This is a genomic window from Deltaproteobacteria bacterium HGW-Deltaproteobacteria-18 (assembly GCA_002841885.1).
Lineage (GTDB): Bacteria > Desulfobacterota > Desulfovibrionia > Desulfovibrionales > Desulfomicrobiaceae > Desulfomicrobium.
This window is the reverse complement of the sequence record PHBE01000007.1, coordinates 286326-343996: the sequence shown is the minus strand read 5'-3', so window position 1 is coordinate 343996 and position 57671 is coordinate 286326. Positions and strand designations below refer to the sequence as shown.

Genomic DNA, 57671 nt, shown 5'->3' with positions numbered 1-57671 from the left:
CACCATTCACGACGTATTTCAATTCAAAGAGAGAGGCGGGTTACAGCGCGATGTTTGCGATCATTGGCTTAATTGTTGTTATGGGCTGTGTAGCGGGCGGCTACATCATGGCCCACGGAAACTTCAGCGTTCTGTGGCAGCCTGCTGAATTCGTCATCATTCTCGGCGCGGCGATCGGCACCTTCCTCATCGCCTCGCCGATGAAGGTCATCAAGCTGACGATGGGCGGCTTCGCCAGCGCCTTCAAGGCCAAGGCTCCGGGCAAGGACGAATATCTCCAATTGCTGCGCGCGCTCTATGACCTGCTGACCCTGGCCAAGCATGAAGGAATCATCGCGCTCGAAAGCCACGCCAACAAGCCCAAGGAAAGCAGCATCTTCACGCCCTACCCCTTTGTGATCAAAAACCACCACGTGCTCGATTTCATCTGCGACAACGTAAAGACTTACGCCATGGCCGGCATGGAACCCCATGAATTCGAATCCATCATGGACATCGACATGGAAGCGCATCACGAAGAAGAGATGATCGCCGCCGGTTCCATCAACAAACTCGCCGACTCCATGCCCGCCCTCGGCATCGTGGCCTGCGTGCTCGGCGTCGTCATCACCATGGGCGCGCTCAACGAGCCGCCGGAGGTTCTGGGCGCGCACATCGGTGCGGCGCTGGTCGGAACATTCTTCGGCATCCTGATGGCCTATGGTTTCGTCGCGCCCTTCGCCACCAACGTCGAACACCAGGTCCGGGACCAGCACACGCTCCTGAACGTATCCAAAACCGCCATCATGTCCTTCGCCCTCGGCTGGGCCCCGGCCCTGGCTCTCGAAGCCGCCCGACGTGCCGTGCCCAGCTCGTCCCGCCCCACCTTCGAAGAACTCGAAAGCGCAGTGCGCAAGAAGTAGCCGTGGCCGAAAAAAAAGCTGTCATAATCAAGAAGGTCAAGAAAGGCGGACACGGAGGACATCACGGAGGCGCCTGGAAGATCGCCTACGCCGACCTGGTCACGGCCATGATGGCCTTCTTTCTGCTGATGTGGCTCCTGAACAACGTGAGCGAAGAGAAAAAAGAGCAGCTGTCCATCTACTTCAAGGAATTTTCAGTCATAGACGGGCTGCCGCCCTCCATGAGCATGGGGGCTGGCGGTCAAAGCGCCTCCGACCCACAGCTCAAGCCACTCATCATGGAAGGGACGACCGGCATGTTCGCCGAAGGCAAATCCCAGGAGGAAATCCTCAAGGAAGCCATGGCCAAGATGATCGAGGAGCGCCTGAAGGAATACAAGGATGAGCTCATCATCGACACCTTTGACAACGGCGTGCGCATCCAGATGCTTTACGGGGAGGGTAACCCCTTTTTTGATTCGGCCAGTGCGCAACTGACCGGAGATGCCCGAAGCGTGCTGAAAGTCATCGCCGACACCGTGCGCGACCTGCCCAATCAGATTGCCGTGGAGGGCCACACCGACGCCATACCTCTTGGAGGTCCGCAGTCCCGGTACACCAACTGGGAGCTTTCCACGGACCGTGCATCATCCGCCCGTGTCATCCTCCAGGAATTCGGGGTGGACCCCAAGCGCATGGTCCGGGTGGCTGGATATGCCGCCACACAGCCACTGATCCGCGAAAACCCGGAAGACCCCCGCAACCGACGTGTCAGCATCCTGCTCTTCAACGATCCGACGCGCAGCCCCGTGGACATGAATTCGACATCCGGGGAAAATGGCCAGCTGTCCGTCAATCCTCTCATCAACGGAACCTCCGGACCTGCGGTGCCTCAAAGCGCGCCGCCCCTGCCCTCCAGAAATTAAGTGCGGTCCTTGCGACCTCATTGTCCAACAACGCAAAAAACCCCCTGCTCGCAGACACGTGCAGGGGGTTTACTTTTATTGACTGATAATTCGACCGCTCAGGCCAAAGATCCATGCTCAGGAAGCGGCAGCGGCCACACCGAACACGCGTCCCGAAGCGCTTGAACGACGGGGCGCGCCGGAACGTCCCGCAGGAGAGCGCGAATCAGAGGCATTTCGCGGTCCAGGCCGCCCTGATCTGCCCGAAGGTGCATTGCGACCGGGAGTTCTGCCGGGTGCGCGAGCAGGACGCGGTTCTTCAAATGAAGTCTCGCTGCCGCCGTTGGAATAGGTAAAACCGTCAAGGCGCACCCGCTCCAGACGGCCACCCAGGATGCGCTCGATGGCATTGATCTGGGCGGAGTCTTCCGGCGTGACCAGGGTTATGGCCTCGCCGCTCTTGTCAGCGCGGCCGGTGCGTCCAATGCGGTGCGTATAGCTTTCGGCAGTATCCGGCAGATCAAAATTGACGACATGGGAAATGCGCACGCAGTCGATGCCGCGAGCCGCGATGTCGGTGGCGACCATGATCCTGTATTTACCGCTGCGAAAGCCATCCAGTGCCTCCTGCCTGCGGTTCTGGGAAAGGTTGCCCTGCAATGATGTCGCGAGCATGCCCTTTTGCTCCAGCTTACGGGCAAGGCTTTTGGCCCGGTGCTTGGTGCGGGTGAAGATGAGTACGCAGTCATGCGGAGTTCTGCCCAGAAATGCTTCGAGCAGGGCCATCTTCTGACCGGCTGAAACCGGATACAGGGTGTGCTGGATTTTCTCGGGCGGAGCAGTGTTGGAGACCTGCACCACGGCAGGCTGAACCAGGACCTGATCCGCGATTTTGCGGATCTCGGGAGGCATGGTCGCGGAAAAAAGCAGATTCTGACGCTTGGCCGGCAGCTTGGCCATGATGCGACGCAGGTCGGGCAAAAAGCCCATGTCGAACATGCGGTCCGCCTCGTCGAGCACTAGGGCGCTCACATGGGACAAGTCCACCAAGCCACGGTTGACGAGGTCAAGCAGACGTCCGGGGCAGGCCACCAGGACGCTCGCCTGGCGGGCGGCCTTGACCTGCGGAGTTTCGCCTACGCCGCCGAAAATGGCTGCGGAGCGGATGCCGGTCTGCTTGCCAAGAGAAATGAAAGTTTCGTGAATCTGGAGCGCAAGTTCACGGGTAGGGGCCAGTACAAGCACCCTCACCGGGCCGCGCACGGAAATGCCGTCCGTGATCATGCGCTGCAACAGGGGCAGGGCAAAGGCAGCGGTCTTGCCGGTGCCGGTCTGGGCCAGTCCAAGGACATCCTTGCCGGCGAGCACCGACGGGATGGCCTGAATCTGAATGGGGGTGGGAGTAACATAGCCGCAGTCACGGATGCCAACGTTCAAACGCTGGTCAAAAGAAAAAGAGGAAAAATCCACAAATGGTCCTGTGGTTGGAGGAAAATCAACGACTGGCGTGATGAACAATCGAAGGCCGGACGTGCCGGAAGAATGGAAAATCTCCAAGACGAGATGATGACGGGCCGTTGTCGGACAGGGTCCGCAAGGCTTCAAGGCTCAAGTCTGCTCACGCGAGAGAGGTGAGCCATAAGCCCCTTTGGAATGGAATGCAAAGGAAATAATGTGACGGTGAGGCAATGAAAAAAGGCTGCACCGAAAAACGATACAGCCTGATTTTTTGTGGTGGGCCAACAAGGAATCGAACCTTGAACCTGCTGATTAAGAGTCAGATGCTCTACCAATTGAGCTATTGGCCCGCGCAAACGGAAGGTCTTAGTAGACAGGCGGGTTGCCATTGTCAAACAAAATTTGATCTTTTTCAAAACGGACCGCCAGGTCCGCTCCAGCATCTGCCCGACGGTTGTGCATCGCCACGACACAAAGTAAGCTTTTCGCTCCAGCACCAGTCAAGCCAAGGAAACCATGCACTCCGTATCCGAAATTTATTCCGTCCTCGACTCCGCAGCTATGCCATCGTGGCCATGGACCTGCAGGGGGTAGCAAGGTCGTTTTCCTGACGAACGCGCCAGAGCCTTTCTCGAAGCCCAGGGGAGACGTTTCTCGGACTGCATCGGGCGTGACGCGGCGGAATTCCTGCCCATCGCCAGTTCAGCGCCAGTTGATCCATAAAATTTCTCCCAGAATCACATCTCCTCTGGGACAGTGTTTTCCAGGCCGCCGCAATGCGCGAAGAGAGACTCCCCATTCAGTCGTAACCAAAAGGACAGGAATAAATATGTCGCCCAACTATATTCCCGCAAGACCCTGTCGCCTTGGTTGCCCACATACGAACACCATGCCCACATCTGAACATGCCACAAAAAAAGATATGTCTTTGTTGACACAATTCATCCATGACGAAGTTCGCATAAAAAAATTAAAACATATTTAATTCGTACTGTTAAAACACATATTTGAAAGAGCGATCAAAAAGGATCACTTCTTGCTTTCTAGCTAGCATCGTATTTATCGACGACCCCATTGACTTCAGCAGCAATAAAAAAATCGAAATTTTCATGCGGAGGTTTTCAGAAAATGCAATTACAGGACGCATCACTCTTATGTTCTAAGTGTTATGTTGGCGGAGAATGGATTTATGCCTACAGCAAAGATTCATTTCAAGTTTTAAACAAAACAACAGGAAAAGAAATCTGCACAGTTCCAAATTGCGGAAAATCTGAAACAGACCATGCCATAGCTTCAGCTGCTGAAGCATTTAAAACATGGGGCAAAATGACCGGAAAAGAACGCGGGGCTATCCTTCACAAATGGCATGCCCTAATTCAAAATAACATTGACGATCTCGCTTTGATATTGACCCTGGAGCAGGGAAAGCCCCTCGCTGAATCCAAGGGGGAGATACTTCTGGGATGCACATATATAGATTGGTTCGCAGAGGAGGGACGCCGGGCATACGGAGAAGTCATCCCTTCTCCGTGGAACGACAAGCAGCCCCTGGTCATACGCCAACCGATCGGGGTTGCGGCGGCCATAACGCCCTGGAATTTTCCAAGCTCCATGATTACGAGAAAAGCCGCGCCGGCCTTGGCGGCCGGATGCCCGGTCATCGTCAAACCCGCAAGCGCGACTCCCCTGTCCGCGCTGGCGCTCGGTGTACTGGCAGAGCGTGCGGGCTTTCCTGCGGGCGTATTCTCGGTAATCACCGGCAATGCGCGCGAAATCGGAGACGCCTTGTGCCAGAGCCCAACAGTGCGCGCCCTCAGCTTTACCGGCTCCACTCCTGTTGGAAAGAAACTCATGGCTCAGTGTGCGCAGACCATGAAAAAGCTCTCCCTTGAGTTGGGCGGCAACGCGCCGTTTCTTGTTTTTGAAAAAGGGGACGTTGAAGACGCAGTTCGCAGCGCCGTCGGATGCAAATTTCGAAATGCCGGACAAACCTGCATCTGCGCCAATCGTTTTCTGGTGGAAGACGCGGTGCACGACGAATTCGTGGAGCGCCTCAAGACGGAAGTCGGCAGGATCGTCTTGGGTGACGGCACGAAATCCGGCGTGACCCAGGGCCCCCTCATCGACGGCAAGGCATTCGCCTTCATGCACGAACTGTTGCAGGACGCGACAAGCAAAGGAGCCACCATCGTGTGCGGCGGCAAGCCGGCGACTCTGGGCGGCAATTTCTTTGAGCCCACCATTGTGACCGGCGTGACTCCGGCAATGCGCCTGTTTCAGGAAGAGATCTTCGGCCCCATCGCACCTGTCATTCGCTTCTCCAGTGAAGAAGAGGCCATTGAACTTGCAAACGACACACCCTACGGACTGGCCAGCTATGTCTTCACCCGCGATCTACCCCAGATGTGGAGGGTCGTCTCCAAGCTTGAATATGGATTGGTCGGCGCCAACGAAGTCGCCTTGGCCTCGGGCGAAGTCCCGTTTGGCGGCATGAAGGACAGTGGACTCGGACGAGAAGGCGGCAGACAGGGTTTGGATGAATACCTGGAAACCAAGTACATCCTGCTTGGCGGCCTGGACAAACGCTAACGCGCCCGGCGTGGAATCTGCCAAGAGCATTTCACCCAGAAAACTGGTACAAGGGGCCGACTTCCCGCCGGCCCCTTGCCATTGATCATTCCTTTTTCACGAAGCATCGCCTCAAGACAGTCGCCCGTGCGTCAAATCCGCGCAGCCACATTTCTTGACAAATACCTCAGCATTTGAGCCGGTTGCCCAACTGTCCGATTGCCAAGTCGGCTGGCAAGGATGACCGCGCGCTTCATCCTCCGTCCCCGGGCGTCTCGCCCAGTTCCTTGAGCTTGCGGAAGACCGTGCTGCGGTTGATGCCAAGCTTCTTCGCGGCATCGTTTACGGATCCGAACTGGCCGATCGCCTTCCGAAGGACGCTCCCTTCCAGGTCCTGCATGATTTCCTTGAAGGTGCGGCCCTCCAACTCCACATCGGCGAGGTTTTCGTGACAGACGCAGGGCTTGCTGCGCGTACTGAGGGCGAAAGGAAGATCCTCCACGCCGATGGAGCTTTTCCGGCTGGTGACCACCAGTCCTTGAATCAGATTTTCAAGCTCCCGCGCATTGCCCGGCCAAGAATGACGCAGCAGGGCGTCGTCGGCCTCGGCGCTGATCTCCATGTTGCGTTTGTATTTGGCGCAAAAGAAATCCATGAATCCATGAGCCATGGGCAGTATGTCCGCTCTGCGTTCACGCAGGGGCGGCAGTTTCAGGACAGCGACCTTCAGGCGGTAGTAGAGGTCGGTGCGGAAGTTGCCCAGGCGCACTTCCTTCTCGAGATCCTTGTTCGTAGCAGCCAGGATGCGCACATCGACCTTGCTTGCAGAGGTGGCGCCGACTCTCATCACCTCCCTGTCCTGGAGCAGTCGCAACAGGCTCGACTGCATGGTCAGGGGCAGATCTCCTATTTCATCCAAAAACAGGGTGCCGGACGCGGCCGCCTCTATGAGCCCGATCTTGCCGTGCCGACTGGCTCCCGAAAAGGTGCCGCTGGTGTAGCCGAAGAGCATCGTCTCAATGAGATTTTCGGGGATGCTCGAACAGTCGGCCTTGATGAAGGGTTTATCGGATCTGGGGCTGACCGAGTGGATATGCCGGGCAACGACATCCTTGCCTACGCCGGTTTCGCCGATCAGCAGCACCGTGGCATCCGTCTCGGCGATGTTGTCGATCTGACTGTAGATTTTGCGCATGGCCGGACTGTGGACAACGCGAGGATACTTGGCCGCATATTTCTGATCGGACAAGTTCATGGTCTGGTAAGCGTCGAGGAGTTCCTTCTGGATTGCGAGTTTGCGCTTCAAGTCCATAAGGGTGGTCACATCACGCATGAAGGTGATGACAAACGCCACTTCCCCCGATTCGTCGAGGATGGGCGTGCCTTCCAGGATGAGCTTGCGGCCGCCCACGTTCTGAATGCTGGAGTGGATCTGCTTGGTCTTGACGACCTCGGGATTGATAACAACGTCGAAGAGCCCGTGTTTCATCATCTCCACGGCTGACTTTCCGAGCAGGGATTCTCTGGGGATACCGGTCAATTCGCTGTGCCGGTTATTCAGAAAGACAACGATGCCGGCGTGATCTGTGATGCACACAGCGTCCTTGAAGCTATCGAGAAACTGTTCGAAGAATTTTGAAAACATGGATTGTCTTGGAAGAATGTTCGGAGTCAAAAAATTTTCTTCTTCCGATCCCGTGCTTTCTGTCAAGGCGGGATATGGGCGCAGCCCATTCGCGGTCATGTCCCGCGAACGTGTATGCGCAGGGCCTGACCCGTGAAGGACGGGGACGGGCGCACTGAAAAAAAGCCCCGCAGGCGGGGCATCAGGGGCTGTGCTAAGCGGCTATGGCCCTCAGCCTTGTCATGAGGGTCGGGGCGAGCTGCGCGTCTCCCATGGGAAAGGGCCGCTTCAGAAATTGATACTTGGGCTGTCCCATGCGGTGATAAGGCAGGAGTTCGTAAGTCAGCCGTTCGCGTTTGGGCAGGTACGCGACAATGGCCCGGATGTCTTCCTCGGTGTCGTTGAATCCGGGAATGACCGGAGTGCGCACCGTGACGGGCAGGTTCGGATAGGCGCTAATCACGTTCTCGAAGTTTTCGAGGATGAGTTCGTTCCCTACGCCCGTGCCTTGCTTGTGCCTTGCCGAGGACATGGACTTGATGTCGAAAATGAGGCCATCAAGGAGTCCGCAGGCTTCGAGCAGCGCCTCTGTGGAGCAGTGGCCGCAGGTTTCCATGACTGTGTTGATCCGTCTGCGTCTGGCATCGCGCAACAGGGCCAGTGCGAATGCGGGTTGAAACATGGCTTCGCCGCCGCTCAAGGTCATGCCACCGCCGGAGCGGGCATAAAAGACGCCGTCCTGCTCGACCGCGTTCATGACCGCGTCCACGGTCATGATTTTGCCGTAGACGTTCAGGGCTCCTGTCGGACAGGCGTCAACGCAATCCGGAGTGGCCTCGCAGAGGGTGCAGTCGATGGCCAGAGCCCCTTCGATGTCCATGATGCAGCTGTTGGAGCAGCTGTTGATGCACCGCCCGCAGACGGCCGGGGTCAGACACTTTGCCAGGTTGAAGGCAAGCTCGGGCCTGAGGTGCTGGGATTCGGGATTGCTGCACCAGTCGCAGCGCAGAGGGCAGCCTTTCAGGAAGACCATGGTCCGAATGCCTGCCCCGTCATGGACGGTGTATTTCTGAATGTTGAAGACGTATCCTTGCTGGTTCATGTCTCTCATGTCTTCCTCGGCTTTGTCGAAAGGGTTCGAGGGGGCCGCGGCCCCCTCGAACGTATTGATTTACATGTCGCCGTGTTCGGTACGTTCGATGATGTCGTTCTGGAGGTCACGGGACAGATCGCAAAAGTACGCGCTGTATCCGGCGATGCGCACAAGCAGCGAGCGGTAGCTGCTCGGGTCTCTCTGGGCGGCTAACAGCGTTTCGCGATTTACGATGTTGAATTGCAGGTGCCACAGCTTCAGGTCGCACCAGGTGCGGATCATGTCCACGACCTTTCTGGTGCCGGCATCGCCCGCCACGCACTTGGGCGAGAGTTTTATGTTCAGCAGTCGGGACGCGCGGTTGGTCATGCCGTAGTTTTTGGTGTGGTAGTTGGACAGCATGACCGCGGTGGGGCCGTTCTTATCGGCGCCGTGGGACGCGGACGAACCGTCGGACAGGGCGGTCCAGGCCAAGCGGCCGTTGGGAGTGGCGGACACGACCTTGCCGAAGGGCACATGCGAGGTGATGGGCACGTAGCGGACATCGACGTGGATGCTGCGCTCTTCGGAGCAGCGCCTGGCTTCGAGCTGGGTGAACCTGTCGATATCCTTGGCGATGCTGTCCGCGAAGGGGTCGTTGTTGCCGTAGCAGGGAGCGCCCTTGAGCATTTCCCGCACAGGCAGATACCCTTCGAAATTGGCCTTCAGGGCCGCTACGACTTCGGCCATGCTCAGCTTCTTGTCCTCGAACACCAATTTTTTGATGGCTGCCAGGGAATCGACGACGGTGCCGTAGCCCAGAAACTCAAAGTAGGAGTAATCGACGCCGCCTTCGATCTTGTATTCGTGCAGGTCCTGCATGTTTGCCATGCACAGGTCGTGCATGAGGGATGAAAACGGTGCGGCGAAGTGCATGGGCCGCAGACGGTCGACGACGTACTGCTGCTGGAAAGCCTTGCGCAGCAGGTTCAGATGCTGGGTCTTGTATGCTTCATAGAACTCCTCCCAGGTCTGCATGGTGCAGGGATCTGCGGTCTGAAGACCGATGACCTCATCACCGTAATGCAGCATGCGGCCTCCGTGCATCAGCATTTCCAACGCGGAAGCGAAATTGATGTAGACGCAGCCGGAGGTGTAGGTGTCGCGGTTGGGCATGCGCGCTTCGGTGCAGCCGGAGACCGCGTAGTCCAGGGCTTCGCTCATGGGCGCGCCCTTGATGGCGTACAGCGGAACGACCTCTTCGTCGTTGATCAGCTTGGGAAAGCCGGATCCGTCCTTCACGGTCAGGGCCACCTCATGCAGGAACCGTTCGGGGGAGCGGCTGTGGATGCGCGCCGCCAGGTCGGGATAGTTCAGAGGGAAATCCCGCTTGGATTCGAGAAAGAGGTAGGAGAGATCGTTGGTGGCGTCTTCGCCGTCCGGGGTCTGACCGCCAATGGTCACCGCCTCCCAATGCGCGTATCCCTCCTGGAATTCATTGCCTGTGGGATTGATGTACAGGTCGATGAACTGAGCCATGTCGACCCACATGCATTCCAGCAGTTCACGGGCCTCTTCGCGGGTGATGACCCCGCTTCTGATGTCGGCCTCGTAGTAGGGAAAGAGGTACTGGTCCATGCGGCCGTTGGAGATGATGGCGCTTGCCTTCTGCTCGATGCGAGAGAACATCTGCACGAACCACTGGCACTGCATGGCTTCGCGAAAGCTGCGGGCGGGGTGTGCGGGCACATGATCGCAGGTCTCGGCGATCTGGAGCAGTTCCGCCTTGCGTCTCGGGTCCGTTTCCCCGGCAGCCAGCTCTCTGGCCAGCTCGACGTGTCGCCTGGCCCAGATCATGACCGCGTCGCAGACCAGAATCATGGCTTCAAGAAACGGCTTCTTGTCCCACATGTCGCGGGAATTCGTCGTATCAAGCTCGGCCAGCTTGGCCTTGGCCTCGTCCTGCATGTCCAGAAGGCCGCGCTTCAGCACTTTCTCGTAGTCGGGAACCCACTGCAGGGCCGAGCGATAGGAAGATGTCTCGCTGACCACGAATTTGGACTTCAGGCCGCGTCCGTCATGGTAGGTCACGTTGCGGAGCTCGGCGGGCAGCACCTGGTTCAGGTGTTCGTGATAGGTCTTGCCTTCCCAATAGGGTGCGATTTCCTCCACGAGAGTCTTCATGTCGGAGTCCGAAATCAGGAACGGGCTCTTCGTGCGATTGGGCAGGTCCTTCATGACCTCAATGTAGAAGTCGCCGTCGATTTCCGGGTACAGGATGCCGTAGCGTCCAAGCTTGCCCACGCGACCGGCGAGGAGCTGGTCGGGAGTGATGTAAACGCTTATGTTCTCGGCGACATGCTTCAGGGCCTTGGCCCAGCGCAGGGTCAGCAGCTCGCCCTCGCTCTGCTGCATGGAACGGGTGAAATACAGCGCGCGTTCGATGTCAACATGAGGGACCGCAAACTGGTTGCGTTCAAGGATCTTGTATACCCGTTCACGACCGGCGCGGTCGATTCGAGTTGCTCCCGAGATGCGTTCTTCCTGGGGGGACTGGCAACAGATGGTCATATTCGTCTCCTCAGCCTTGCGGCGTGAATGTTTTTTTTAAGCACAGCATGTGCTTTTTTTCTCAAAAGCAGCTAACATGCCACACTCGCAAGTATCTGTTATCAATCGCAAAAATAGAAAGCCTCATATGTAGGCCTTGAAGCGGACGAACTGCGCAATGATGCAAAACAGAGACTTTTCTCATTTTTTAATAATTATTTCAGACAGTAAATAGTTTTGTCGCAGTTTTGAGACAGTCCCGACTGTCGCGAAATTGCAAGTGATCCAGCATTGCGACTCGGACCGCCCTTGGTCCAGGATGAACACGGCGAGGAGAGGGTCAGATTCATACGGATCTTAGTTCAAATACCGGAGACGAACTTTATGATAAAAAAAAGCATGTTACACTTTGTCGCATGCAAATTTGCTTGGAATTATCCAGAAAAAAAAACGCTCATATTGCCACACCGATGCTTCACAATGAGTCATCATGCTCGAAAACGGACACCCTCCCCTTCTCCCGTCACACAGGTGCTCACCAAAAAAATGTGCATTTTTAGATAATTACAAGATACACGGTCTAAATCATTCTTGGAACACTCTTTGCTTTATAAGAAACGAAACGCATTGTGGAAAAAAAATCGGGTGCACTTTACACCAGAGCGAATTCCTGAACCAATTCCGAATGTTCAACGAACATCCGCATTGCATAGATTGCCAGTATTTTGCTTTTAACACAGAATGTTTACCAATAAGAGATTATTTAAAAAAATAATGAAAGCGGTTTCATTTTATTAAACTGTAAAAAAATAAAATACAAATAAATTGAAATGAAAAATGCGACTATTTATGAAATTGCAAAAAAAGCAAATACTTCAATAGCTACTGTATCAAGAGCTATTAATTCTCCTCATATGTTGAAAAAAAATACATATGATAGAATAATACAAGTAATGCACGAAAGCAATTATACATACAATGAAACAGCCGCAAATTTCTCAAAAAACAAATCAAATGCCATTTGTGTTTTAGTTCCACATATAACATCTTCAGTTTTTTCAAGATCAATATCAGCAATTCAAAAAGTATTGTATGAAAAAGGATATTTTCTTGTAACAGCGAACACAGATTACGATGGATCTATCGAGAGAAAAAGACTTCAACAGATTAAATCACAACGTTTTGCTGGATTATTGATGTTTGGATTTTCAATTGAAAATACTAAAAAAGTTATAGAACTTCATGAAAGCGGAATGCACATAGTCATAATGTGGGAACATGCCATAGAACCATTAAACTATGTCGGCTTTGACAATTACAAGACGACACGCATGGCGCTGGAATACCTCATCTCCCTTGGTCACAGAAAAATTGGTTTCATTCTGGGCCCATATTCGAAAGTCGGCCGAGCATATCAACGCTTCCAGGCGTGCCGAGACATCATCAACGAACACCACCTCGAGATCCCAGACCATCACATTCAAGAAGCATTGCCAACAATTGAAGATGGAAAAAAAATAATGAAATCAATGCTGCAAAGCAGGGAAAAGCCAACGGCTATATATTGCAACAATGACCTTCAAGCCATTGGAGCCATACACGAAATACATAAATATGGATTAAAAGTTCCAGATGACATATCCGTTTTCGGATATGACGATATCGAAATTGCGCAATACTTCTCCCCTGCACTGACAACAGTTCATGTAAATGCTTACGATATTGGAAAAATAGCTGCTCAAGAATTGATAAATAAGATAGAAAAAAACAAAAAAACAAGAATTACACATGATATTCCAGCGTCAATTATTACACGTGATTCTTGTACTAATATAATATAAAATAGACCTAACATTTATAACATATAAAATTTGAATAATAAAAAATATTTCTTAGCGATAACAAATGAAATAAATTTTTATAGAAACATGAAAGCGCTTACATTTTTCAAAAATTATTGAAATTAAATCAAGAGATTAATCTGCAGATTTTTTATAATATGCCAGGCGTGAATTATACAACAAAACTTATATTAAACAAAAGGGGTATATGATGGAATTCTTGAAGAAAGCATCCACTTCAGCAGAGCAACACAGCAGCGAGGCCAGAAAAGTTGTCGAAGGAATACTGGCCGATATTCGCGCCAATGGAGAAGACGCCGTCCGCGCCATCGCCAAGAAGTTCGACAAGTGGGACCAGGAATTTGTGCTTTCTCCCGAGAAGAAGAGCCGTCTGATTGCGAGTGTTCCCGAAAAAACAAAAAAGGACATCCAGTTCGCTTACGAACAGATCACGGCTTTCGCCAAAGGACAGCGGGACAGCATCAAGGACTTCGAAATGGTCACGCCCGCAGGTATCCGCGTCGGACAGCGCGTCATTCCCATGGATGTGGCGGGCTGCTATGTGCCTGGCGGCCGCTTTGCCCACACCTGCTCTGCCCTCATGAGCATCGCCACCGCCAAGGTTGCCGGAGTCCCCTTCGTGATCGCCGCCACGCCCCCGCGCGGTGACAGCATTGACGCATCCGTCTGCTATGCCATGGATCTTGCCGGTGCCGACATCATTCTTGAAATGGGCGGAGTCCAGGCAGTCGCAACAATGGCTTACGGCCTCTTCACCGGAAAACGCGCAAACATCCTCGCTGGCCCGGGCAACGCTTTCGTGGCCGAAGCAAAGGCCATCCTTGCCGCCGAAGGCCTGTGCGGCATCGACCTTTTTGCCGGCCCGTCCGAAATTGCCGTCATTGCAGATAAAAACGCCGATCCCATGACCGTGGCCATCGACCTGCTGTCGCAGGGCGAACACGGCACCAATTCCCCTGTCTGGCTGTACTCGGACTCCCGCGAACTGTGTGAGCGGGTTCTCGAAATCATGCCCAAGCTCATCGCCGACATGCCCGATCCGGCCACACCAGCGAAATCCTGGGACGAGTACGGAGAGGTCATCCTCTGCGAAAACCGCGAGGAAGTCGTGGCCGTCAGCGACCAGTACGCCCCCGAACATCTCGAGGTGCTGGTCGATGATCCGGAGTGGTGGCTCAACAACTTGAGTTCATACGGTTCCCTCTTCATGAGCGAATTCAGCACGGTGACCCACGGCGACAAGTGCTCCGGCCCCAACCATATCCTGCCGACGAAAAAAGCCGCGCATTTCAGCGGCGGCCTGAACGTACACAAGTATCTGAAGATTCTCACCTATCAGGAGCCTGCCGACGAGCGCACGAGCTGCCTCGTCAGCGAATACGCCTCCCGCCTGTCCCGCGTTGAGGGCATGGAAGGCCACGCCCGGGCCTGCGACTGGCGTCTGACCAAATACAACCCCGGCAAGACCTGGGACTTCAAGGTTTATCAGCATCCCGAGTATTAGTGAGGCACAGTGCTATATCCGTTCCGAAACATCTAATCTTCTGTTCTCGAACAGAATCCCCTGCAGAACAGGGGAGGGAGCTTTGAATGAGACCACGAGTATTGTCCTTGTTTCTCATGGCTGCGACCGCATTCGCACTTCTGTCCGTCAACGCCATCGCAGCAGAGCCGTACACCGGCGAGACCATCAATCTGCGCCTGGCCAGCCCCAGCCCGACCGGCACCAACATGGTGCGCGGGTACGAAAAGTTCGTTGAGATCGTGGATGCGAAATCAGGCGGCAAGGTCAAAATCAAGCTTTTCGCCAACGCCGTCCTCGGGAGCGACCGCGCCACACTGGAAGCCGCCCAGACCGGCACCCTCGACATGGCCTCCTGTTCCTCACCCAACATGGCCAGTTTTGCCCGTGAATACATGGTGTTCGACCTGCCGTTCGTGACGTCCCCCAAGTTCCAGGAAAATCTCTACGCCGCCCTCGACTCGGGCGAATTGGGCAAGCGCCTTGAAGCCGTCGCCGCCGGCATCGGCCTCAAAACGATCATGAACAGTGAATACGGATACCGCAACTACGTCAGCGCCAAAAAACCTTTGAACAGCATCGGCGACCTCAAAGGCCTCAAGGTACGCACCACGGATTCCCCCATCGAAGTGGCCGTCGCCAAGGCTCTGGGAATGAGCCCGACTCCCATCGCCTGGGGCGAAGTCTACACAGCCCTCCAGCAGGGCACGGTGGATGCCGAGGGCAACAACTGGGAGCACCTGGTGAACGCCAAGCACATTGAAGTGCTGAAGTACGCCATGGACTCCAACCACAACTACAGCATGCACCTGCTGATGATGAACAAGCAGAAGTTTGATGAACTGCCCGCTGCAGTCCAGAGCCTGCTCATGGAAAGTGCCAAGGAAGCCCTTGATTGGCAGCGCGCCATCAGCATCGAACATGAGGCAAAAGCCGAAAAGGCCATGCTGGATGCCGGAATCACGATCCATAGACTTACTGACGAACAGCGTGCCGAACTCGTCAAGGCCACTCAGGTTGTCTGGGATGAATTCAAGAAAGAACTGAACCCAGAACTGCTTCAACTCGTGCTGGACACTCAGAAATAGAGCGCAACCAGAATACAACGCATGGGGCAAGCATCAGCTGCCCCATGCGTTTAAGTAAGAATGAACATGTGAGCTGAGGAGCATTGACATGTCGAGCACCGGTGAAGCATCCTTGAATCCGAACAAAAGCATCTTAGAACTGCTCAATGAGAATCTTGAGAAACCAATTATTATCATTACCCTACTTGGGTCCTTATTACTCATATCGTATCAGTGCCTTGGAAGGTATGTCCTGACGCATTTCATCCCTGACATGATAATGCCAGCATGGACTGAAGAGACAGCAAGATTTTTATTCATATGGTCAACATACTCTGCAATTCCACTAACTATCAGACTAAGAAATAACATAAGAGTCGATATTATTTACGACAGGCTCTCTCCTTCACTGCAAGGCATGACTTGGATAATGGTAGACATCGCCTTTCTGGCATTATCTGCAGTTATTCTTTATACAAGCTTCGGATATCTTGAGATGCAGCTGAAGTTCGCGCAGTACACGCCGGCACTTCGAATTCCGTATTACATCCCATATATCATCCTGCCCCTTGGCTTCGGACTGATGGTGCTCCGCCTGCTCCAGGATCTTGTCGCCCAGGTTCGGAGCTCAGGACTCAAACTCACGGTTCTGGCTTGCGTCCTCAGTGTAATCATTGCCTTCCCGATATTTTACGCCGAAAACGTGAACGTCCTCACGCTTCTTTTCGGTTACTTCATCGTATTCCTGTTCCTGGGAGTACCCATCGCCATCTGCCTCGGACTGGCGACACTGGCCACGATCATCTGTGCCGATACGTTGCCGGTCAACTATATCGCACAGATACCCTTCACCGCCATCGACAGCATGCCCATCATGGCCATTCCCTTCTTCATCGCCGGGGGTGTGTTCATGGGTGCGGGCGGCCTGTCCAAGCGCCTGCTGAATCTGGCGGACTACCTGCTCGGAAATCTGCCTGGCGGCATCGCCCTGGCCAGTATCGGGGCGAGCATGTTCTTCGCCGCCATCAGCGGCTCCGGCCCCGCCACGGTGGCCGCCATCGGCATGCTCACGATTCCAGCCATGATCGAACGCGGCTATGACAAGCTTTTCGCATGCTGCATCGTCGCCTCGGCGGGCTGCATCGGCGTCATGATCCCGCCAAGCAACCCCTTCGTCGTGTACGGCATCACCGCACAGGCCTCCATCGGCAAACTCTTTATGGGAGGCATCGTCCCGGGCGTCCTGACGGGCCTGCTGTTGATGGTTTTCACCTACCTGTATTCCAAGAAACGCGGCTGGAAGGGAGTTGACCAGGAAAGAAGCGCGGCCCTGCTCGTTCGCGCCTTATGGGACGCTAAATGGGCCCTGCTTGTTCCGGTCATCGTCCTCGGCGGCATTTACGGCGGCATCATGACCCCGACGGAAGCAGCCGCGGTCGCCGCTCTGTACGGCCTTGTCGCAGGGCTCTGGATTTATAGGGAACTCAACCTGAGAAGCGTTTTCAATAGCGTTGTCGAGGCCGGCACAGCTTCGGCAGCCATCATCTTCCTCATCGCCCTGGCAACACTGTTCGGCAACATCATGGCCATCGAAGGGGTACCGGAAAAGATGGCCCGCATCATTTTGAGCATCAGCAACGACAAAATCGTCGTGCTGCTGATGATCAATGTGTTCCTGCTCTTTGTCGGCACCTTCATGGAAGCTCTCGCGGCTATCGTCATCCTCACGCCGGTCCTGCTTCCCGTGGTTGAAAAACTGGGAGTGGACCCGGTTCACTTCGGCATCATCATGGTCGTCAACCTCGCCATCGGCTTCATTACGCCGCCCGTCGGGGTCAATCTGTTCGTGGCCAGCGGCATCGGCAAAACCAAGATCGCCGAACTCGGGGTCGCCATCCTGCCCATGCTGGGCCTGATGATCCTGGCGCTGCTCGTCATAACCTATATTCCAGCCGTACCCATGGTTTTTGTTCCGTAACGAGAAAAATACGGAAAAAGAGGCGTCATTGATACATCGAAGATAACTTCATAACATTCCCGGGCCCTCGCCAGACATCCTTGCGAGGGCCCCTCTCCAGCCCGGCTCACTTCAAGCCACAGCAAAAACCCGCGCAAACGAGCCCGTGAAGGAGTTATTTTGCCCGGATTTGCCCACCCCGTACCCGAAAACAACCAAAGTGCCCGAGTACGGGCAATCACCACTCCCGCCACAGAGTCTCTCCAACGACAAAAATGTCCCGTAGTCTGAGCACATAAAGACTTCCTCTCACCAGGGTACGCCTTGGAACGCTCTTTGCTCAGGGTCCCGCAAGATGGTAACTACAGGAATCATCTTTTTCGAACTCGTTAATTTTCCAGAATAATTACATGACAACTTCAACGGAGGCAGACATGCAGATCGGATTCATCGGAGTAGGACTGATGGGAGGCCCCCTGGCCCGCAACCTGATTCGCGCCGGAAAGGATGTGCTCGTGTTCGACCTGAGCGAAGAAGCCGTAAAACGCACCCTCGCCGTCGGCACCACCGGCAAGGCCGCCGCTACCGTGGCGGACGTGGCCTCCTGCGACATCGTCTTCACCAGCCTGCCTCTGCCGCAGCATATCAAGGGCGTCGTCCTGGGTGAAACAGGACTGTATGCCCAGATGCGCAAAGGCGCGCTGCATATTGAACTCTCTACCATCGATCCGGGTTCGTCCAACGAGATGCGGACCGCTGCTGATAAAGCGGGATTGGGCTACCTGCAGTGCACCCTGGGCAAGACCCCGGCCCATGCGGAAAAGGCCGAAGAGCCCATGTTCATCGGTGGCGACAAGGCCCAGTATGACGCCAACGAAGATTTGTTCAAAATCATCGGCATCCCATTCTATGTAGGCACAGTCGACGCGTCCTGCGCCGTCAAGCTCATCTCCAACATGATCGGGATGACCAACCTCGCTGTGCTCGCCGAAGGCATCAAGGTCGGCGACAAGGCCGGCTTGGACAGGACCCTGCTGCTCGAACTTTTGGCCGACACCGGTGCCCGTAGCTTCCAGATGGATGTACGCGGTCCGTGGATCGCGGCCGATGATTACAACCCGCGCTTCGGGCTGGACCTAGCGCTGAAGGACGTACGTCTGGGGCTGGAGATGGCCCGCGCCTGGGATCTTGATCTCAAGGCCATGGAAGCCGCCCTGGTCTACTACAAAAACGCCAGCAGCGAAGGCTACGGCAAGGAAGACTGCAACGCGGTCGCCAAAGTCGTCGGCAAATAACCGTTCTTTCTCAAGTTCGAAGGTTTTCGCGATAACGCGGTGAGAAACGCCTTGCTATGAGTCCCGGGGAAAACGGACAAATCCGCTACCCCTATCCTTCAGATTCGGTGAATGCCCTGCATGGATTTCCCGTGCAGGCGGAGATATAACCTAGCCAAAGATCAGAGGAGAGACCGCATGAGACGAGTTCTGTACGCCATCACGGCCCTTGTTTTTCTGTTCAGCGTAACGACGGCTTCCGCCGCCGATTACAAAAAAATGACCATCAGGGCTGCCACGGCCAACCCCGAAGGCAGCCTGCACACCACGGCGATCAACAAGTTCAAGGAGATTGTTGAAAAGGAATCTGGAGGACAGATCACGGTCCAGACCTTCTTCGGCGGCTCCATGGGCGATGAGCAGTCCAATGTCCGCCAGCTGCGCAGCCAGGAAATCCACTTGGCCGTTCTGGCCGTGGGCAACCTGACCCCCTTCGCCTCCCAGGCCAACATCTTCTACCTGCCCTACATGTTTCCCAAGATCGACTCGGCCTACACGCTGCTGGGACATGACGACTTCGCCGCCAAGGTCGCCGACAAGGTCGTTGAACAGAGCGGCACCCGGCCCCTGTCCTGGCTGATCGGCGGCTACCGTCACATAACCAACTCCGAAAAGCCTATCGCCAAAATCGACGACCTGCAGGGCCTCAAGATCCGCGTCCCCCCCGTTGCCGTGCAGCTTGAAGCCTTCAAGTCCTGGGGCGTCGAACCCCACCCCCTGGCCTGGTCCGAAACCTTCAACGCCCTGCAGCAGGGTGTCATCGATGGCCAGGAAAACCCGCACACCGTCAACCGCGACCAGAAGTTCTGGGAAGTCCAGAAACACATCACCGAACTGCACTACATGCTGTGGGTTGGCCCCATGCTGGTCAGCGAATCCTGGTACGCCAAGCTTGACGCCGACACCAAGGCTCTCGTGAACAAGGCCGCCAAGGAAGCCGCACAGTACGAATGGAAATGGGCCGCAGAACAGGATGCCGTGGCCAAGCAGCAGTGCATCGACAAGGGCATGGTGGTCACGGAGCTGACGGATGAGCCCTTATGGCAGGAAAAAGCCCGCACCGTATGGCCCCAGTTCGAGGAGCAGGTCGGTGGCAAGGCCATGATCGATGAAGCCCTCTCCCTCATGAAATAAACGAAACACTGCAGGAGGCTGGCAATCATGTCGATTCAGGCGACGTCTATCATTCGCAAGCTGTACGATAATTTCGAGGAAATCCTGAGCGTGGTGTGCGTCGGCGTCATGGTTGCCTGCCTCATGCTTCAGGTCGGAGCCCGCTGGTTAGGCGGGCACGGCCTACCATGGACGGAGGAGCTCAGCCGCTTTGCCTTTCTGTGGGCCGTATTTTCCGCGGCGGCCCTCGTGGCCAAGCACGGCTCACATGTCCGCATCACCGCCCAGTATCTGCTCATGCCGCCGAAATACCGGCTGGGCTTCCGGATGCTCACCGACACCATCTGGATAATCTTCAACTTCTACATCGCCTGGACAAGCTGGCAGGTCGTCAGCAGCGGGTTGGAATTCCCGGAGCTTTCGCCCACCCTGAAAATTGTCAGAGGCTATGTCGAAATGATCATCCCGTTCGGCTTCGTGCTCATGAGTTGGCGAATAGTGGAAAACTACGTCATCAGGTTCAGAAGCGGGACCCTGCTCGAACTTGTGCAGGAAGAATTTGAAAAGGGGGAAAAATAATGGAACTCTCCGTCTTACAAATGGTCCTGATCACCCTGGGCGTATTCTTCCTGCTCGGTATGCCGGTCTTCATGAGTCTGGCCATCTCGGCCGTCGTCGCCCTGACCTTTGGCGGATACCTCCCCATGTCCGTCATCCATAACTCGATTTTCGACGGACTGAACATCTTTCCGCTCCTGGCCATCCCCTGCTTCGTTATCGCCGGCACCCTCATGGAGTACGGCAACATCACGAACCAGATAGTGGAAGTGGTCAAGCAGCTTGTCGGCCGCATGCACGGCGGCCTGGGAATCACCACCATTCTGGCCTGCACCTTCTTTGCGGCCATCTCGGGCTCGGGCCCGGGCACCGTGGCCGCTGTAGGGACCATCCTGATCCCGGCCATGGTCCGCAGCGGTTACAGCAAGGATTACGCGGCGTCCGTGTCTTCTTCCGGCGGCACAATCGGGCTGCTCATCCCGCCGAGCAACCCCATGATCATCTATTCCATCCTGGGCAACGTATCCGTCACGGCCATGTTCACCGCCGGCTTCATCCCCGGTTTCATGGTTGGTCTGGTCATGTGCCTCACGGCCTGGACCGTGGCGAGAAGGAAAGGGTTTCGCGGCGACGAAAACACCCCGCCGTTCAACCTGATCAATTTTCTGAAGACTCTCTGGAAAAGCTTTTTCTCCCTGCTGACCCCCTTCGTCATCCTGGGGTCCATCTATTCAGGGCTGTGCACCCCCGTCGAAGCGGCCGTCCTGGCCATCGCCTACGCCCTCTTCGTCGGCATCGTCATCAATCGCGCCCTGCGGCCCGTACATATTTACAAGGCCTTGCTGGAAGGCGCACTGCTCTGCGGAGCCGTGCTGCTCATCGTCGGCACGTCGACCCTGTTCGGCAAGATCCTGACCTTCGAGGAAGCCCCCCAGCGTCTGGCCACGGCCGTCATGAGCATATCCCAGGACCCCAAGATCGTGCTGCTGCTCATCATCGGCGTACTGATCATCCTCGGCATGTTCATGGAGACCCTTTCCACCATCATCATCCTGGTGCCGGTCCTCATGCCCATGCTGCACGTAGTCGGCATCGATCCCATCCACTTCGGCATCATCCTGGTGGTGACCAACGAAATGGCCCTGCTCACGCCGCCTCTGGGGGTCAACCTGTTCGTGGCGTCGCGATTGGCGAACATCTCGGTGGAGCGCATCTCTGTCGGCGTGCTCCCCTTCCTCGCCGCGCTTCTGGTCTGTATCCTGATCCTGACATTCTTCCCTGAAATATCCACCTGGCTGCCGTACACACTGGGTATGGGACAATAAACAGATACTTCCGGCGACGGGCATTCCGTCGTCGGAAATTGACTACATAAAATTCCAAGGAGAGCGAAAATGCCGTATGGTTATAACGGAAAAATCTTGGTGGTTGACCTGACTGCGGGCACGTGGTCCGTGGATGAACACGACGAAAGCTGGTACCGCACCTACTGGGGCGGCGGTTCCCTGGCCAGCTGGTACATGCACAAGTTCATTCCGACGAAGACCGATCCCCTCGGTCCGGAAAACGTTCTGATTTTTGCGGCCTCGGTGCTCTGTGGCTGCGGCATGTCGGGCTTCAACCGCTACACGGTGGCGGCCATGAGTCCCCTGACGGGCGGCTTTGGCGAATCCGAAGCCGCCGGATATTTCGGCCCGGAGATGAAGCACGCAGGCTTCGACGCTGTTGTCTTCAAGGGTAAATCCCCCAAGCCCGTCTATCTTTGGATCAACAAGGGCCAGGTCGAACTGCGCCCCGCAGGTCCGCTTTGGGGCATGGAGAACGCACCTTTCCTGGACGCCGTCCGTGAAGAACTGGGCGACAAAAAGATCCGCATCGCCTCCATCGGCCCCGCCGGCGAGAAGATGAGCCGCCTGGCCTGCATCATCAACGAACTGGCCCACGCCAACGGCCGCAGCGGCATGGGCGCGGTCATGGGCTCCAAGAATTTGAAAGCCGTCATCGTGCGCGGCGAGGAAGGCAGCATCGAACTCGCCAACCCCGAGGCCTTCAAGGAACTCAATCTGTTCCACCGCAAGCGCATCGGCGAGCACATGCCAAACGTCGGCATGCGCAAGTTCGGCACGGTGCAGCACATGATGGCCCAGCAGAACTCCGGCATCCTGCCTACGCGCAACTGGAAGGACTGCCAGTTCGAAGACGCGGCCAAGCTCGGTTGGGAAGGCTACGAGAAGGTCTTTGACGGCAACCACACCTGCTACAAATGCACCGTGGCCTGCAAGCGCAAGGTCAACAATATCGCCGAAAAGCGCTACGGCGGACCCGAATACGAAACCCTGGCCGCCCTTGGTTCCATGTGCGGTGTTGGTGATCTGGACGCCGTGTGTCGCGGTCACGAGATCTGCAACGCCATGGGCATCGATACCGTCGGAGCAGGCGCGGCAGTGGCCTTTGCCATGGAGCTCGCCGAAAAGGGCATCCTCACCCCTCAGGACATGGGCGGACGACTGATCACGTTTGGAGACGGCGCGGGTATGCTTGAACTTTTGGACAAGATCGCTCGTCGTGAAGGAATTGGCGATGTCCTCGCCGATGGCGTCAAGCGCGCGGCCGAGAGCATCGGCAAGGACTCCGAGGAATACGCCTTCCACGTCAAGGGCCAGGAACCGGCCTTTCATGACCCGCGCGGCAAGACCGGCGTCGGCCTGGGCTTTGCGCTATCCCCCACTGGTGCGGACCATATCGAGGCCCCGCATGAAGTTCCTTTCCAGGGCGAGGGCGTGAAGCTCGTCAACCCGCTTGGCATCATCGTGGCCCCCAAGGCTCTGGACAACGGCCCAGACAAGGTGCGCTACTTCATCGCGGGTGAAAAGACCTGGGCCATGAACAACACGCTCGGCATCTGCAACTTCGTGGTCGCGCCCCTCTTCGCCCTGAGCTACGCCAAGCTGTGCGAAGTCATTGAAGCGGTGACGGGCTGGTCGACCAGCATGCACGAGCTCATGCTCGTCGCGGAACGCTCCATGGTCCTGGCCCGCATGTTCAACACACGGGAAGGCATGGACAGCAAGGACGACACATTGTTCCGCCGCATGTACGAACCTCTCCCGGATGGCCCTCTCAAGGGCACGACCATCGATCCGAAGGAATTCCAGAACATGCTCCACATGTACTATACCATGATGAACTGGAATGAAAAAGGCATCCCGCGTGAAGGGGCTCTCTACAATCTGAGCCTGGAATGGCTGAATTAGCCAAACAGATGGACGAACGCATGCGCATCAGTCTGACCCTGGAGGCCATCCTCGCCAAATACGCGCCGGAAAACCCGAAGGCATACGAAATTCCCGGTCCCCTGACGGTGGAGGAACTCATCCTCCACCTGGGGATTCCCGAGGATCTCGTCATGTTTGTCATCGTCAACGGACAGATGGCGCCCCTTGCGACACAGCTGCAGGACAATGCGTCCGTCTCCCTGTGTCCTTACATATGCGGAGGCTAGCATCATGAACATCAAGCTCAAATACGGGTCCGAATACAGGGTTCTTGAACTGCCCGACGACTCCGACGTCACGATTATGAAGCCCCGGGACATGCCGGTCCTTGAGGATCTTGGCCGCGCCCTCGACGAAGCCCTGGATCATCCCATCGACACTCCGCCGCTGGAAGGCAGAGCCAGGCCGGAAAGCATCGCCATCGCCGTGCCCGACGAGACCAGGCCGGCGCCCCTGAAGGTCCTCCTGCCCGTCCTGCTGGACCGTCTGTTCCGCATCTGGCCGGACCTTGATCCGGCCAGCGTGCGCATCGTTGTCGGCGGCGGCCTGCACCCGGCGCCCGACGAAGCCCAACTGGCGCGCATTCTGCCCGAGAATCTGCGCGGCTGCACAGTCGTGTCCCACGATGCCTTGGCCTCGCCCATGACCAATTTCGGCGTCACCAGCCGCGGCACCCCCGTGGAGATCAACGCCGCCTACGGCGAGGCAGAGCTCAAACTCGTCATCGGCATGATCGATCCCCACCAGTTCCAAGGGATGACAGGCGGGGCCAAGGGCGTGGCCATCGGCTGCGCCTCCGCAGCCTTGATCCAGAACAACCACAGCCTCATGTCGAGCCCCGAAGCCCGGGTAGGCAACATCCTGGACAATCCCACCCGCCTGGACATCAACGAAGCCGGCCAGATGATCGGTATCGACATGGCCATCAACGTCAGCCTCAACCCGGCCAAGCAGGCCGTGGCCCTGCTGGCTGGCGAACCCGTGGCGGTCCTGAAGGCCGGGGCGGCCTTTTCCGAAAAGGTCTACGGACTGCCCCTGGAAAAGCCCTTCGACATCGTCATCGCTTCCTGCGGCGGCGCCCCCAAGGACATCTGCCTCTATCAGGCCCAGAAGGGCCTCAACCTGGCCTCCCAGTGCGCGGTCGAAGGGGGGAAGATCCTGCTCCTGGCCGCGTGTCCCCAAGGCGTCGGCGACGATCACTACCAGAACTACGTTCGGCAGTTCGCCAGCCCCGAAGAGCAGATGCGGGAATTCGAGGAGCGGGGCTTCCGCATGGGCGCGCACAAGGCCTTCCTGTTCAGCAGGACCCTGACGCGCTTCACGGTGGTGGTGGACTCGAAGATGGACGCCGGGGAACTGGCCGAATGCCACCTGAAGAAGGACGACGCCCAGCAGACCCTGGACCGCTGGCTCAAAGACGTTTCTCCCGGCGCGAAGCTGCGCATCGCCGTGATCCCCAACGCCAACACGACCTATTTCTTCAGGGCCGCGCCATGAGCGGCGACGACACCCTTACCCCTCTCCCGGACCATATCTTCATTGACAGGGCGGCCCAATCGGGCCGCACCATCCAGCAGGAAGTCTCCAGAGGCATAGAAGGCGGCGAGATGCCCATCCGCTACCAGCGCAACGCCGCGACCATCAGTCCCATGGAACAGGCCAAGCTGGCGCGCTCCCGGATTCTCCTCGTGGGCTGCGGGGGCCTTGGCGGACACGTGCTGGAATTTCTCGTCCGGGCCGGAGTGGGCACCATCCTGGTCTGCGACCCGGATCGGTTCGACCTCACCAACGCCAACCGGCAGATACTGGCATCCTCGAACAACATAGGGCGGATAAAGGTCGAAGTCGCCTCGGAACGCGCCGGAAGGATAAATCCCCTGGTCAGGGTTATGCCTCTGGCCACGGATTTCCGAAATGAAAAATCCCTGGCCGCAGACCTTGTAGTCGATTGTCTCGGCGGGGCGGAATGCCGCAGGGACTTGCAGCGCATGGCCGCAGAAGGGAAAATGCCGCTCGTTTCGGCCGGGATTTCAGGCTGGACAGCTCTCGTCAGCACGACATGGCCTGGCGAGACGGGACTGGCGGAATTCATGAACGAAAAACAGGCGGGCAGCGAACTCATCCAGGGCGTTCCGAGCCCGGTAGCCGGTTTCGCAGCGTCCCTTCAGGCCACGGAAGTTGTGCGAATTCTGACTGGCCACATTCCGGCGCTGCGAGGCAGCCTCCTGTTGGCCGACCTGGCCGAAATGCGTTTTTCATCCATCAGTCTGCAGACAGGACTGGATTTCTCGATCTGAGCCAGAGTTCAGGCCATCCCGGGCGGCGCCCCCCCCCCCTTAAACGATCACATCACCGCGCCCCGTTTTTCGACACTGAAGCATCTATTTCCAGCTTGACCATTCGTCTCTGCAGAGTCGAACGCGACAGGCCAAGCATCTTTGCCGCGCCTTTGGGTCCGGAAATGACACCACCGGAGCGGGACAGGGCATCAATGATATGCTGCCGCTCCACCTCCTCCAGACTGCAGGTCGAGGAGGGCTTCGACGGTGCCGGAAGAGACTCGGCCGACGGCTGCGGATAGGCCAACTCGTCCGTACGCAGGGCCTCCTGGATATCTTGGCGGCTCAGTTTTCCGGAAATCCCCTGTTTTATGAGCAAAGCACTGATGACATTTCGCAATTCGCGGGCATTGCCCGGCCAGCAATGCGTCTGGAGTTGGTGTAGAAGATCCTGGGACAGCTGTATTTGCGGCAGAGAGTACTGCGCACAGAGTTGCGTGACAAAATAGCTCGACAGCGCGGGGATGTCTTCGACCCTGTCGCGCAGAGGCGGAATCTGGAGCGTGCAGGACGACAGCCTGTAGTAAAAGTCACTGCGCACCTTCCCTTGGCCGACGGCCTTGCGCATCTCGACGTTGGTAGCAGCGATAAGCCGGGCATCGACGGAAAACGAGACGCTTTCACCCACACGCTCGAAACAGCTGTCATCCAGGACATGCAGCAACTTGCTCTGCATTTCCTGGTTGAGTTCGGCGATCTCATCCAGGAACAGTGTCCCCTGATGGGCCAGTTCGAAACGACCAACGCGTTTTGTCGCGGCCCCGGTGAACGCCCCCTTGGCATGACCGAAGAGTTCACTCTCAAAAAGCGTCGAAGCCATGGCCGGACAGTTGACTTTCACAAACTGCTTATTGCGGCGCTGGCTGCGGCAATGGATGTAATGGGCCAGGCGCGACTTGCCCGTCCCCGTCTCTCCGAGGATAAGCACTGGAATATCCAGCACAGCCACGGCGTGAACACTGGCCATGAAACGACGCATGGACTGGCTTTCGAAAAAGAACGTCTCGCTCTCACCCGTTTCGCCGGTGTACGGAACCTGGTTCAGGCTGGCGCCCTGATCAATATGCTCCATGGCCAGAAGCGCCCCCAGGCCCACCGCCACCAAGGGGGAAAGCTCCAGCAGAAATTCCATTATCTCATAGAGGTTGTCCGGTTTCCGTCGGAAGGAGCAGTGCAGGGTGCCGATGATCTTGTCGTTAAGTATAAGTGGAAAGGCCATGGTCGTGGTCAGACCCGCCTCGGCCATGGGATGGAGCATGGATTCCGCGAAATGCTGCGAAACGTCCGTGATGACGACGGGCTTGCGCGACTGGATGACATGCCCGGCGACAGTGGTCTTTTCGGCCTTGCGGATGGGGGAAAGGGAATTGATGACCGCGCCCTCAGCAGCGGTGAAGTAACTGAGCAGCTCACTATTGGGATCATAGAGATTGATACAAAGCCGGTCGAAGCTGAACTGCTGACGCAGAAGGCGTGACAGGTTCTGCAGAAACAAACTTCGCGACGAAACTTTGCCCAGGGAGGAGACAAGCTCGCGGCCCAGCGCCTGCGCATAAAGCATGCGCGATGCGTGCGTCTTGAAATTTTTGGTGGAATCCATGCGTCTAGCCCCCTCTCTGAAATAAAGTGATTCAGGTGCCCGCCATTTGCCCGAATCCGGGCAAACTGTCCAGCACTGCGCACATCGGCATTGACAGAAGATGTTTCCCTTCAAAAAAATTCTTTAATTTCGGGATGTTATTTTTTTTTCTGTAGATTTTATTTTTGGAATGCTCCTTGCTAATAATTCTTTAGAACGCATCAAAATTATGTGCAGATGATGCAGATAGATTATAAATAACTTTATACCACTCGATATTTGCAACTAAAATATATCTTACATTGTTATTATAAGCTCATATATTTTATGAATTAATAACAAATCAAGAATTGCAAACATTGAGACAGAATTGAGGCAGATCGAGGCCGTTATTTCGGTATGATACAGTAAACTATATTTGCGTATCCCTCGATTCTACAATTTAACCGTTTTAGGAGGCGTACATGGCTATCGATTTTTTGGTACACGAAGCCGCGGATGGCGTTGGCGTAGTGGTCGTTGAAGGCTTGAAAGCCGGTCAGGAAATCACTGGTTGGGTCATGAAAGAAGACCAGACCGTCAAAATCAAAATCCTCAACGATATTCCGATTGGACACAAGGTTGCCCTGAAGGATTTCGCAACCAGCGACACCGTCATCAAATACAACACCGACATCGGCAAGGTAGTGGCCCCCATCAAGAAAGGCGAACACTTGCACGTCCACAACGTTAAAACCAAGAGGTGGTAATCCATGCAGACCAAATTTTTCGGATATCGTCGTGAAAATGGCCGTGTCGGCATTCGCAACCATGTCGTCATCCTCCCTCTGGATGACCTGTCCAATGCGGCCTGCGAAGCCGTAGCCAACAACATAAAGGGCGTATTGGCCATTCCTCATGCCTATGGCCGTCTGCAGTTCGGTAAAGACCTCGACCTGCACTTCCGCACCCTGATCGGCGCTGGCTGCAACCCCAACGTCGCCGCAGTCGTGGTCATCGGCATCGAACCTCAGTGGACGAACAAGATCGTCGAGGGCATCGCCTCCACCGGCAAGCCTGTTTTCGGTTTCTCCATCGAGCAGAACGGCGACCTCAACACTATTGCCGCCGCCTCCCGCAAGGCCAAGGAACTCCTGCAGTGGGCCACCGAACTGCAGCGCACCGAGTGCGACGTGAAGGAACTCGTGGTCTCCACCAAGTGCGGCGAGTCCGACACCACCTCCGGCATCGCCACCAACCCCACCGTCGGCAACGCCTACGATAAGCTGTACGAGCAGGGTTCCACTCTGATTTTCGGTGAGACCACCGAACTGACCGGCGGCGAGCACCTCGTGCTCGAGCGCTGTATCAACGACGAAGTCCGCGCTGATTTCCAGAGATACTTCGACCGTTACGCAAAGGTCATCGACGACCACAAGACCAGCGACCTTTCCGACTCCCAGCCCACCAAGGGCAACATCGAGGGCGGCCTGACCACCATCGAGGAAAAGGCTCTGGGCAACATCCAGAAGATCGGCCGCAAGGCCCCCGTCGTCGGCTGCCTGGACCTGGCCGAAGCCCCGACCAGCAATGGTCTGTGGTTCATGGACTCCTCCTCCGCCGCTGCCGAAATGGTCACCCTGTGCGCCGCTGCCGGTGCCGTGGTCCACTTCTTCCCCACCGGCCAGGGCAACATTATCGGCAACCCGCTCCTGCCCGTCATCAAGCTCTGCTCCAACCCCCGCACCCTGCGGACCATGGAAGAGCACTTCGACGTGGACGTCTCCGGCCTGGTGCGCCGCGAGATCAACATGGACGAGGCCGGTGACAAGCTCCTGGAAATGATGATCAGCACCTGCAACGGCCGCCTGACCGCCGCCGAAGCGCTGGGCCATCGCGAATTCATCATGACCCGCTTGTACGAAAGCGCATAACCTCCTTGAATTCCCCCCTCTCCCGACACATACAGGGAGAGGGGGGAACCTTTTTTGACTCCAATGACAACAACATATCTCATAGTAAATTAGAATGAGAATGATTTATATGTTCTGGAAAAATTCAGTACAAAAGCTACAGGCAAAAAAGATTTTTCCGTATTTGCCGGTAATTATAAAATCTAACGCCTGACGCAGGCATATGCACATTTAATTTGCACAAAAAAAATATTTGTACTGACTTTTTCTATTATCACATATTCATAAGAAGTGCTTCGCATATCGCGATCACATTAATAATGAAAAGGAGTTGGTATGAAATTGCGCAAAAGCATGTGTCTTTTTTTGATGGCGCTCTTTATCTGTCTTGCTGCATCCGGCAACGTTTTCGCCAAATATCCAGACAAAGCGATCAACATGATCATTGCCTTCACGGCTGGCGGCTCAAGCGACGTACAGGCCCGGATCATGCAAAAGTATTGGAACAAATACTCTGATCAGCAATGGGTGTTCGTCTACAAACCCGGTGCCGGCGGAGCCATCGGTTTCGGCGAAATCGCAATGTCCAAGGCTGATGGCTACACCATCGGCGGCATCAACGTCCCCCACCTCGTACTCCAGCCCCTAGTCCAGAAAGCCCAATTTTCCACCGACGATTTCGCCTACATCTGCCAGGTGGTCAACGACCCCCAGGCCGTGGCCGTGCGCAATGACAGCAAGCTCAAATCCGTCAAGGATGTCTTCGAGTTCGCCAAGGCCAACCCAGGCAAGCTCAAAGTCGGCCTTGTCGGCCCCAACAGCGGTCATCACCTCATGTTTCTTGACGTGAAGGGCAAGTTCGACTTCCCGGTCACGGAAGTATTCTACAAAGGCGCTGCAGATCAGAACGCCGCGCTCCTTGGCGGCGAGATCGACGTCATGTTCGGCAACCTGAACGACGTCATGCGCAGCCTCGAAGAGATGACCGTGCTGGGCCTCGCCGCTGAAAAACGCAACGCGTTCCTGCCCGATGTCCCGACCCTGCGTGAAGAGGGCTATGACGTGGTGTCCGACATCCGTCGCGCTTTTGTCGCCCCCAAGGCCATCGACAAGGCGCAGCTCGACTTCCTGCGCGAGACATTCAAGAAAATCTGTGAAGACCCCGAATATCTGGCCGACATGAAAACCGCGGGTCAGCCCACGGAATACATGGATGGCGATGCATTTGCCGTCTACATCAAGCAACAGAGCGAGCTTGCCAAGGCTGCCCTTGAAAAGGCCGGCCTGCTAAAATAGTCCCCCTTCACCTATCGGGGAGGTCTCCCCTCCCCGATACTCTAAGGAGCATCGGATGATGGAATTCATTTGGCCCGCCATCGGGCACCTTTTCGAACCGCTCAATATTTTCCTCATGATCGTCGGGCTTACAGGCGGGATCATCGTCGGAGCCCTGCCGGGCCTGACTGCCACCATGGGCGTGGCCCTCATGGTCCCTGCCACCTTCGCCATGGACGCCACCAGCGGCCTGATCATGCTGGGTGCCATATATGTGGGTGCCATATATGGCGGATCCAATTCCGCCGTTCTCATATGCACTCCGGGCACACCCTCCTCCGTCGCCACGACTTTCGACGGATGGCCTCTTTGCAAGTCAGGACACGCCGACATCGGACTCTTCACCTCTCTGCTGTCATCCTCCTTTGGCGGAATTGTCGGGACTGTCATGCTGCTGTTCCTGGCCGCCCCCCTCGCCCGCTTCGCACTCAAGTTCGGCGGGCCCGAAAATTTCTGGCTTTGCATTTTCGGCTTATCGACCATTGCGGTCATGTCGTCGGGCAACATGGTCAAAGGGCTCCTGGGCGGCGCGCTGGGCCTTCTTGTTTCCACCGTGGGCATCGATCCCAACGTAGGTGTTCCCCGCTTTACATTCGGATACTACCCATTAGTGCAAGGAATAGAGGTCATCCCGGCCATGATCGGGCTGTTTTCGTTTTCGCAGGTTCTTTACCTGGTCGGTAGTCACAAACCGTTCCTTGCCGATTATGTGCCGACTCCCGGCGCACTCAAAAAAGTTTTCCACGCATTGACCTCAAGATGCAAAGTCATTCTCATGCGCTCCTCAATCATCGGGGGGCTGGTTGGCATGCTGCCTGGTGCCGGTGGGGAAATCGCATCCATCATCGCCTATAATGAATCCAAGCGCTGGGATAAACACCCGGAGCGCTACGGAACCGGCGTTGTCGAGGGCCTCGCGGCCAGTGAAAGCGCCAACAATGCCGTCATCGGCGGCGCGCTCATTCCAATGCTGACCCTTGGCATTCCCGGCAGCGCCGTGGCGGCGGTCATCCTTGGCGCGCTTCTGGCCAAAGGCATCCAGCCCGGATTCAAGGTCTTCACTGCCACAGGCGACCTTGCCTACACCTTCATCATGTCGCAGTTCGCCGTGAACCTGCTCATGATCCCGGTCGGACTCGTTCTGGCCCGAATCATGACAAAACTGCTCAGCATCCGCCTGACCTTCGTCGCCATCGGCATCGTGGTCCTGTCCGTCATCGGTGCCTATGCCATCCGCAACAGCATGCTCGACGTCTGGATTGTCATCGCTTTCGGCTTCATCGGTTACTTCTCGAACCTTGTGGGCCTGGATACCGGAGCCATGGCTCTGGGCATCATTCTTGGCCCCATGATCGAGGAAAACCTCGGCAGATGCGTGCATCTTTCAAAGGCTTCCGGCGGTTCCGTGATCAAGGTATTTTTCGAGAGTCCCATCGCCGTCCTGCTCATGGTCCTCACGGCGCTCTCACTGCTCACGCCGCTTTTTCTCGACTGGAAACGCAAACGCCTGGACGCCAAATGCGCATGCGCACCAACATCCTTGAAGGAGGGTCCCCCCCATGCGTAGCCGTACTTCCGATATCGCCGCCGGACTGGCCACTCTTGCAGTTGCCGGCATCTTCCAGGCTCAATGCGGGGACCTTGAGGGCGTAAGCCTGCTTTTCCCCCGGATGCTCATCATCTTCATGACCATTGGAGGCGTGTACATTTTCGCATCCGGCCTCCTGACCCCCAGGAAGCGTGCTGAAGACGCCCCTTGCGAACTCCCGGCCGAGGAACCGGTGGCAGTGAAGCGCGTGGCCATCATTGCCCTGGCCTCCATATTGTATGTGGGCATCATTCCGCTGCTCGGGTTTTATCCGGCCTCGGTGCTGTTCCTCTTTTGCATGGCCATGATCTTGAGCGACTCAGGCGTCACAACCGCCAGAAAGGCTCTGGCGTCGGCGATTTTTACCGTGATCCTGTGCGTTTCCGTCTGGGTGGGATTCGCACTGTTGCTGGGTGTTCCGACACCGCAAAGCATGTTCTTTTAGCCCTGCGCGCCCTTTTGTTACAACACCCCTGCCACACACGAATTCGAAAGGTGCGTGGCAGGGGTGAATTTGGTCAAAGAAGTCCGCAAAAAATAAAACTCCTGATCGGCACTTGCCATCTAAGCCTCTGAACATACGACTCTACGCTCTTTTCCCGATTTGAAGGACACTCCGCGCGACTTGCCGATTTCAGAGAATGACCGTACGCGACCCTGTATCGCACGGCACTGCCGAACCCAGATTCCGCCCCGAGTTCATGATTACGCTGCCAATTAACGTTTACGGAGAGATATATGTCGCTGACCCCACCCAGCTTTGAAGAAGTCACCCTGGAGATCCAAGGCAAGAAGATCCTGGTCGCCAACCGAGGCATCCCGGCCAGGCGCATTGTCCGATCCATCAAGGAAGTCTTTCAGGCCGTGCCAATGATCACGGCCACCGATGTGGACAAGACTGCCCCCTTTACCGCCGGCGCACAGGAACTCCTGCACCTTGGCGAGAATCATCGTGCATATCTTGATATTGACAAGGTCATCGCCATGGCCAAGGCCCGCGGTGTGGCCGCCATCCACCCAGGCTGGGGCTTTGCATCCGAGGATGACTCCTTTCCGGCCAAATGTGCCGACGCCGGCATCATCTTCATCGGTCCTTCGTCCGAAGCCATGCGTCTGCTGGGCAACAAGGTCCAGGTCCGGGCCCTGGCCCAGAAGATCGGAGTGCCCGTGGTGCCGGGTTCCGAAGGCGCAGTCACCATCGAGGAGGCCAAGCAGGTAGCGGCGCAGATCGGCCTGCCCATCATGCTCAAGGCCGAAGGCGGAGGAGGAGGACGCGGCATCTACGAAGTCTTCAGCGAAGGCCAGCTCACCGACGCCTTCGTCAAGGCCTCGACCCTGGCCCAGGCATCCTTCGGCAATCCACGCCTGTATGTGGAACGCCTGCTGACCTCGATCCGGCACATCGAAATCCAGGTCATTGCCGACAAGTACGGCAATGTCTTCGCCTTTGACGAGCGCGACTGCACGGTGCAACGAAATCATCAGAAGCTGGTCGAAATCACGCCCTCGCCCTGGCCGGGCATGACTGCGGAGCTGCGCGAACAGCTCAAGGAATATTCCCGCCAGCTGGTTCGCGCCGTGGGGTATTATTCCCTGTGCACGGTGGAGTTCCTGGTCGACGCGACGGGCCGGGCCTATTTGATCGAGGTCAACACCCGCCTGCAGGTCGAACATGGCATCACCGAATGCCGCTATGGCATAGACTTGGTCGAGGAGCAGATCGCCGTGGCCTTCGGGGCCAGGCTGCGCCTGACCGACGAGAACTGCACGCCCAAGAGCCACGCCATCCAGGTGCGCGTCAACTGCGAAGATCCCCAGAACAATTTTGCCCCCAACGCCGGCCGCATCACCCGCTACCTTTCTCCGGGTGGTCCCGGCGTGCGCGTGGATTCCTGCGTGTGCAGCGGGTACGAGTTCCCGTCGCAATACGATTCGGCCGCAGCCCTGCTCATCGCCTACGGTCCGCAATGGAACAAGGTGCTGGGGATCATGGAACGAGCCCTCGACGAATACACCATCGGAGGGATCAAGACCACGATCCAGTTTCACCGCCAGATCATTGCCCACCCCAAGTTCCGCGAAGGCGAGTACGACACCAATTTTGTGACGAACGCCCCGGAACTCATGGTCTACATGGACAAGGAATCCGAGGCCGTACGACTGTCCCGTCTGGTGGCCGAGATCTCGGCCCACGGCTACAACCCGCACGTCAAGCTCGGGGACTACCGTACCAGGGAAAGCAAGCGCATGGACCCCTTCAGGCCGTCCTTGCCCGGCGTTGAGCCCGAATACTACCAGTACCCCTACCCGCGCGGGGATCGGGACGCGATCCTGTCGTACGTGCGCGACTCCGGCCACGTCCATTTCACGGACACCACCGCCCGCGATATCACCCAGTCCAACTCAGGCAACCGTTTCCGGCTGGCCGAAGACCGCATCATCGGCCCCTACCTGGACAACTGCGGGTTCTTTTCACTGGAGAACGGCGGCGGGGCGCACTTCCACGTGGCCATGCTGGCCAACATGACCTATCCCTTCTCCGAAGCCAGAGAGTGGAACGAGTTCGCGCCCAAGACCCTGAAGCAGCTGCTCATCCGCTCCACCAACGTGCTCGGATACAAGCCACTGCCCCGCAACATCATGCGCCGCACCGGCAAGATGATCTGCGAGCATTACGATGTCATCCGCTGTTTCGATTTTCTGAACCACATCGATAACATGCGCCCCTTCGCCGAGATGGCCCTGGCTTCCAGCAAGAATATCTGGGAACCGGCCATCTCCCTGTCCTTTGCCAAGGACTTTGACGTGCCGCATTATCTGGGCGTGGTGCGGGAGATCATCGACATGAACGCCGAGATCCTGGGCTGCTCCAGTGACGCTGCGGAAAAAACGTTCATCCTGGGTCTCAAAGACATGGCCGGGTCATGCCCGCCGATCTTCATGACGAACCTGGTCACGGCCATCCGCAATGCCCACCCCGATCTGGTCCTGCACTACCACCGCCACTACACCGACGGCCTCTTCGTTCCCGCCGTGGCAGCGGCAGCCAAGGCCGGTGCGCACATCGTGGACACGGCCATCGGTGCTTCGGTGCGCTGGTACGGCCAGGGCGAGGTGCTCTCCACGGCAGCCTACATCGAAGAACTGGGCCTCAAGACCAATCTGAACAAGGACATGATCCGCACCACCGGCTTCGTGCTCAAACAGATCATGCCCTACTACGACCGCTACACGGCTCCCTACTTCCAAGGCATCGACTACGACGTCATCGAACACGGCATGCCCGGCGGCGCGACCTCCTCCTCTCAGGAAGGGGCCATGAAGCAGGGCTACATCCACCTCTTGCCCTTCATGCTCAAGTTTCTGGCCGGAATCCGCAAGATCGTGCGCTACCACGATGTCACGCCCGGCTCGCAGATCACCTGGAACACGGCGTTCCTGGCCGTGACCGGTGCCTACAAGCGCGGTGGGAGAAGAGGCTTGCGCAAGCTCTTGTCCGTGCTGGACCAGGTGGTCACGCTGCCTGAAGAGGCGCTGACCGACGAGATCAAGACCGAGCGCCTGAAGATTTACCAGGACGCCAATGACGCTTTCAGGAATCTGCTGCTCGGCAAGTTCGGCCGCCTGCCGCTCGGATTCCCGCAGGACTGGGTCTATGAGTCGGCCTTCGGGCCCGAGTACCGGGAGGCCATCGCCCGGCGGACGGAATGTTCCCCGCTGGCGACGCTTTCGGATGTGGACGAAACCAAGGAATTGCAAAGCCTGGCCGAACACATCGGACGCATCCCTACGGAAGAAGAGCTGCTCATGTATCTGAGCCATCCCGGCGACGCCCTGACGACCATCAAGTTCGTGGGTCAATACGGAGACTGCAACCGCCTGCCCCTGCATGTCTGGTTTGAAGGCATGGAAGCCGGGGATGAGATCATGTTCAAGGATTCGACAGGCAAACATCATGTCCTGTCCTTGCAGCACATTTCCCGCCCCGACGACATGGGCATGAGTCTGGTCTCCTATACACTGGATTCCGAATCCTTCACCCAGCAGATCAAGGTGGCCGATGCCACGGGCAAGAACGAGAACGCGACGGAGATGGCCGACCAGAACGACCCCTATCAGGTCGGCTCGCCTTCCAGCGGGGATTTGTGGGTCATGCTCGTCAAACCGGGCGACATGGTCAAAAAAGGCGAGGAACTGTTCAACATCTCCATCATGAAACAGGAAAAGTCGATCTTGGCCCCTGTGGATGGCATGGTGGAACGCGTCCTCAAATTCGCCGACTATCAGGAAGACAAGATCATGGTGCCGGTCAAGGAAGGGGAATTGCTGGTCGTGCTTGTGCCGGCGCCCCGTAAATGTCCGACCTGCGCGGCTCCCGTGACCAGGGAGGAGTTCAAGTTCTGCACCTCCTGCGGCCAGAAGGTATAAACGCAAAAGGGGAGTGGAAAAGCGTCGTCAGGACGCTCTTTTTGCTCCCCTTTTTTTTGCGACCGCACAGTCTGAAGATTTTGCGGACGCGACTCCATCATAGGAATTGAATCATGCCGTCCCCGAAAAGCCCAACGCGCATTGAAGAGCTGGTTGATCTTGACGCGACCCTGGCGGCAGCCTTCGAAGCCGCAGGCGAGGCCTGCGCGATCCTCGTCCAGGGGCAGAGCCAACTCACCGAATGCATGGTCAAGACCAAAAGTCCGGGCGATGTGACCACAATCATCGATCGCCGGGCCGAAGACGCCATCCGCGATCGCTTGCAGGCCAGGTTCCCCGAGTTCGCCTTCACCGGCGAAGAAGGCGGCACCAGCGGCCAGTCCCGCTGCCGCTGGATCGTCGATCCTCTCGACGGGACCATGAACTTCGTACACGGTTTTCCCTTCTATGCCGTCTCCCTTGCCCTCACCGTGGACGACAGGATCGTCCTGGGCGTTGTCGCCGACCCGGTTCGCGACGAGACCTTTCACGCCCTGCTCGGGCGCGGAGCCTTTCTAAACGGCAAACCCATCCATGTTTCAGCCACCAAAGAACTGGAAAAGGCTTTGGTCGGCACGGTGGTCCCTCCGCCACGCTGGCCGGGGCATGATGCATACCTGCAACGATTCTGCCGCATCTCCAGAAAGGCGGCAGGCATCCGGCGTGCGGGCGCAGCGGCCCTGGACCTGGCCTATGTCGCGGCGGGCCGATTGGACGCCTTCTTTGTCGAAAGCCTGAAGGCATGGGACATCGCGGCAGGGATGCTCCTGGTCACCGAAGCCGGGGGCAGTACCGCGGACATTTTCGAAGAAGGCTCACCGCTCGTATCCAATCGCCTCGCCGCCGCAAACGGACATCTCCTGCCGGCATTGCTTGGCGAACTGGCGGATCGAATCTGAGCACAGAAAATCAGACTTTTTTTATCTGCTTATCCTGTTTTTCCTTTTTCTTTTCCGCGTTTTTGCTTTCTTTCTGCTTCTGCATCTTGTTCTTGTCTTTTTTTCCGCCCTTGTCGCCCATGATCCGCTCCCGGGTATGAAAGATCACATTCACTCAAAGACTCCAGATTTAATGCCGCTGCCAAGGCGTTAGAAAATCGGAGCAGCCACAGTTAAAATACAGATTCAAATAACACGTCGGAATTCAAGCGGCAATATATTCATAATATTCCGAAATATTGATATTCTGAACCTGCTTTCCGCCTCATTCGCCATTTGCCCCGCAGAGTGGACACTCTCGCCGGAACTGACTAGAGAATGGCTTGCGAACGCGTTCAAATCAGCATCCCATTTTTCGGACTTCATCCAATCTCCGGACATCCCGGTTCGCCCACACACATTTTTCATCACCCACCTTTGAAGGAATATTATGTCATTTGATCAACTTGGCCTGCGGGTCGAACTGCTGAAAGCCGCCAAGAACAAAGGCTACGACACCCCCACCGCCATCCAGGCCCAGGCCATACCCGTCATCATCTCCGGACGGGACGTCCTGGCCCGCGCACAGACCGGAACGGGCAAAACTGACGCCTTCGGCCTGCCCATCGTCCAGATTCTGGGTCAGGCACGCGGCAACGGCCATCACCCCCGCGCCCTGATCCTCACCCCCACGCGGGAACTGGCCTTGCAGGTCGGCGAAAGCATCAAAGGCTACGCCCGCAAGGTCTCCCTGCGCTGCACCGTGGCCTTTGGCGGAGTGCGCATCGAACCCCAGATCGCGCGACTGCAACGCGGCATCGACATTCTGGTGGCCACCCCCGGACGCCTGCTTGACCTCGCAAACCAGGAACACCTGAACCTTGCGTCCATCGAATTCCTGGTCTTTGACGAGGCCGACAGGATGCTCGACCTCGGATTCAGCGGCGAGATCAACGCCATCGTGGACCTCCTGCCCACCGATCGCAGGACCATGCTCTTCTCGGCCACCTACACGCCGCAAATCAAGGCGCTTGCCGCGAAGATGCTAAAAAATCCCGAGTATATAGAGATTACACCGGACACCACTGCGGCCGAAGCGGTCGTGCAGAAGGTGCACATGGTGAACAAGGACAACAAGCTGCCCTTGCTGCTGCACCTCATCGAAAAGCAGCAGCAGGACCGCATCCTGGTCTTCGCCCGTACCCGCACCTGGGCCAACAGACTGACCGACAAGCTGGCTGCGCACGGGATCAGCGTCGCGGCCCTGCACGGCAGCAAGAGCCAATCGCTCAGGAAGCGGACCCTTGAAGAATTCAAGGACGGCAAGCTCCACATCCTCGTGGCCACGGACGTTGCCGCGCGCGGTCTCGACATCAGCAACCTGCCTTTCGTGGTCAACTACGACATCCCCAATTCTCCCGAAGACTACGTGCACCGCATCGGACGCACTGGTCGCGCAGGGGTCAGCGGCATCGCCGTCTCCCTGGTCAGCCCTGAGGAGCACAACCTTCTGCTGGCCATTGAAACCCTGTTGCGCCACAAGATTCCCGTCGAAGCGGTCAAGGGATTTACGGAAGACAGCGATCTCCCCGATTTCGTGCTCTACCGTCCCGGCAACATGAAAAGCGAGAGAAACGCCCCGAAGGAAATCAAGGCGCTGGTGGCCAAGAAGTCGGACGCCAAACTGCGCGTCCAGGGCCGAAGCAAGAAACCCAAGGACGCAAAGCCCGAATCGACGACGCGCGGCAAGAAAAACGAAAAATCAGGCTCACAGAATGGACCCGACACGAGTCCGAAGCCGGATTCGAGAGGGCGCGGCGGACAAGGCAGAAAAAGAGATGACGACCGGTCCGGGACCGGCGCCCCGAAAGCCCGCGACTCGCGCGGCGGTTCAGGCACGGAACGGCCCGGGCGCGGTGGACGCCCCGCCAAACCGGCCCAGACCGGCAGGCAGGGACGGCCCTCCCGCGGAAACAAACGCGGCTGACGCCAGCACGCAGCATGGACAAGGTTCTCTTTTCCCTGGCCATCATCGTCACCGGTCTGGGCCTGGGCTGGCTCGTCCGAATGGCCGTGGACAGAGGACGGCTGCGGCTGCCTGTCGACATGGCGCGACTGCGCGTCGGCCTGCAGAAAACGGCGCTCTTGTGGGTTCTGCCCCTGACCTATTGCGGGGCGATCTGGAACCTGTCCCTCAGGGACGTGGAACTGGTGGCCATGCCCTTCGTTGGGGGCACGGTCTTCCTGACGGGGGGCTTTTTAGCTCTCGCCGCAGCCAAGCCTCTGGGCCTCAGCGCGCGCCAGACCGGGGCCTTCTACTGCTGCGGATCGTTCACCAACATCGGCGCCGTGGGGGCCATGGTCTGCCACACCTTCCTGGGCGAAGCGGCCTTCGCCCTGGTCCCGGCCTACAAACTCTTCGAAGAGATCGTCTATTTTTCCTTCGGCTTTCCCCTGGCAAAAGCCTACGCTGAGGGAGGAAGACAGGGCGGCGGGGCCATGGCAGGCCTGCGGCGCGTGGTGACCGACCCCTTCATCATCGTGGCCCTCTCCTCCATGCTGCTGGGAGGAGTCCTGAACCTCTCCGGACTTGAGCGTCCCTCTTTCTTTCCGCTGCTCAACAGCATTCTCGTGCCGTTGGGGTCGCTCATGATGCTCTTCTCCATCGGCCTGGCCATGCGTTTCACACGCCTGGGAACGTATCTGCGGGAGTGCGCGGTCATCACGGGCATCAAATTCGTGTGCATGCCCATTTTGGCCACAGGTGCCGCAGCAGCCCTGGGATTCGGGAGCATCATGGGCGGCGCGCCCCTCAAGGTCGTGCTCATCCTTTCATCCATGCCCGTGGCCTTCACGGCCCTCATCCCGCCCTCGATCTACGATCTGGACATCGACTTGGCCAATGCCTGCTGGTTCACCTCCACCCTGGCCCTGATCGTGGTGCTGCCCATGCTGTACTGGCTGACCGGGATCATCTAATCCTCCGGTCTCCTTGACACGGTGTTCTTTCTCTCCACCCCGGCGAAGCGTTGCCTCTCACCTCTGAAAACCTCTACCACCTTTACGTGCACGTTAACGACAACGACGACAGATGGCACAGGGATTACTTCTGCAACATCAAACATTACCTTGAATACGTTGAGTTCCTCAATTACCTTCGATGCTATGGGCACAACGGTTATCTGACGTCGGACACTTCGCCTGCCGCGGGGACATCAAACGCACCTTCGAGGCCAACGCCCCCCTGACCACTGCCGTTTGCACCATGCTGGACAACGTCGAGAACGAGTTCTCCAGTCTCATGCACGCCAGAGGCTATCTCGCAACATGACTAATGATAGAATCCGAAGTTTTCAAACTCAAGTGAGGGCATCCATGTTCATTGCAGACAGAATTGCACGACTCGGCACCGAAACGGCCTTTGCCGTTGCCGGCCGCGCCGCGGCGCACAAGGCCGCAGGGCACGAGGTCTTCCCTTTTCACCTGGGCGACCTGAACATCCCGACGCCCCAAAACGTCATGGACGCGGCTTGCCGCGCCATGCGCAACGGAAAGACCGGCTATTGTCCAAGCCCCGGCATCCCCGAGCTGCGCGACGCCCTGGCGCAGGACGTGAGCGCGGCAAGAGGCTTGGATTACGCCATGGAAAACGTGGCCATCCAGCCTGGCGGAAAGCCGGTTATCGGGAAATTCATCATGGCCTGCGTGAACCCGGGCGATGAAGTGCTCTACCCCAATCCGGGCTACCCCATTTACGAATCCCAGATCGAATACCACGGCGGAGTCGCCGTGCCCTATCGCTACATCCGGGACGGTAGCGGCTTTCATATCGATCTTGACCATCTTGAAAGCCTCGTCACCCCGCACACGCGAGCGATCATTATCAACGACTTGCAAAATCCCCTGGGTGCCCAGTGCTCAGACGCTGAACGCGAACGTCTGGCCCATCTGGTCATGCGCCACAATCTGTCCGTACTTCTGGACGAGGCCTATTTCGACATCCGCTACGGCGGGAAAAGTTCCTCACTGGCATCCATTCCGGGCATGCAGGCACGAAGCGTCATCCTCTACACCTTCTCCAAAAAGTTCGCCATGACAGGCTGGCGTCTTGGCGCAGCCATCGGACCAAGGGCCGTCATCGACATCATCTCCAAGCTCAATGTCAACGACGAGTCCTGCTCCAATCACTTTGTGCAGCACGGCGCCCTTGAAGGTCTGACCGGTGACCAGTCCGGCCCCCTGGCCATCCTGAAAACGCTCAAGGAACGTCGCGACACGGCCGTGGAGCTTTTGAATTCCATGCCCGGAGTGGACTGCCCAAGCCCCGAGGCCACCTTCTATCTTTTCCCCGAGGTCACGGAACTGATGGCCCGCAAGGGCTTTGGAGACGACTACGCGCGGTTTGCCGAAGACATCCTGGTCAAGACGGGCGTCTCGCTGTGCACACGCCTGCACTTCGGCCGCCCGTTGCCTGGGGAAACGCGCCGCTTCGTGCGTCTGGCCTATTCCGGCATCGACACGGAGGGGATCCGCAAAGGCCTTGCCGCCTTGAAAGCCTATGCGGCAGAATAGCCGCTACTCCAATCCGGCGCACCATGTTCCGACAAAAGGCAGGCTGACAAGGCCTGCCTTTTGCTTTCTGTCCTGACTCAAGGCCTCGGCGGCTCACGAAAAACACGACTGTCTCAAGATTCATGACCACAGTAAAACAAGCAACATATTCCCGCAAAATTTGCCATGCACGCTACCCTGATAACCAGAATCGTTCAGCGAGCATCGTTTTGAATGTCGTCACTACAACAAGTCGTCATCTCCTTGGAGAACGAAATGCATTTTCAAATAGTTGAAAAAAGGGTTTACACGCAAGCTTGCATGATCATCCTTCATGCCGGGCACATGTTCAAGGAAATGACAATCAGGATTCTTCCTGACTTTTTGCAGTGAAGTTTTGAATGTAATATTGGCAGAGCAACGAAATGAAAGAATATGTATTTTTATATCTAAATAAAAAAAATCAAATTACTAAAAATACATATAATTATGCAGAAAATAGTAAAATAAATTTATATATAACACTTAACATCAAACAAAAAAATTTAAAATTTAATCAGTCTCGTCCATTATCGTATCCAAAACATAAAATTTTCTTTGACGCAGTTCTAAAAGATTATGAATTCCTAGCTTCATGAGAATATTTGATCTGTGTTTGTTTACTGTCTTGATGCTGATGAAAAGAGCATCCGCGATCTCCTTGCTTTTCTTTCCGTCGATAATAAGCCTGACAATTTGTTTTTCCCGTACGGTAAGATTTTGAAGAGGAGGAAGAGAATTTCGATGATGGTTCACCAGAAGATAATCTTCGACAATAATCTTTGCCAGTTTCGGACTTATGAATACCTCGTTTTTCAAGGAATAGTGAATCCCCAAGAACAACTCTTCCGGACCCGAACCCTTTGGAGTAGCCCCCAATTGGACCGGACACCCTGCCAACCTTAAGAGGTAGTGCAAGGGGTATGTCCAGACATAGTGCTAACGACTATTCAACCGTAGAAGTCGTCAATATGGTTCATCGCCGCCGATGGTCGGTTGCGGACAAGGTTCGAATGGTAGAAGAAGCATCCCTACCGGGGATGAATGTTTCGTATGTGGCCCGTAAGTACGGCATCGCTCCGAATCTTCTTTTTCGATGGAGAAAGCTCATGAGCGATGGCGGTAAAGTTGCGGTCCAGGCTGATGAACAAGTTGTGAGTGCCAGTGAAGCCAAATCATTGAAAAAGCGAGTCCGGGAACTCGAACGAATTCTTGGCAAAAAGACCATGGAAGTCGAGATCTTGAAGGAAGCTCTCGATATCGCACGCGAAAAAAAACTGATCTCGCGCACGCCGTTGCCATTCGAGGACGATTCCCTGTGAAGCGTATTGCGGAGGCGATGGAGGTGTCCCGGTCTCGCCTCATGGAACGCTTAGGCGACACGAAAGTTGTGCGGCACGGGCGATACCAAAAAAATCAGGATGAAGAGCTGCTCTGCCTGATCCGCGAGATTCTCGATGAACGAAAGACGCTCGGATATCGTCGCGTCTTGGTATATTTGAATCGGCGCCTAGAGGCCGAAGGATGCGCCAGAGTGAACCACAAGCGTCTTTATCGAATCATGCACGTAAATGGGTTGCTACTCGCCAAGCATAGCGCAAAGCGACCGGATCGGACTCACGACGGCAAGGTCATAACCTTGAGGCGAAACACCCGCTGGTGCTCTGATGGATTCGAGATTTGCTGCGACAACCGCGAGATTGTACGCGTGGCCTTTGCGCTGGATTCCTGCGACCGAGAAATCATTGGTCATGTTGCCACAACAGGAGGCATTTCTGGCTCAATGATTCGGGATCTGATGCTCGAAAGCGTAGAGCGGCGTTTTGGCTTGGCGGCAACACCCCATCCAGTGGAATGGCTTTCGGATAACGGATCCTGCTACACCGCACGGGAAACGATGGAGTTTGCCTCGTGGATTGGCCTGGTGAGCCGTTTTACGCCTGTCAGGAGTCCCGAGAGCAACGGCATGGCTGAAAGCTTCGTTAAAACCTTCAAGAGGGATTACGTCCACGCCAATGAATGTCAGGACGCAGTCTCCGTGATGAAAATGCTGGCGACGTGGTTCGAGGATTACAACGCGAGTTCGCCCCACACAAGGGGCTGCGGATGCTTTCGCCAAGGGAATTCATCCGCCTTTCAGCAACCGCAGAGTGTCCGGTTTAATAGGGGCAACTCCACATAGGCATTGGCGCCAAGGGCCAATGCCTGAAAAAGCAGATCGTTCTCTTCGCAGATGGTCAACAGGACAACGGGAGTCTTCGGCGAGACCTGTTTCAACTGCCGCAAGACTTCCGTTCCGGGAATATCGGGAAGTTGCAAATCGAGCAGAACAACATCCGGATGAACCGCCTCAAAAAGACTGACTGCATCCTTTCCACTCCCTGTGTCGGCTTCAATGCTGAAGCTACCACGCATCTCGATCATTGTTTTCAGCCCTTTGCGTAACAATAGGTCATCTTCAACCAGAAGAATCTTTTTTTTCATGACCTTTCTCCGTAAAAAGTAAAATTCATCATCCCTCATGAAACTGGCTTTGCGCTGTATTAAGTTTAGGATTCATTTAGTATTTTAATACTGCATTATCAATTATGAACACACAGTGAAAAACATAACAGTTAATGTTATATTTTATATATACACAATATTGAAAATTAAATTATTTATTTGAAATAATAAAAATTATTACGCTGATTTATTCTTACAAAGATAATAAAAAAAACAATCATAAAATTACAAAATTAGCGTTAATGAGTACTTACATTACTTGCATATACTTCTTAGCTACAATGCCTAATCGATGGTATTTTCATTAACGCGTCCCTACACATTTTAATTGGTACTTAATCGATAAATTCTGCACAAAGGAGAATGAATTTGTCATAGCCCCTCCACACCCCCCAAGAAAAATTCCGCCAATACACTGTAATGTCGATCAAAAATTTCCATCCACAGCAAACATGAAATTCATTGTCCCGCACGAAACACTCATGCCCAGAGGTCCCAAGGACACAAAACAAGCCCCAAAGGGCGGCAAAAAAACTAGGCACAGGTGAGTACGAATCCAAGACAAAAGGAATATTTGACCAACTAATTTTAACTGGCGCCTCCTTTTCTTGATGAAGTGCGCAAATTCGCTCACGGATTACCCGAAATCAGACACGTCATGAAGGGTGATGCGAAATAAAATTTGCACACACGGCGCTCAATAATTTTATTATTTAAAATCAGGATATTGTCGATTTTTATTCCCTGCCGGGCGCGTGGAACGTTCCTTGCTTTTGGATACTCACAAACGGCGCGCCGATCTGGCGCGTCGTCTCTGATACTCACTAGTCAATTCATCCTGAGCAAGGCTGAACCAGGCGAATCATGTCTTCCTTCACCCCGATGAGCCTCCGGTCGAGATGGCGGGCGCCGATGTGGGATTCAGGTGCGATGTCGCCGATCCTGGTCGACGGTGACCTAGCCGCGCCCGGCGGCCTGCTTCTGCATTTTGTTGGTGTGGCGCATTCTGAGAACCGTGAGGAAACTGTGTTACTTGGAGAATTGAATGAAGAATGTGAAATTGAGCATCAAGCTGATTGGCGGGTTTGTTATAACGGTCCTGATCACTCTTGCGATGGGAATGCAGGACAGAGCGGGGCTGAACATGCTCGAAGGCCAGATCAACTCGCTGGCGGAAGTCGAAATGACTGCCGTGCAGGATGTCATGGCCGTAGGTACGCTGCAGCAAATGGTGCGCAGCAATCTGAACATGCTCCTTGCGCAGACCATGAGCAGCGAAGAGCGGCAGGATGTCCATCTCCAGTTAAAAACGCTACAGGCGCAGATGCGGGACAGGCTTGAAACGCTCAAGACGCGTCCGGGCCTTGGCGAAGATGTTCTCGCAGAAGTCGAGAGCATGGAAAGCGCTCTGGGCTCATGGATCGAGTCGACGGAGAAAATAATTTCGCTTTCAAATGAACTGGTTCTCATGGACGTCACCGAACCGGATGCTCTCGCGTCTGTCCTCATCTCGCAGTCTTCCTGGTACTATGAACTCATGGACAAGGTCGCCCGGCTGATGCTCTTTGAAACGCCGTTCCCGGGCGGCGAGAACGCGGAGGAATCCCCCCTCGGGCAGTGGCTGCAAACCTTCACCTCCAAGAACAAGGATATCACCGGCCGCATCGATCGCTTCAAGCCCGTGCACCTGTCCTTGCATGCGTCCATAGCGGAGATCAAGGAACTGGTCGCAGCCGGCGACATGGACGGCGCACGGGAGGCTTACCAGCGCAAGGCCCGACTGAGCGCGAGCAATCTCTTCGGCATTTACTTCGAACTCATGAATATCAGCTCCCAGGCTCAGCAGAAATTTCAGACCATGATCAGCCTGTCGGAGACGAAGGAGGCGGTCGCCCGTGGGGAAGTGCAGAAGAATCTGGATCGGTTGATGACGATGGTGAACGGTAGCGCCGCCGCCCAGGTCCAGGCTGCGCGGGATACCGCGGCCTCCGTCAAGCTTCGTTCGGCCATTATGGCCGGTGCGGGCGCGGTGCTGGGGCTTTTGATTGGGATTGTCCTGACCAGGGCCATTACGGTTCCCCTCTTCAAAGGTGTGGAACTGGCGCGCGCCATGGCGGACGGAGACCTGAGCCGGACCATGGACGTGCGGCAGAATGACGAAATCGGAACGCTGGCCAACGCCTTGAACGAGATGGTGCTCAATCTGCGGCGGATGATGGGGGAGGTTGCCGGAGAAGTGGCGTCCGTGACCTCCTCGTCGGTTTCACTGGCTGGAATCGCAGAGCAGGTCACGGACGGTGCGACGCTCTCGGTGCAGCGTTCCCGCCAGGTTGCCACCTCGGCCGAGGTGATGAGCGATAATCAGAATTCCGTGGCGGTGGCCATGGAGCAAGCTGCAATCAATGTGACTACCGTCGCCACGGCCGCCGAGGAGATGAGCGCGACCATCTCCGAGATCGCGGCGAACTCGGGCAAGGCCAAGAATATCACGGACCAAGCAGTGCGCCAGGCCGGCGAGGCTTCGACCCGGGTCCACGAACTGGGCGCGGCGGCCTCCGAGATCAGCAAGGTCACTGAATCCATCACGGCCATTTCATCCCAGACCAATCTGCTGGCGCTGAACGCGACAATCGAGGCTGCCCGGGCTGGAGAAGCGGGCCGGGGGTTCGCCGTTGTGGCCAATGAGATCAAGGAACTGGCCCAGCAAACCGCCCTGGCCACGGAGGAGATTCGAGCCAAGATTCAGGGCATCCAGCGGGCCACCGATGTGACCGTCACGGAAATCGCCAACATTGCCAAGGTCATCGCCGATGTGGATTCGATCGTCGCCACCATTGCCGTGGCCGTGGAGGAGCAATCGGTGACGACCCGTGACATCGCGGCCAATGTAGGCCAGGCGTCCAGGGGCATTGACGAAGTGAACGGAAACGTGGCCCGGGGCTCGTCCGTGTCCAGGGAGATAGCCGCAGACATTTCGGATGTCTCGGCGCAAGCCGGGGAAATTCTCGTTTCGAGCGAGCAGGTCAGGCTGAGCGCCGCGGGACTGTCGGAAACGGCCGTAAAACTCAAGGACCTCATCTCCAGGTTCAGACTGGAAGCCTGAGCGTTGCGGGAAGGCCGGCCGGTTGGTCACGCGCGGACCAGTTCCAGGCCGTCCGGGCATCGGCGCGACCGCCCATGAGAGACGGTGCTTCCCGGAGGCCATTGCATCGGCCTTCCCGCATGCTGATGTCCAACTCTGCCTGGTGCATATGGTGCGTCACTGCATCAAGTTCTCAAACGGGAAGCAGCGCAAGGAAGTCGCCGCCGATCTGAAAGCCATTTAGACATCGACGACGGTTGAAGCTGGAGAGCAACGGCTCGCGGAGTTTGAAGAGAAGCGGAACCAGACGCTGGCACCCATCGGGCAGTCCTGGCGCAGGAACTGGGAGCGGATCATCGCGTTTTTCAGCTATCCACCTAAAATCAGGAAAGTTATCTATATTTTCAAAGCTATTGGATCGATCAATATGAGCCTGCGCACGATCACCAAGAACAGGGAATCAATCCCGAGTGACGAATCTCTTGCCAAGCTCTTCTATCTGACTGGAATAGCCCCCCTTGGAAAGCTGCGCTGACAAAATTCAGCATTCAGATCGAAAACAGGATGATCAACCTCTAACACTGCCGTCTACACGAAATTCAGGACACCCGCCTATTGGATGCCATACTTCAACAACTAGACAAGCTTATCTATATTAGGTCATTACAAAAAACAGAATGTTACTTTTATGCTATATCTAGTTGAACAATGTCAGACCGCCCAATAAGCAGCCAAAAAAAACTGCTGAAACCCCATCTCAAGCCATCGTATACACAAATATTCTTACTCAAACTGAAGTCATCGTCGAGATGACGCAGTTACGCCCTCTATTCTTTCCAATATAAAGCATTGTGTCTGCCTCATTTATGATCTCATCTATGGATTTTTTTGGATCAAACACGGCGACGCCAAGAGTCATTGTTAATCTAAGTGTAAAATTATTAAAAGAAACTTCTTGATGTTCAATTACACTTCGCACCTTTTCAGCAAGAGAAACGCCGTCTGCAAAATTACAGGATGTGCCTAGGATAAGAAACTCTTCACCACCCCACCTAGAAACACTGTCTTCATTTCTAATATTTTTAGACATTATTTTCGATAGTTGTTTAAGAACGATGTCGCCGCATTCGTGTCCATGAGTGTCATTGATAATTTTAAATTGATCAATATCCCCAAGTATGATTGCAAAGCTAGAATTATTTCTTGAACATCTTGAGTATTCATCCGTAATGCGTTCATACATTGCTCGTCTGTTCCATAAACCTGTCAAGTAGTCGAGATATGCTACATCTTTAAGTTTTCCGAAAGCCTTCTCGACCTTATCCTTCTCTAGTCGTAAAGACTTTTCTTTTTCTTCAATTGTTTCAACATACGAACTGATCAATCCGTTAATATGTCTTTCAAATGCAACAAGGAAAATAAATGAAATTACAAGTATGCCAAAAACAACAAATCCAAGAATTTGAATCTGATTTTTATACGTATTATCCATAGATTTTTGTTCTTTTATTACTAGATTATCTACATCGTCAATATATACGCCAGTTGCAATAACCCAATTATAAGGCTTGTATAGTTTCGCGTATGTTAATTTGTGCGAAATTTGTTCTGTATTCATTTTTTTAAAGTAATAATCAAAATATAAATCGCCGTTGAGTTTCACTCCATCGAGCTCCGTCTTGTATGGAAAATTTCCATTAATATCTTGCATTTTTGTTGAAAGTTTAAGCCCTTCTGTCTGCGGAAGATTTGGATGGACAAGACGAATTGCATAATCGTCTCCGCCGTCATAATTGATTATTTCATTGATCCAGATATAGCCATCGTCTCCAAACCGAACTGCTCGAATAAGATCTTTGATACGATTCTTGACATTTATTTCAAAATTGTCCCTAGAGACAAAGACATATATACTGAAGCCTTCATTCGAAATAGCAGTGGCGATAGCAGGATACAGCTCTCTGTTATTTGCATTTAAAGATACTGTTCTTGCAAATATTTCCGCAACATTATCCTCTGACGAACGAACTACATGTGAATTCTTTGTATCATAAACTATGAAACTTATGATATTATTTAAATTTTTTCTGGCTGAATCCTGAATATGTTCATTTTGAACAGTCAGCAGTGACTCATCGCGGAACGGTTCCTTCCACGAATGCGATGAGGATAAGAAATTAGAAACTTCGGCACAAATCTCGTTATATTCTCTGGACGAATCTGTCCTTATAAATTCAATTTCTAAAATTGTTCTGTTTATTACGTCGTGCAAATGACGTTTTTTCTCCGAGATAATACTTTGAGAAAGTTGTTCAATCTTTGACTGGTACTCTTTTTTTAAATTCAAAAAATAGGGCACGCTCATTGACGCTGCAATGAATATCATCGCAACTATACCAGTGAGATAGTAATAAAAACGAATTTTTTGGCGAGCTATTAGTTTCATTTTTTCTTGCAGTTTGCCACAGCCAACTGTCCGTGACGGTGCATCCCAATTTGTCTAAATATCCAAACCGTCCCTTGCCTAACAGTCCGAATCATTTCTGCCCGTATTGAACATTGCCCACACCACGCACCTTTTGCAAGTGCTCAATTCGGAAAGCCTATGACCTGCCGGCACTTTGCAGACCAGTCGAAACTTGAGAAAATGTGTATCGGGTCGCAAGGGTAACTGTAACGTTTCGGTGATACCCAACAACAGAAGAAACCTAGGAAGGCTTGAAAGCGGGACCGGCGTTGAAGAATTCCAAAACAGTCTATTGATAACCGCCATCTGCACGGTGACCATTAGCGGACAATAATGACAGGGAAGTCCGGTACTTGAGCAGTCTTCAGCAAGCGCCGGACACTTGGACGACATCAAACAGAAAAGCCGTCATCTCTGACGGCTTTTCTGTTTGCGGCATTCAAGAAAACTGATGTTTTCTTTTGCGTATAAGTGGTGGAGCTACGCGGGATCGAACCGCGGACCTCTTGAATGCCATTCAAGCGCTCTCCCAGCTGAGCTACAGCCCCACAACGCGAAAACGGTTACTGCCCAAACCTTTTTGAAAAAGCAAGCATTTTTTCCAACTATTCGAGTTCGTCCAGCATTTCAAAAATTTGCACGTCGGATTCCACTCCCAGAAGCACGGGCATGGCCTCAGTCACCCGCGTCCTGCCTGGGTTCCGCATCTCCAATCGGACGGATCCGAAGCCAAGCCATCCGGGGACGGCTGGCATGTATGCGGGAATGCTCTGCGAAAGCGCCGCGCTATCGCCCAGGATCACGTCAAACCCCTCGTCATCGCCAAGCAGCGGGGCCACATTCTGGCTTCCGAACTGCGTCAGAAGCACAATGCAGTCCGCCTTGCTCCGAAGAGCCGGCAAAAGAGTGCGCAGGGCAGCAGACGGTGCAATGAAGCGCGCCCCGGTTATGACAGCTCCCGGAACCGGAGGAAGAAGGCTCATGACGGCAACCCTGCGCTGATTTCGTTCTAAAATCACGTAAGGCCTGATCCACGGCGCAATACCTTTTCTGAACTCAAGATTGGAACAGACAAGGGGAAATTTCGCCATGCCGGCAAGCTCCCGCAACGCCACTTCGCCTATGGCCATATCCTCGGGTCCGAGTCCCATGGCATCGTAGTTCATTCGATTCATGGCTCGGACCAGGATCTGGTTTGTCACCCTGGACCCGGCGGGTCCGGAGGCAAAAGCGTCTCCCGCGTCAAGCAGGAGGACTCCTGGATCCTTTTCCCTGAAATACGCAATCGTGGCCGGACGCCGGGCAAGACCGCCTACGTCTCCGGCCAGGCCGGGCTTTGAAAACACATCGCCCCGGGTATCGCCGCTGAAAAGAATCGTGATCCCGGGCACGGGAGACGCAGCAGGCACGGGCCGCAACGGAGGGGCATGTTCCACGGGGGTGCGCAGCGCCTTGTCGAAACGCTCCTCGAACTGTGCGTAGACAGCGCTCTTGGCCCCATGCGTGCGGTAAGCGATGGAAAGACCGGCCAGGAGACGGGCCACTTCACCCGTGGCCGGATCCTGTTCCTGTTCGCGGACGCGCTGCAACCAGTCGGCGTACGGGGAATTGTACGTGAAGCCGTAGCGCCGGAAAATGTCATCTTCCCTGAAAACCAGAAACTGTTCGTGCAGGGCATTTAGATCCTCGAACACGGGAAGAACGCTTGCCCGCGCCGCAACAGGTGCCTGGGCCTGGCCACGTTGGCCAGCGCAAGCGGACAAGGACAAAAGGCACAGCAACCAAACGATACTCTTCATGTTTTTCCCGGCAATTGTATTCGGCGGATGCGACCGCAAATGAACGTCGACAGCAAAACGTTTTGCCGCTCACGGTCTAGCTCATGCCCCACGCAAAATAAAGGGGTGCCAATCCGGTTCGAAAGCCTGAAGCAGACCGCCGCGCAAAAAAATCGCGTGCCCGAAATCGTCAGTCCTTTTCCCGTGCAAGGCATTCTTCACAGCTGTTCATTTCCTCCCACCTTCACGAGGCAATGCGCGATTCCGACCGCTGACCCCGCTCCTTGCGCAGTTCACGGCCAAATTGAATCCGTTCCCCGTCGTAGAACGCTCCGAGCGCACCCGCACAATGTACGTACATAGCCTGAACATTCGCTTATTACAACTATTTATCATCAACAATCGAACGGTAGGCGCAACGCGGTCAACGGCAATAAATTCCCACTCACCAGAGCAATTTGATTCGTTTCACCAATAACCTGTTTATCCCTCCATTCACCGGAAACAGGATGCAAGGCTTTGCAAACCGTGTCAGAAAACATCCAAGCTCAATCGGGTGAAGCCTCATTTCATCAACGCTTTTTCACAGGGGGGACAACATGGAAATGTCAATGCAGAGTTACTGGAAAAGAAACAAAACGTACATGCTCATCCTTTTAGCTATCTGGGCAACGGTATCTTACGGATTCGGTATTTTTTTCGTCGAACAGCTCAACACCATTTCACTGGGCGGATTTCCTCTAGGTTTCTGGTTTGCGCAGCAAGGCTCCATCTATGTTTTCGTACTCATTATTCTTGCCTATTTCCTGCTCATGGACCGGCTGGATAAGAAATACGACGTGCACGAATAGCAACTGATCAACCGGAGGAAATATGTCACTGCAAATCTGGACTTATCTCATAGTGGGCGCAACCTTCGCCCTCTACATAGGCATCGCCTGGACTTCCCGCGTCAAGGACACCAAGGGCTTTTACGTCGCCGGAGGCGGAGTTCCGCCCCTGGCCAACGGCATGGCCACGGCCGCAGACTGGATGAGCGCGGCCTCTTTCATTTCCATGGCCGGCATGATCTCATTCATGGGCTACGCGGGTTGTATGTATCTGATGGGCTGGACCGGCGGCTACGTTCTCCTGGCCCTGCTCCTGGCCCCGTATCTGCGAAAGTTCGGCAAGTTCACGGTCCCGGATTTTGTCGGTGATCGTTATTATTCCTCGGCGGCCAGGCTCGTGGCCCTGATCTGCGCCATCTTCGTCTCCCTGACATACGTGGCCGGGCAGATGCGTGGCGTCGGCATCGTTTTCAGCCGCTTTCTGGAAGTCGACGTAAACACCGGCGTCATGATCGGCATGGTCCTGGTTTTCCTGTACGCTGCCATCGGCGGCATGAAAGGAATCACCTGGACCCAAGTCGCCCAGTATTGCGTCCTCATCACGGCTTTCCTCATCCCGGCCATCGCCATTTCACTCAAGCTGACCGGCAATCCCATTCCGCAGGTGGGATTCGGAAGCACCATCCTCGGGGGAGCGGATTCGGGCAAGTACCTGCTCGAAACCCTGAACCAGATTGGCAGGGATCTGGGCTTCGCCGAGTACACCAGTGCCTTTGGCGTGGGCACCAAACCCATGATCGATGTCTTCGCCATCACCATGTGCCTCATGGTCGGCACGGCCGGCCTGCCCCACGTCATCATCCGATTCTACACCGTGCCCAGCGTGCGGGCCGCGCGCCTCTCAGCCTTCTACGCCATCCTTTTCATCGCCATCCTGTATACCACGGCTCCGGCCCTGGGTGCGTTCTCCCGCTATACCCTGACCAATGCCCTGAGCGAGACACCCTACTCCTCCGTACCTGCCTGGTTCGGCAACTGGGAGAAGACCGGACTTCTGGCATGGGTGGACAAGAACAACGACGGCATCATAACCTACCGCGCCGGGGCAGCCTTCGCTGGCAAACCAGCATACAGCGGAGAAACCGGTGCACACGGCCAGCGACTGGTCACGAACACGCCTCTCGACAACGCCAACGAACTTTACATAGACAATGACATCATGGTCCTGGCCACCCCCGAAATCTCGCAGCTTCCGCCCTGGGTCATCGCCCTGGTCGCGGCCGGCGGCCTGGCCGCGGCACTGTCCACGGCGGCCGGGCTCCTGCTGGTCATCGCCTCGTCCATCTCCCACGACCTCTACTACCGCATCCTCGACCGTGGCGCCTCGGAAAAGATGCGACTGCTGGTGGGCCGGGTCATGATCGGCGTTGGCGTCATCATCGCGGGATACTTCGGCATCAATCCTCCGGGCTTTGTCGCCCAAGTGGTGGCGCTGGCCTTCGGACTGGCATCGTCGTCCTTCTTCCCCATCATCGTGCTCGGCATCTTCTGGAAGCGCGCGTCCAAGGAAGGAGCAATCTGCGGCATGATCAGCGGCATCGGCTTCACCATGCTCTACATCGTGCAGACCAAGTTTTTGGGCGTGTCTCCCTGGTTTTTCGGCATCAGCCCTGAAGGCATCGGAACCGTGGGCATGGTCATCAACTTCGCGGTCACATTCGGAGTCTCCATGATCACCAAGGCTCCGCCGGCCGCCGTACAGGAGATGGTTGAAAGCGTACGCATCCCTCGCGGAGCGGGCGCGGCCATCGACCACTAAACCTGAAAAATTGGGGCCGGGAAACCGGCCCCGCAACCCAAGGACAAAGCCATGAACGCGGGAATTCAGCCTGCGGGGTACGACAGCATCATCACCTTTCTTGAGAGCACTCTGCCCTTTTCAGAACTGGAACGGCAGAGTCTTGTGCGTCTGGCCCGCAGCTGTCTGGTCGACTTCTTTCCGGCCGGAACACGCTTGCTGCGCCGGGGAATCACAGAGGTCGACGGCCTCTATCTGGTGCAGAAAGGAGCCATCCGCCTTTTTCTGGAAGACGAGGGGATTCTCATGGACATCCGCACCGAAGGGGCATCCCTTGGCGCGCTGTCGCTTTTCAACGGCGAAAAATCAGCCATGGATGCCGAAACGGTCGAAGACACCTTCATCATCAAAATTCCCCGCGACCGCTTTTTCGAAGCCGTGCATCTCAACCCGTCCATCCCCCGATTCTACCTCAAATCCTTCGCTGACACGTTCCTCTCCAAGGCCTTCGAGGAAATGCGTTGCAAGACCCAGCCGGCTCACGAGGACCACAGCCTGCATCTCTTCAGCAACCCCGTGGGAGATCTCGTCTCCCGGGAACCGGTCAGCGTACCCTTTGGACTGAGCATCCAGGCGGCAGCCAAGGAGATGATCCGCCACAACACGGGCTCACTCCTGTTCCGCGAACCCTCGGGAGAGATCTGCGGCATCATCACGGACACGGACCTGCGCAAGGCCATGGCCCTCGGCCTTGACCTGCAGGCCCCGGCCGAAACCATCATGACCACGCCGGTGGAGTGCATCGATGCGGGAGCGGTATGTTTCGACGCCCTTCTGACCATGATGTCCAAGAACATTCACCACCTCGTGGTCAAGTCCAGCAACAGGCTGCAGGGCGTCATCAGTTCCCACGACATCATGCTCCTGCAGGGCCGCTCGCCCATGTCCGTGTTCCGGGAGATCGCCTCCCGCACCACCATTCCCGGACTCTATCCGCTGCACGACAGCATCACCCCGGTCATCCGCACCCTGGTCCAGCAGGGTGCCAAGGCAGGCAACATCACGCGCATGATCGCCATCCTGAACGACCAGATCATGTCCAAACTCCTTGATCTCATGCTGCGGGAACTGGGCCCCCCTCCGGTCAAGTTCTGCCTGCTCCTCATGGGCAGCGAGGGCCGCCGGGAACAGACCTTCGCCACGGACCAGGACAACGCGCTTGTTACTGAAAACTGCGGAGTGGATTTTCTGGAACGCGCGGCCGAGACGTATTTTTCGGCCTTCACGGAACGCATGGTCGGGCATCTCATAAACTGCGGCTTTCCGCGCTGCCCCGGAGACATGATGGCCTCGAACCCACAGTGGCGTGGCTCCCTCGACGCCTGGAAAAACCGGGTCAACAACTGGACCACCACGCCGGAGCCCGAGCGCGTCCTGGCCAGCTCCGTTTTTTTCGACTTCAGGGGCGTATACGGTCACAAGGATCTGGCCGAAAACCTGCGCCTGCACGTCACCAACGCCTGCGTCGGCAAGGACCTTTTTCTGCGCTATCTGGCTGCGGAGTGTCTGAATTCCAAACCGCCGCTGACATTCTTCAAGAATTTCATGGTCGAAAAGGACGGAGCCCACAAGAACACCCTGGACATAAAAACCAGAGGCCTGCTGCCCTTCATGGATTTTGCGCGGGTCATGGCCCTTTATCACGGAATCCGGGAAACGAGCACTCTTGGAAGACTTGAACAGCTGCATCAGGAGGGGCATCTGTCGCGCGACCTGTTCCACGAAGCGCGGGAGGCTTTCGAATTCCTGCTGCATTCCCGACTCATGCATCAGCTCGAACAGATGGAGCAGGGCGTGGCCCCGGACAACCGGCTGGATCCTGGAACCCTTTCGGCCCTGGAAAAAAGAACCCTGCGCGAAGCCTTCAATGTGATCACCCCCCTGCACGGGGTGTTGCGCGAAGTCTTCCGGCTGAACATGGTGTGAACATGAACCCTGTCACGCCCAAAAGACTGCTCGCCCTGCTGGGGTTTGTTCAAGGGGCCTCAAGCCTGCCGGCGTTGGATGAAAACAACCGCCTGTGCCGGCAGCTGGACCAGACCCGCCCCTTGGAAGACTATGTCTACACGGTGCTGGACACGGAACTGACCGGCCTCTCCGCCCGCAAGGAGGAGATCGTCTCCATCGGAGCCGTGCGGGTCCGGGGACTGGCCATCCTGCCGGGAGAAAGTTTCAGCGCGCTGGTACGCCCCAGCATCCCGCTGCCCAAGACCAGCACCCTCATCCACCGCATCACCCCCGAGGCCATCTCCGAGGCCCCGCCTCTGGCCGATGTTCTCCCCGGGCTGATCGAATTCTGCAAGGGCACCCTCATCGTCGGCCACCACGTGGGCCTGGACATGAGCTTCTTGAACCGGGCCTGCAAAAAAAATCATGGCCGACCACTGGCCAACCCCTGCCTGGACACCATGCGCATGGCCATGCTGTGGCGTGAGAAGCGCACGCCCTCGCATTACGAGCAGTACAACCTGAACATATCCTATGTGCTGACCGACCTGGCCAGGGAGTTCGACCTGCCCCGCTTCACGGCCCACGAGGCCCTGGGCGACGCCCTTCAGACCGCCTATCTCTTCATCTATCTGGCCAAGAAAATCGCAGGCAACAGGCCTCTCACCCTGCGTGAACTGTTCCGTGCCGGGCAGAGCTGGCGCTGGTACATGTGACTTCCCGCATCCCCCCCTCTCCTCCGCGTCCTTGT

41 protein-coding genes, 2 tRNA genes and 3 pseudogenes are annotated in these 57671 nt (G+C 55.8%); 33 read left to right on the top strand and 13 right to left on the bottom strand.

The window, feature by feature from the left end:
- Positions 1 to 50 precede the first annotated feature (50 nt).
- Together motA and CVU60_08570 are read left to right on the top strand one after the other, a co-directional pair.
- The gene (gene motA / locus CVU60_08575) at positions 51 to 902 is read left to right on the top strand and encodes a flagellar motor stator protein MotA (GenBank protein PKN42258.1); all 852 of its coding nucleotides are present in this window, start codon (positions 51 to 53) and stop codon (positions 900 to 902) included.
- A gap of 2 nt (positions 903 to 904) precedes the next feature.
- Positions 905 to 1807: a chemotaxis protein gene (locus CVU60_08570; protein ID PKN42257.1), complete on the top strand. Its 903-nt coding sequence runs from the start codon at positions 905 to 907 to the stop codon at positions 1805 to 1807.
- 117 nt (positions 1808 to 1924) lie between these two features.
- Here CVU60_08570 and CVU60_08565 read toward each other — a convergent pair whose 3' ends face one another.
- Positions 1925 to 3256, bottom strand: coding sequence for an RNA helicase (locus tag CVU60_08565; GenBank protein ID PKN42256.1), 1332 nt, complete (start codon positions 3254 to 3256; stop codon positions 1925 to 1927).
- Positions 3257 to 3518: 262 nt separating this feature from the next.
- Positions 3519 to 3594, bottom strand: a tRNA-Lys gene (locus CVU60_08560).
- Positions 3595 to 4372: 778 nt separating this feature from the next.
- Here CVU60_08560 and gabD point away from each other — a divergent pair.
- On the top strand, positions 4373 to 5833 hold the full coding sequence (gabD, locus tag CVU60_08555) for a succinate-semialdehyde dehydrogenase (NADP(+)) (protein PKN42255.1): 1461 nt from the start codon (positions 4373 to 4375) through the stop codon (positions 5831 to 5833).
- Positions 5834 to 6065: 232 nt separating this feature from the next.
- On the opposite strand, the gene CVU60_08550 is transcribed toward gabD, so the two are convergent.
- The 3 genes from CVU60_08550 to CVU60_08540 all read right to left on the bottom strand — a co-directional run bounded on the left by CVU60_08550 (position 6066) and on the right by CVU60_08540 (position 11079).
- Positions 6066 to 7457, bottom strand: a complete 1392-nt coding sequence (locus CVU60_08550) for a Fis family transcriptional regulator (GenBank protein PKN42254.1) — start codon at positions 7455 to 7457, stop codon at positions 6066 to 6068.
- Positions 7458 to 7650: 193 nt separating this feature from the next.
- Positions 7651 to 8547: a glycyl-radical enzyme activating protein gene (locus tag CVU60_08545; protein PKN42253.1), complete on the bottom strand. Its 897-nt coding sequence runs from the start codon at positions 8545 to 8547 to the stop codon at positions 7651 to 7653.
- A gap of 60 nt (positions 8548 to 8607) precedes the next feature.
- A complete protein-coding gene (locus CVU60_08540) occupies positions 8608 to 11079 on the bottom strand; it encodes a glycyl radical enzyme (protein ID PKN42252.1) in 2472 nt (823 codons plus the stop codon).
- A gap of 809 nt (positions 11080 to 11888) precedes the next feature.
- Here CVU60_08540 and CVU60_08535 point away from each other — a divergent pair.
- The 12 genes from CVU60_08535 (at position 11889) to CVU60_08480 (ending at position 26043) form a co-directional block, all read left to right on the top strand.
- The gene (locus CVU60_08535) at positions 11889 to 12899 is read left to right on the top strand and encodes a hypothetical protein (GenBank protein ID PKN42251.1); all 1011 of its coding nucleotides are present in this window, start codon (positions 11889 to 11891) and stop codon (positions 12897 to 12899) included.
- A gap of 211 nt (positions 12900 to 13110) precedes the next feature.
- On the top strand, positions 13111 to 14424 hold the full coding sequence (gene hisD, locus CVU60_08530) for a histidinol dehydrogenase (GenBank protein ID PKN42250.1): 1314 nt from the start codon (positions 13111 to 13113) through the stop codon (positions 14422 to 14424).
- An 86-nt stretch (positions 14425 to 14510) separates the two neighbouring features.
- Positions 14511 to 15530, top strand: coding sequence for a C4-dicarboxylate ABC transporter (locus tag CVU60_08525; GenBank protein PKN42249.1), 1020 nt, complete (start codon positions 14511 to 14513; stop codon positions 15528 to 15530).
- Positions 15531 to 15618: 88 nt separating this feature from the next.
- Entirely contained in the window at positions 15619 to 17487 is a 1869-nt protein-coding gene (locus CVU60_08520; GenBank protein ID PKN42248.1) for a C4-dicarboxylate ABC transporter substrate-binding protein, read from the top strand.
- Positions 17488 to 17900: 413 nt separating this feature from the next.
- Positions 17901 to 18761: a 6-phosphogluconate dehydrogenase gene (locus CVU60_08515; GenBank protein ID PKN42247.1), complete on the top strand. Its 861-nt coding sequence runs from the start codon at positions 17901 to 17903 to the stop codon at positions 18759 to 18761.
- 177 nt (positions 18762 to 18938) lie between these two features.
- Positions 18939 to 19934, top strand: coding sequence for a C4-dicarboxylate ABC transporter substrate-binding protein (locus tag CVU60_08510; GenBank protein ID PKN42246.1), 996 nt, complete (start codon positions 18939 to 18941; stop codon positions 19932 to 19934).
- Positions 19935 to 19961: 27 nt separating this feature from the next.
- Positions 19962 to 20492 carry a TRAP transporter small permease gene (locus CVU60_08505; GenBank protein ID PKN42245.1) on the top strand — a complete coding sequence of 177 codons (531 nt, stop codon included), beginning with the start codon at positions 19962 to 19964 and terminating at the stop codon, positions 20490 to 20492.
- Positions 20492 to 21796: a TRAP transporter large permease gene (locus tag CVU60_08500; protein PKN42244.1), complete on the top strand. Its 1305-nt coding sequence runs from the start codon at positions 20492 to 20494 to the stop codon at positions 21794 to 21796. The genes CVU60_08505 and CVU60_08500 overlap by 1 nt, the downstream gene beginning before the upstream one ends.
- A 69-nt stretch (positions 21797 to 21865) precedes the next feature.
- Positions 21866 to 23725, top strand: coding sequence for an aldehyde ferredoxin oxidoreductase (locus tag CVU60_08495; protein ID PKN42243.1), 1860 nt, complete (start codon positions 21866 to 21868; stop codon positions 23723 to 23725).
- A gap of 20 nt (positions 23726 to 23745) precedes the next feature.
- Positions 23746 to 23973 carry a thiamine S protein gene (locus tag CVU60_08490; protein PKN42285.1) on the top strand — a complete coding sequence of 76 codons (228 nt, stop codon included), beginning with the start codon at positions 23746 to 23748 and terminating at the stop codon, positions 23971 to 23973.
- Positions 23974 to 23977: 4 nt separating this feature from the next.
- Positions 23978 to 25243 (top strand): transcriptional regulator, encoded by a 1266-nt coding sequence (locus tag CVU60_08485; protein ID PKN42242.1) that lies wholly within the window; start codon positions 23978 to 23980, stop codon positions 25241 to 25243.
- Positions 25240 to 26043, top strand: coding sequence for a thiamine biosynthesis protein ThiF (locus CVU60_08480; GenBank protein PKN42241.1), 804 nt, complete (start codon positions 25240 to 25242; stop codon positions 26041 to 26043). Before CVU60_08485 ends, CVU60_08480 begins: the two co-directional genes overlap by 4 nt.
- Before the next feature lie 52 nt (positions 26044 to 26095).
- Here CVU60_08480 and CVU60_08475 read toward each other — a convergent pair whose 3' ends face one another.
- Complete coding sequence (locus tag CVU60_08475; GenBank protein PKN42240.1) at positions 26096 to 27685, bottom strand: hydrogenase; 1590 nt, start codon at positions 27683 to 27685, stop codon at positions 26096 to 26098.
- 443 nt (positions 27686 to 28128) lie between these two features.
- On the opposite strand from CVU60_08475, the gene CVU60_08470 reads away from it, so the two are divergent.
- The 7 genes from CVU60_08470 to CVU60_08440 all read left to right on the top strand — a co-directional run bounded on the left by CVU60_08470 (position 28129) and on the right by CVU60_08440 (position 37845).
- Positions 28129 to 28413: a flagellar biosynthesis protein FlgA gene (locus CVU60_08470; GenBank protein ID PKN42239.1), complete on the top strand. Its 285-nt coding sequence runs from the start codon at positions 28129 to 28131 to the stop codon at positions 28411 to 28413.
- Positions 28414 to 28416: 3 nt separating this feature from the next.
- A complete protein-coding gene (locus CVU60_08465; protein ID PKN42238.1) occupies positions 28417 to 29577 on the top strand; it encodes a D-galactarate dehydratase in 1161 nt (386 codons plus the stop codon).
- 315 nt (positions 29578 to 29892) lie between these two features.
- Entirely contained in the window at positions 29893 to 30852 is a 960-nt protein-coding gene (locus CVU60_08460) for a tripartite tricarboxylate transporter substrate binding protein (protein PKN42237.1), read from the top strand.
- 55 nt (positions 30853 to 30907) lie between these two features.
- Complete coding sequence (locus tag CVU60_08455) at positions 30908 to 32458, top strand: hypothetical protein (GenBank protein PKN42236.1); 1551 nt, start codon at positions 30908 to 30910, stop codon at positions 32456 to 32458.
- Complete coding sequence (locus tag CVU60_08450) at positions 32451 to 32924, top strand: tripartite tricarboxylate transporter TctB family protein (protein PKN42235.1); 474 nt, start codon at positions 32451 to 32453, stop codon at positions 32922 to 32924. Before CVU60_08455 ends, CVU60_08450 begins: the two co-directional genes overlap by 8 nt.
- Positions 32925 to 33217: 293 nt before the next feature.
- Positions 33218 to 36907, top strand: coding sequence for a pyruvate carboxylase (locus tag CVU60_08445; GenBank protein ID PKN42234.1), 3690 nt, complete (start codon positions 33218 to 33220; stop codon positions 36905 to 36907).
- A 113-nt stretch (positions 36908 to 37020) separates the two neighbouring features.
- On the top strand, positions 37021 to 37845 hold the full coding sequence (locus CVU60_08440; protein ID PKN42233.1) for an inositol monophosphatase: 825 nt from the start codon (positions 37021 to 37023) through the stop codon (positions 37843 to 37845).
- Positions 37846 to 38070: 225 nt separating this feature from the next.
- Here the strand turns inward: CVU60_08440 and CVU60_08435 are convergent, their stop codons facing one another.
- Positions 38071 to 38250: a hypothetical protein gene (locus CVU60_08435; GenBank protein PKN42232.1), complete on the bottom strand. Its 180-nt coding sequence runs from the start codon at positions 38248 to 38250 to the stop codon at positions 38071 to 38073.
- A 64-nt stretch (positions 38251 to 38314) separates the two neighbouring features.
- On the opposite strand from CVU60_08435, the gene CVU60_08430 reads away from it, so the two are divergent.
- Together CVU60_08430 and CVU60_08425 are read left to right on the top strand one after the other, a co-directional pair.
- Positions 38315 to 39850, top strand: a complete 1536-nt coding sequence (locus CVU60_08430) for an ATP-dependent RNA helicase (GenBank protein PKN42231.1) — start codon at positions 38315 to 38317, stop codon at positions 39848 to 39850.
- 14 nt (positions 39851 to 39864) lie between these two features.
- Positions 39865 to 40842 (top strand): hypothetical protein, encoded by a 978-nt coding sequence (locus CVU60_08425; GenBank protein PKN42230.1) that lies wholly within the window; start codon positions 39865 to 39867, stop codon positions 40840 to 40842.
- On the opposite strand, the gene CVU60_08420 is transcribed toward CVU60_08425, so the two are convergent.
- A complete protein-coding gene (locus tag CVU60_08420) occupies positions 40839 to 41036 on the bottom strand; it encodes a hypothetical protein (protein PKN42229.1) in 198 nt (65 codons plus the stop codon). The genes CVU60_08425 and CVU60_08420 overlap by 4 nt on opposite strands.
- Positions 41037 to 41238: 202 nt before the next feature.
- On the opposite strand from CVU60_08420, the gene CVU60_08415 reads away from it, so the two are divergent.
- Positions 41239 to 42435 carry an aspartate aminotransferase gene (locus CVU60_08415; protein PKN42228.1) on the top strand — a complete coding sequence of 399 codons (1197 nt, stop codon included), beginning with the start codon at positions 41239 to 41241 and terminating at the stop codon, positions 42433 to 42435.
- A gap of 531 nt (positions 42436 to 42966) precedes the next feature.
- On the opposite strand, the pseudogene CVU60_08410 reads toward CVU60_08415, so the two are convergent.
- Positions 42967 to 43317 (bottom strand): annotated as a pseudogene (locus CVU60_08410) (DNA-binding response regulator).
- Between the two features lie 59 nt (positions 43318 to 43376).
- Between CVU60_08410 and CVU60_08405 the strand changes: the two are divergent.
- Positions 43377 to 44616, top strand: a pseudogene (locus CVU60_08405) (IS3 family transposase).
- Positions 44617 to 44628: 12 nt separating this feature from the next.
- Here the strand turns inward: CVU60_08405 and CVU60_08400 are convergent.
- A pseudogene (locus tag CVU60_08400) lies at positions 44629 to 44937 on the bottom strand (DNA-binding response regulator).
- Between the two features lie 1066 nt (positions 44938 to 46003).
- Here CVU60_08400 and CVU60_08395 point away from each other — a divergent pair.
- The 3 genes from CVU60_08395 (at position 46004) to CVU60_08385 (ending at position 48575) form a co-directional block, all read left to right on the top strand.
- Entirely contained in the window at positions 46004 to 48061 is a 2058-nt protein-coding gene (locus CVU60_08395) for a chemotaxis protein (GenBank protein ID PKN42227.1), read from the top strand.
- 22 nt (positions 48062 to 48083) lie between these two features.
- Positions 48084 to 48284 carry a hypothetical protein gene (locus CVU60_08390; protein PKN42226.1) on the top strand — a complete coding sequence of 67 codons (201 nt, stop codon included), beginning with the start codon at positions 48084 to 48086 and terminating at the stop codon, positions 48282 to 48284.
- Between the two features lie 183 nt (positions 48285 to 48467).
- Complete coding sequence (locus CVU60_08385; protein ID PKN42225.1) at positions 48468 to 48575, top strand: hypothetical protein; 108 nt, start codon at positions 48468 to 48470, stop codon at positions 48573 to 48575.
- A gap of 252 nt (positions 48576 to 48827) precedes the next feature.
- On the opposite strand, the gene CVU60_08380 is transcribed toward CVU60_08385, so the two are convergent.
- The 3 genes from CVU60_08380 to CVU60_08370 all read right to left on the bottom strand — a co-directional run bounded on the left by CVU60_08380 (position 48828) and on the right by CVU60_08370 (position 52201).
- On the bottom strand, positions 48828 to 50486 hold the full coding sequence (locus CVU60_08380) for a hypothetical protein (protein PKN42224.1): 1659 nt from the start codon (positions 50484 to 50486) through the stop codon (positions 48828 to 48830).
- Between the two features lie 493 nt (positions 50487 to 50979).
- Positions 50980 to 51055: transfer RNA gene (locus tag CVU60_08375), tRNA-Ala, on the bottom strand.
- 57 nt (positions 51056 to 51112) lie between these two features.
- The gene (locus CVU60_08370; GenBank protein ID PKN42223.1) at positions 51113 to 52201 is read right to left on the bottom strand and encodes a hypothetical protein; all 1089 of its coding nucleotides are present in this window, start codon (positions 52199 to 52201) and stop codon (positions 51113 to 51115) included.
- 683 nt (positions 52202 to 52884) lie between these two features.
- Here CVU60_08370 and CVU60_08365 point away from each other — a divergent pair.
- The 4 genes from CVU60_08365 to CVU60_08350 are packed head-to-tail and all read left to right on the top strand — an operon-like array spanning position 52885 to position 57636.
- On the top strand, positions 52885 to 53136 hold the full coding sequence (locus CVU60_08365; GenBank protein ID PKN42222.1) for a DUF4212 domain-containing protein: 252 nt from the start codon (positions 52885 to 52887) through the stop codon (positions 53134 to 53136).
- 22 nt (positions 53137 to 53158) lie between these two features.
- Positions 53159 to 54934 (top strand): cation acetate symporter, encoded by a 1776-nt coding sequence (locus tag CVU60_08360; protein PKN42221.1) that lies wholly within the window; start codon positions 53159 to 53161, stop codon positions 54932 to 54934.
- Between the two features lie 51 nt (positions 54935 to 54985).
- Positions 54986 to 56899, top strand: coding sequence for a histidine kinase (locus CVU60_08355; protein PKN42220.1), 1914 nt, complete (start codon positions 54986 to 54988; stop codon positions 56897 to 56899).
- A gap of 2 nt (positions 56900 to 56901) precedes the next feature.
- Positions 56902 to 57636 (top strand): 3'-5' exonuclease, encoded by a 735-nt coding sequence (locus CVU60_08350; GenBank protein ID PKN42219.1) that lies wholly within the window; start codon positions 56902 to 56904, stop codon positions 57634 to 57636.
- Positions 57637 to 57671 lie beyond the last annotated feature (35 nt).

Bases quoted from the DNA above. Each gene is read 5' to 3' on its own strand.
- motA (PKN42258.1), top strand. From the start codon at position 51: ATGTTTGCGATCATTGGCTTAATTGTTGTTATGGGCTGTGTAGCGGGC.
- gabD (PKN42255.1), top strand. From the start codon at position 4,373: ATGCAATTACAGGACGCATCACTCTTATGTTCTAAGTGTTATGTTGGC.
- CVU60_08550 (PKN42254.1), bottom strand. From the start codon at position 7,457: ATGTTTTCAAAATTCTTCGAACAGTTTCTCGATAGCTTCAAGGACGCT.
- CVU60_08545 (PKN42253.1), bottom strand. From the start codon at position 8,547: ATGAGAGACATGAACCAGCAAGGATACGTCTTCAACATTCAGAAATAC.
- CVU60_08540 (PKN42252.1), bottom strand. From the start codon at position 11,079: ATGACCATCTGTTGCCAGTCCCCCCAGGAAGAACGCATCTCGGGAGCA.
- CVU60_08535 (PKN42251.1), top strand. From the start codon at position 11,889: ATGAAAAATGCGACTATTTATGAAATTGCAAAAAAAGCAAATACTTCA.
- hisD (PKN42250.1), top strand. From the start codon at position 13,111: ATGGAATTCTTGAAGAAAGCATCCACTTCAGCAGAGCAACACAGCAGC.
- CVU60_08525 (PKN42249.1), top strand. From the start codon at position 14,511: ATGAGACCACGAGTATTGTCCTTGTTTCTCATGGCTGCGACCGCATTC.
- CVU60_08520 (PKN42248.1), top strand. From the start codon at position 15,619: ATGTCGAGCACCGGTGAAGCATCCTTGAATCCGAACAAAAGCATCTTA.
- CVU60_08515 (PKN42247.1), top strand. From the start codon at position 17,901: ATGCAGATCGGATTCATCGGAGTAGGACTGATGGGAGGCCCCCTGGCC.
- CVU60_08510 (PKN42246.1), top strand. From the start codon at position 18,939: ATGAGACGAGTTCTGTACGCCATCACGGCCCTTGTTTTTCTGTTCAGC.
- CVU60_08505 (PKN42245.1), top strand. From the start codon at position 19,962: ATGTCGATTCAGGCGACGTCTATCATTCGCAAGCTGTACGATAATTTC.
- CVU60_08500 (PKN42244.1), top strand. From the start codon at position 20,492: ATGGAACTCTCCGTCTTACAAATGGTCCTGATCACCCTGGGCGTATTC.
- CVU60_08495 (PKN42243.1), top strand. From the start codon at position 21,866: ATGCCGTATGGTTATAACGGAAAAATCTTGGTGGTTGACCTGACTGCG.
- CVU60_08490 (PKN42285.1), top strand. From the start codon at position 23,746: ATGCGCATCAGTCTGACCCTGGAGGCCATCCTCGCCAAATACGCGCCG.
- CVU60_08485 (PKN42242.1), top strand. From the start codon at position 23,978: ATGAACATCAAGCTCAAATACGGGTCCGAATACAGGGTTCTTGAACTG.
- CVU60_08480 (PKN42241.1), top strand. From the start codon at position 25,240: ATGAGCGGCGACGACACCCTTACCCCTCTCCCGGACCATATCTTCATT.
- CVU60_08475 (PKN42240.1), bottom strand. From the start codon at position 27,685: ATGGATTCCACCAAAAATTTCAAGACGCACGCATCGCGCATGCTTTAT.
- CVU60_08470 (PKN42239.1), top strand. From the start codon at position 28,129: ATGGCTATCGATTTTTTGGTACACGAAGCCGCGGATGGCGTTGGCGTA.
- CVU60_08465 (PKN42238.1), top strand. From the start codon at position 28,417: ATGCAGACCAAATTTTTCGGATATCGTCGTGAAAATGGCCGTGTCGGC.
- CVU60_08460 (PKN42237.1), top strand. From the start codon at position 29,893: ATGAAATTGCGCAAAAGCATGTGTCTTTTTTTGATGGCGCTCTTTATC.
- CVU60_08455 (PKN42236.1), top strand. From the start codon at position 30,908: ATGATGGAATTCATTTGGCCCGCCATCGGGCACCTTTTCGAACCGCTC.
- CVU60_08450 (PKN42235.1), top strand. From the start codon at position 32,451: ATGCGTAGCCGTACTTCCGATATCGCCGCCGGACTGGCCACTCTTGCA.
- CVU60_08445 (PKN42234.1), top strand. From the start codon at position 33,218: ATGTCGCTGACCCCACCCAGCTTTGAAGAAGTCACCCTGGAGATCCAA.
- CVU60_08440 (PKN42233.1), top strand. From the start codon at position 37,021: ATGCCGTCCCCGAAAAGCCCAACGCGCATTGAAGAGCTGGTTGATCTT.
- CVU60_08435 (PKN42232.1), bottom strand. From the start codon at position 38,250: ATGAAGTCCGAAAAATGGGATGCTGATTTGAACGCGTTCGCAAGCCAT.
- CVU60_08430 (PKN42231.1), top strand. From the start codon at position 38,315: ATGTCATTTGATCAACTTGGCCTGCGGGTCGAACTGCTGAAAGCCGCC.
- CVU60_08425 (PKN42230.1), top strand. From the start codon at position 39,865: ATGGACAAGGTTCTCTTTTCCCTGGCCATCATCGTCACCGGTCTGGGC.
- CVU60_08415 (PKN42228.1), top strand. From the start codon at position 41,239: ATGTTCATTGCAGACAGAATTGCACGACTCGGCACCGAAACGGCCTTT.
- CVU60_08395 (PKN42227.1), top strand. From the start codon at position 46,004: ATGAAGAATGTGAAATTGAGCATCAAGCTGATTGGCGGGTTTGTTATA.
- CVU60_08385 (PKN42225.1), top strand. From the start codon at position 48,468: ATGAGCCTGCGCACGATCACCAAGAACAGGGAATCAATCCCGAGTGAC.
- CVU60_08380 (PKN42224.1), bottom strand. From the start codon at position 50,486: ATGAAACTAATAGCTCGCCAAAAAATTCGTTTTTATTACTATCTCACT.
- CVU60_08365 (PKN42222.1), top strand. From the start codon at position 52,885: ATGGAAATGTCAATGCAGAGTTACTGGAAAAGAAACAAAACGTACATG.
- CVU60_08360 (PKN42221.1), top strand. From the start codon at position 53,159: ATGTCACTGCAAATCTGGACTTATCTCATAGTGGGCGCAACCTTCGCC.
- CVU60_08355 (PKN42220.1), top strand. From the start codon at position 54,986: ATGAACGCGGGAATTCAGCCTGCGGGGTACGACAGCATCATCACCTTT.
- CVU60_08350 (PKN42219.1), top strand. From the start codon at position 56,902: ATGAACCCTGTCACGCCCAAAAGACTGCTCGCCCTGCTGGGGTTTGTT.